Source organism: Kribbella steppae (assembly GCF_004342025.1).
Taxonomy (GTDB): domain Bacteria; phylum Actinomycetota; class Actinomycetes; order Propionibacteriales; family Kribbellaceae; genus Kribbella; species Kribbella steppae.
The window spans coordinates 1-53,380 of sequence record NZ_SLWN01000014.1 but is presented as its reverse complement, the minus strand read 5'-3'; the positions used below and the strand labels follow the sequence as shown (position 1 = coordinate 53,380).

General features: G+C 67.6%; 65 protein-coding genes and 1 riboswitch. Of the genes, 27 read left to right on the top strand and 38 right to left on the bottom strand.

The features are described 5' to 3' along the window. The first annotated feature begins 191 nt into the window (after positions 1–191). Positions 192–431: a hypothetical protein gene (locus EV652_RS33725; protein ID WP_242002162.1), complete on the top strand. Its 240-nt coding sequence runs from the start codon at positions 192–194 to the stop codon at positions 429–431. Between the two features lie 498 nt (positions 432–929). Here EV652_RS33725 and EV652_RS33720 read toward each other — a convergent pair whose 3' ends face one another. The 3 genes from EV652_RS33720 to EV652_RS33710 all read right to left on the bottom strand — a co-directional run bounded on the left by EV652_RS33720 (position 930) and on the right by EV652_RS33710 (position 3,076). Then, positions 930–1,559, bottom strand: coding sequence for a VOC family protein (locus tag EV652_RS33720; protein ID WP_132213351.1), 630 nt, complete (start codon positions 1,557–1,559; stop codon positions 930–932). Between the two features lie 678 nt (positions 1,560–2,237). Further along, positions 2,238–2,525 carry a hypothetical protein gene (locus tag EV652_RS33715; RefSeq protein WP_132213350.1) on the bottom strand — a complete coding sequence of 96 codons (288 nt, stop codon included), beginning with the start codon at positions 2,523–2,525 and terminating at the stop codon, positions 2,238–2,240. 176 nt (positions 2,526–2,701) lie between these two features. Further along, on the bottom strand, positions 2,702–3,076 hold the full coding sequence (locus tag EV652_RS33710; protein ID WP_132213349.1) for an alpha-isopropylmalate synthase regulatory domain-containing protein: 375 nt from the start codon (positions 3,074–3,076) through the stop codon (positions 2,702–2,704). Positions 3,077–3,252: 176 nt separating this feature from the next. Between EV652_RS33710 and EV652_RS33705 the strand changes: the two genes are divergently transcribed. Then, on the top strand, positions 3,253–3,687 hold the full coding sequence (locus tag EV652_RS33705; protein ID WP_132213348.1) for an SUKH-3 domain-containing protein: 435 nt from the start codon (positions 3,253–3,255) through the stop codon (positions 3,685–3,687). Between the two features lie 190 nt (positions 3,688–3,877). Next, entirely contained in the window at positions 3,878–4,276 is a 399-nt protein-coding gene (locus EV652_RS33700) for a hypothetical protein (RefSeq protein WP_132213347.1), read from the top strand. A 396-nt stretch (positions 4,277–4,672) separates the two neighbouring features. Here EV652_RS33700 and EV652_RS33695 read toward each other — a convergent pair whose 3' ends face one another. The 5 genes from EV652_RS33695 to EV652_RS44265 all read right to left on the bottom strand — a co-directional run bounded on the left by EV652_RS33695 (position 4,673) and on the right by EV652_RS44265 (position 7,865). Next, positions 4,673–5,248, bottom strand: a complete 576-nt coding sequence (locus EV652_RS33695; RefSeq protein WP_199238553.1) for an SRPBCC domain-containing protein — start codon at positions 5,246–5,248, stop codon at positions 4,673–4,675. Further along, positions 5,245–5,571: an ArsR/SmtB family transcription factor gene (locus EV652_RS33690; protein ID WP_132213346.1), complete on the bottom strand. Its 327-nt coding sequence runs from the start codon at positions 5,569–5,571 to the stop codon at positions 5,245–5,247. Before EV652_RS33690 ends, EV652_RS33695 begins: the two co-directional genes overlap by 4 nt. Before the next feature lie 188 nt (positions 5,572–5,759). Beyond that, entirely contained in the window at positions 5,760–6,284 is a 525-nt protein-coding gene (locus EV652_RS33685) for a hypothetical protein (protein WP_132213345.1), read from the bottom strand. 530 nt (positions 6,285–6,814) lie between these two features. Further along, positions 6,815–7,615 carry a class I SAM-dependent methyltransferase gene (locus EV652_RS33675; protein ID WP_132213344.1) on the bottom strand — a complete coding sequence of 267 codons (801 nt, stop codon included), beginning with the start codon at positions 7,613–7,615 and terminating at the stop codon, positions 6,815–6,817. 73 nt (positions 7,616–7,688) lie between these two features. Continuing rightward, the gene (locus tag EV652_RS44265; RefSeq protein WP_158441372.1) at positions 7,689–7,865 is read right to left on the bottom strand and encodes a hypothetical protein; all 177 of its coding nucleotides are present in this window, start codon (positions 7,863–7,865) and stop codon (positions 7,689–7,691) included. A 475-nt stretch (positions 7,866–8,340) separates the two neighbouring features. On the opposite strand from EV652_RS44265, the gene EV652_RS33670 reads away from it, so the two are divergent. Next, positions 8,341–8,634, top strand: coding sequence for an ArsR/SmtB family transcription factor (locus tag EV652_RS33670; protein ID WP_132213343.1), 294 nt, complete (start codon positions 8,341–8,343; stop codon positions 8,632–8,634). After that, entirely contained in the window at positions 8,631–9,017 is a 387-nt protein-coding gene (locus tag EV652_RS33665; RefSeq protein WP_132213342.1) for a VOC family protein, read from the top strand. The genes EV652_RS33670 and EV652_RS33665 overlap by 4 nt, the downstream gene beginning before the upstream one ends. Before the next feature lie 26 nt (positions 9,018–9,043). Here EV652_RS33665 and EV652_RS33660 read toward each other — a convergent pair whose 3' ends face one another. Next, a complete protein-coding gene (locus tag EV652_RS33660; protein WP_132213341.1) occupies positions 9,044–9,529 on the bottom strand; it encodes an NUDIX domain-containing protein in 486 nt (161 codons plus the stop codon). 174 nt (positions 9,530–9,703) lie between these two features. Further along, a riboswitch (SAM riboswitch) is annotated at positions 9,704–9,816 on the top strand. 9 nt (positions 9,817–9,825) lie between these two features. Between EV652_RS33660 and EV652_RS33655 the strand changes: the two genes are divergently transcribed. Next, entirely contained in the window at positions 9,826–10,377 is a 552-nt protein-coding gene (locus EV652_RS33655) for a GNAT family N-acetyltransferase (protein ID WP_132213340.1), read from the top strand. A 45-nt stretch (positions 10,378–10,422) separates the two neighbouring features. Here EV652_RS33655 and EV652_RS33650 read toward each other — a convergent pair whose 3' ends face one another. From EV652_RS33650 to EV652_RS33635, 4 genes are read right to left on the bottom strand one after another with little or no spacing between them, the layout of a single operon-like run. After that, on the bottom strand, positions 10,423–10,827 hold the full coding sequence (locus EV652_RS33650; protein WP_132213339.1) for a tautomerase: 405 nt from the start codon (positions 10,825–10,827) through the stop codon (positions 10,423–10,425). Positions 10,828–10,840: 13 nt separating this feature from the next. After that, the gene (locus EV652_RS33645) at positions 10,841–12,172 is read right to left on the bottom strand and encodes an amidase (protein WP_132213338.1); all 1,332 of its coding nucleotides are present in this window, start codon (positions 12,170–12,172) and stop codon (positions 10,841–10,843) included. Continuing rightward, positions 12,169–13,344: a hypothetical protein gene (locus EV652_RS33640; protein ID WP_132213337.1), complete on the bottom strand. Its 1,176-nt coding sequence runs from the start codon at positions 13,342–13,344 to the stop codon at positions 12,169–12,171. Before EV652_RS33640 ends, EV652_RS33645 begins: the two co-directional genes overlap by 4 nt. A 4-nt stretch (positions 13,345–13,348) precedes the next feature. Next, a complete protein-coding gene (locus EV652_RS33635) occupies positions 13,349–14,248 on the bottom strand; it encodes a nitrilase family protein (protein ID WP_132213336.1) in 900 nt (299 codons plus the stop codon). 122 nt (positions 14,249–14,370) lie between these two features. Here EV652_RS33635 and EV652_RS33630 point away from each other — a divergent pair, with 122 nt between their 5' ends. The 3 genes from EV652_RS33630 (at position 14,371) to EV652_RS33620 (ending at position 16,189) form a co-directional block, all read left to right on the top strand. Then, on the top strand, positions 14,371–14,817 hold the full coding sequence (locus tag EV652_RS33630; RefSeq protein ID WP_132213335.1) for a winged helix-turn-helix transcriptional regulator: 447 nt from the start codon (positions 14,371–14,373) through the stop codon (positions 14,815–14,817). Positions 14,818–14,883: 66 nt separating this feature from the next. Further along, positions 14,884–15,435: a dihydrofolate reductase family protein gene (locus EV652_RS33625; protein ID WP_132213334.1), complete on the top strand. Its 552-nt coding sequence runs from the start codon at positions 14,884–14,886 to the stop codon at positions 15,433–15,435. Between the two features lie 46 nt (positions 15,436–15,481). Beyond that, positions 15,482–16,189: a class I SAM-dependent methyltransferase gene (locus tag EV652_RS33620; protein ID WP_132213333.1), complete on the top strand. Its 708-nt coding sequence runs from the start codon at positions 15,482–15,484 to the stop codon at positions 16,187–16,189. A 10-nt stretch (positions 16,190–16,199) separates the two neighbouring features. On the opposite strand, the gene EV652_RS33615 is transcribed toward EV652_RS33620, so the two are convergent. From EV652_RS33615 to EV652_RS33600, 4 genes are all read right to left on the bottom strand, one after another. Then, positions 16,200–16,709, bottom strand: coding sequence for a hypothetical protein (locus EV652_RS33615; protein ID WP_132213332.1), 510 nt, complete (start codon positions 16,707–16,709; stop codon positions 16,200–16,202). A gap of 39 nt (positions 16,710–16,748) precedes the next feature. Then, positions 16,749–17,168: a GNAT family N-acetyltransferase gene (locus EV652_RS33610; RefSeq protein WP_132213331.1), complete on the bottom strand. Its 420-nt coding sequence runs from the start codon at positions 17,166–17,168 to the stop codon at positions 16,749–16,751. Beyond that, a complete protein-coding gene (locus tag EV652_RS33605; RefSeq protein WP_132213330.1) occupies positions 17,165–17,695 on the bottom strand; it encodes a GNAT family N-acetyltransferase in 531 nt (176 codons plus the stop codon). The genes EV652_RS33610 and EV652_RS33605 overlap by 4 nt, the downstream gene beginning before the upstream one ends. Before the next feature lie 153 nt (positions 17,696–17,848). Next, complete coding sequence (locus tag EV652_RS33600) at positions 17,849–18,715, bottom strand: HIRAN domain-containing protein (protein WP_132213329.1); 867 nt, start codon at positions 18,713–18,715, stop codon at positions 17,849–17,851. A gap of 231 nt (positions 18,716–18,946) precedes the next feature. Here EV652_RS33600 and ilvA point away from each other — a divergent pair, with 231 nt between their 5' ends. After that, entirely contained in the window at positions 18,947–20,239 is a 1,293-nt protein-coding gene (gene ilvA / locus EV652_RS33595) for a threonine ammonia-lyase IlvA (RefSeq protein WP_132213328.1), read from the top strand. A 120-nt stretch (positions 20,240–20,359) separates the two neighbouring features. Here ilvA and EV652_RS33590 read toward each other — a convergent pair whose 3' ends face one another. The 10 genes from EV652_RS33590 to EV652_RS33545 are packed head-to-tail and all read right to left on the bottom strand — an operon-like array spanning position 20,360 to position 29,021. After that, positions 20,360–20,923, bottom strand: coding sequence for a hypothetical protein (locus EV652_RS33590; RefSeq protein ID WP_132213327.1), 564 nt, complete (start codon positions 20,921–20,923; stop codon positions 20,360–20,362). 53 nt (positions 20,924–20,976) lie between these two features. Further along, positions 20,977–21,207 (bottom strand): alpha-L-rhamnosidase C-terminal domain-containing protein, encoded by a 231-nt coding sequence (locus tag EV652_RS33585; protein ID WP_132213326.1) that lies wholly within the window; start codon positions 21,205–21,207, stop codon positions 20,977–20,979. 53 nt (positions 21,208–21,260) lie between these two features. Further along, positions 21,261–21,503 carry a LuxR C-terminal-related transcriptional regulator gene (locus EV652_RS33580; protein WP_132213325.1) on the bottom strand — a complete coding sequence of 81 codons (243 nt, stop codon included), beginning with the start codon at positions 21,501–21,503 and terminating at the stop codon, positions 21,261–21,263. A 4-nt stretch (positions 21,504–21,507) separates the two neighbouring features. After that, entirely contained in the window at positions 21,508–22,941 is a 1,434-nt protein-coding gene (locus EV652_RS33575) for a rhamnulokinase (protein WP_132213324.1), read from the bottom strand. Continuing rightward, on the bottom strand, positions 22,938–24,398 hold the full coding sequence (locus EV652_RS33570) for an L-fucose/L-arabinose isomerase family protein (RefSeq protein WP_132213323.1): 1,461 nt from the start codon (positions 24,396–24,398) through the stop codon (positions 22,938–22,940). The genes EV652_RS33575 and EV652_RS33570 overlap by 4 nt, the downstream gene beginning before the upstream one ends. 12 nt (positions 24,399–24,410) lie before the next feature. Further along, on the bottom strand, positions 24,411–26,444 hold the full coding sequence (locus tag EV652_RS33565; RefSeq protein WP_132213322.1) for a bifunctional aldolase/short-chain dehydrogenase: 2,034 nt from the start codon (positions 26,442–26,444) through the stop codon (positions 24,411–24,413). 4 nt (positions 26,445–26,448) lie between these two features. Next, the gene (gene rhaI, locus EV652_RS33560; protein ID WP_132213321.1) at positions 26,449–27,612 is read right to left on the bottom strand and encodes an L-rhamnose isomerase; all 1,164 of its coding nucleotides are present in this window, start codon (positions 27,610–27,612) and stop codon (positions 26,449–26,451) included. Positions 27,613–27,617: 5 nt separating this feature from the next. Beyond that, positions 27,618–27,944, bottom strand: a complete 327-nt coding sequence (locus tag EV652_RS33555; RefSeq protein ID WP_132213320.1) for an L-rhamnose mutarotase — start codon at positions 27,942–27,944, stop codon at positions 27,618–27,620. 10 nt (positions 27,945–27,954) lie between these two features. Next, complete coding sequence (locus EV652_RS33550) at positions 27,955–28,194, bottom strand: type 1 periplasmic-binding domain-containing protein (protein ID WP_369410059.1); 240 nt, start codon at positions 28,192–28,194, stop codon at positions 27,955–27,957. Then, entirely contained in the window at positions 28,164–29,021 is an 858-nt protein-coding gene (locus tag EV652_RS33545; protein WP_242002160.1) for an ATP-binding cassette domain-containing protein, read from the bottom strand. Before EV652_RS33545 ends, EV652_RS33550 begins: the two co-directional genes overlap by 31 nt. Before the next feature lie 215 nt (positions 29,022–29,236). Here EV652_RS33545 and EV652_RS33540 point away from each other — a divergent pair, with 215 nt between their 5' ends. Continuing rightward, a complete protein-coding gene (locus tag EV652_RS33540) occupies positions 29,237–30,355 on the top strand; it encodes a LacI family DNA-binding transcriptional regulator (protein WP_132213319.1) in 1,119 nt (372 codons plus the stop codon). Here the strand turns inward: EV652_RS33540 and EV652_RS33535 are convergent. Then, on the bottom strand, positions 30,335–31,060 hold the full coding sequence (locus tag EV652_RS33535) for a TetR/AcrR family transcriptional regulator (RefSeq protein ID WP_132213318.1): 726 nt from the start codon (positions 31,058–31,060) through the stop codon (positions 30,335–30,337). The genes EV652_RS33540 and EV652_RS33535 overlap by 21 nt on opposite strands. Before the next feature lie 70 nt (positions 31,061–31,130). Here EV652_RS33535 and EV652_RS33530 point away from each other — a divergent pair, with 70 nt between their 5' ends. From EV652_RS33530 to EV652_RS33520, 3 genes are all read left to right on the top strand, one after another. Then, complete coding sequence (locus EV652_RS33530; RefSeq protein ID WP_132213317.1) at positions 31,131–31,934, top strand: alpha/beta fold hydrolase; 804 nt, start codon at positions 31,131–31,133, stop codon at positions 31,932–31,934. A gap of 5 nt (positions 31,935–31,939) precedes the next feature. Next, a complete protein-coding gene (locus EV652_RS33525) occupies positions 31,940–32,503 on the top strand; it encodes a dihydrofolate reductase family protein (protein ID WP_132213316.1) in 564 nt (187 codons plus the stop codon). Positions 32,504–32,684: 181 nt separating this feature from the next. Next, complete coding sequence (locus EV652_RS33520; protein ID WP_132213315.1) at positions 32,685–33,236, top strand: DUF4240 domain-containing protein; 552 nt, start codon at positions 32,685–32,687, stop codon at positions 33,234–33,236. Here the strand turns inward: EV652_RS33520 and EV652_RS33515 are convergent. From EV652_RS33515 to EV652_RS33505, 3 genes are read right to left on the bottom strand one after another with little or no spacing between them, the layout of a single operon-like run. After that, a complete protein-coding gene (locus EV652_RS33515) occupies positions 33,233–33,901 on the bottom strand; it encodes a hypothetical protein (protein ID WP_132213314.1) in 669 nt (222 codons plus the stop codon). The genes EV652_RS33520 and EV652_RS33515 overlap by 4 nt on opposite strands. A 36-nt stretch (positions 33,902–33,937) precedes the next feature. Continuing rightward, positions 33,938–35,170 (bottom strand): RNA polymerase sigma factor, encoded by a 1,233-nt coding sequence (locus EV652_RS33510; protein ID WP_132213313.1) that lies wholly within the window; start codon positions 35,168–35,170, stop codon positions 33,938–33,940. Then, positions 35,167–35,538, bottom strand: coding sequence for a YciI family protein (locus EV652_RS33505; RefSeq protein WP_242002159.1), 372 nt, complete (start codon positions 35,536–35,538; stop codon positions 35,167–35,169). Before EV652_RS33505 ends, EV652_RS33510 begins: the two co-directional genes overlap by 4 nt. Before the next feature lie 156 nt (positions 35,539–35,694). On the opposite strand from EV652_RS33505, the gene EV652_RS33500 reads away from it, so the two are divergent. The 3 genes from EV652_RS33500 to EV652_RS33495 all read left to right on the top strand — a co-directional run bounded on the left by EV652_RS33500 (position 35,695) and on the right by EV652_RS33495 (position 37,734). Beyond that, positions 35,695–37,098: an MFS transporter gene (locus tag EV652_RS33500; RefSeq protein WP_132213311.1), complete on the top strand. Its 1,404-nt coding sequence runs from the start codon at positions 35,695–35,697 to the stop codon at positions 37,096–37,098. Between the two features lie 97 nt (positions 37,099–37,195). After that, entirely contained in the window at positions 37,196–37,351 is a 156-nt protein-coding gene (locus EV652_RS44845) for a DUF6131 family protein (protein ID WP_199238552.1), read from the top strand. Between the two features lie 71 nt (positions 37,352–37,422). Next, positions 37,423–37,734 carry a YciI family protein gene (locus tag EV652_RS33495; RefSeq protein ID WP_132213310.1) on the top strand — a complete coding sequence of 104 codons (312 nt, stop codon included), beginning with the start codon at positions 37,423–37,425 and terminating at the stop codon, positions 37,732–37,734. A gap of 69 nt (positions 37,735–37,803) precedes the next feature. Here EV652_RS33495 and EV652_RS33490 read toward each other — a convergent pair whose 3' ends face one another. Then, positions 37,804–38,322, bottom strand: coding sequence for an ester cyclase (locus EV652_RS33490; protein WP_132213309.1), 519 nt, complete (start codon positions 38,320–38,322; stop codon positions 37,804–37,806). Between the two features lie 55 nt (positions 38,323–38,377). Between EV652_RS33490 and EV652_RS33485 the strand changes: the two genes are divergently transcribed. Beyond that, positions 38,378–39,013 carry a TetR/AcrR family transcriptional regulator gene (locus EV652_RS33485; RefSeq protein ID WP_132213308.1) on the top strand — a complete coding sequence of 212 codons (636 nt, stop codon included), beginning with the start codon at positions 38,378–38,380 and terminating at the stop codon, positions 39,011–39,013. Between the two features lie 194 nt (positions 39,014–39,207). Next, entirely contained in the window at positions 39,208–40,170 is a 963-nt protein-coding gene (locus tag EV652_RS33480; RefSeq protein ID WP_242002158.1) for a VldE C-terminal domain-containing protein, read from the top strand. 55 nt (positions 40,171–40,225) lie between these two features. On the opposite strand, the gene EV652_RS33475 is transcribed toward EV652_RS33480, so the two are convergent. Further along, positions 40,226–41,506 (bottom strand): FAD-binding oxidoreductase, encoded by a 1,281-nt coding sequence (locus tag EV652_RS33475; protein ID WP_132213307.1) that lies wholly within the window; start codon positions 41,504–41,506, stop codon positions 40,226–40,228. 86 nt (positions 41,507–41,592) lie between these two features. On the opposite strand from EV652_RS33475, the gene EV652_RS33470 reads away from it, so the two are divergent. Further along, positions 41,593–42,402, top strand: coding sequence for a phosphotransferase family protein (locus tag EV652_RS33470; RefSeq protein ID WP_132213306.1), 810 nt, complete (start codon positions 41,593–41,595; stop codon positions 42,400–42,402). Here the strand turns inward: EV652_RS33470 and sigJ are convergent. Next, on the bottom strand, positions 42,350–43,228 hold the full coding sequence (gene sigJ / locus EV652_RS33465) for an RNA polymerase sigma factor SigJ (protein ID WP_132213305.1): 879 nt from the start codon (positions 43,226–43,228) through the stop codon (positions 42,350–42,352). The two genes, EV652_RS33470 and sigJ, sit on opposite strands and share 53 nt — an antisense overlap. 92 nt (positions 43,229–43,320) lie before the next feature. Here sigJ and EV652_RS33460 point away from each other — a divergent pair, with 92 nt between their 5' ends. From EV652_RS33460 to rox, 6 genes are all read left to right on the top strand, one after another. Beyond that, positions 43,321–44,115: a glycoside hydrolase family 16 protein gene (locus EV652_RS33460; RefSeq protein ID WP_132213304.1), complete on the top strand. Its 795-nt coding sequence runs from the start codon at positions 43,321–43,323 to the stop codon at positions 44,113–44,115. Between the two features lie 148 nt (positions 44,116–44,263). After that, positions 44,264–44,785, top strand: coding sequence for a hypothetical protein (locus EV652_RS46270; protein ID WP_369410058.1), 522 nt, complete (start codon positions 44,264–44,266; stop codon positions 44,783–44,785). Next, positions 44,667–45,311, top strand: coding sequence for a hypothetical protein (locus tag EV652_RS46265; protein ID WP_369410057.1), 645 nt, complete (start codon positions 44,667–44,669; stop codon positions 45,309–45,311). Before EV652_RS46270 ends, EV652_RS46265 begins: the two co-directional genes overlap by 119 nt. Then, positions 45,311–46,264 carry a sigma-70 family RNA polymerase sigma factor gene (locus EV652_RS33450; RefSeq protein WP_132213303.1) on the top strand — a complete coding sequence of 318 codons (954 nt, stop codon included), beginning with the start codon at positions 45,311–45,313 and terminating at the stop codon, positions 46,262–46,264. The genes EV652_RS46265 and EV652_RS33450 overlap by 1 nt, the downstream gene beginning before the upstream one ends. A gap of 74 nt (positions 46,265–46,338) precedes the next feature. Next, on the top strand, positions 46,339–46,746 hold the full coding sequence (locus tag EV652_RS33445; protein ID WP_132213302.1) for a YybH family protein: 408 nt from the start codon (positions 46,339–46,341) through the stop codon (positions 46,744–46,746). 170 nt (positions 46,747–46,916) lie between these two features. Beyond that, positions 46,917–48,341, top strand: coding sequence for a rifampin monooxygenase (rox, locus tag EV652_RS33440; RefSeq protein ID WP_132213301.1), 1,425 nt, complete (start codon positions 46,917–46,919; stop codon positions 48,339–48,341). A 3-nt stretch (positions 48,342–48,344) separates the two neighbouring features. On the opposite strand, the gene EV652_RS33435 is transcribed toward rox, so the two are convergent. From EV652_RS33435 to EV652_RS45520, 3 genes are all read right to left on the bottom strand, one after another. Beyond that, positions 48,345–49,106, bottom strand: coding sequence for an alpha/beta fold hydrolase (locus EV652_RS33435; RefSeq protein ID WP_132213300.1), 762 nt, complete (start codon positions 49,104–49,106; stop codon positions 48,345–48,347). 17 nt (positions 49,107–49,123) lie between these two features. Then, positions 49,124–49,885, bottom strand: a complete 762-nt coding sequence (locus tag EV652_RS33430; RefSeq protein WP_242002157.1) for a DUF3626 domain-containing protein — start codon at positions 49,883–49,885, stop codon at positions 49,124–49,126. 264 nt (positions 49,886–50,149) lie between these two features. Then, on the bottom strand, positions 50,150–50,887 hold the full coding sequence (locus EV652_RS45520) for a VOC family protein (protein WP_132213298.1): 738 nt from the start codon (positions 50,885–50,887) through the stop codon (positions 50,150–50,152). A gap of 210 nt (positions 50,888–51,097) precedes the next feature. On the opposite strand from EV652_RS45520, the gene EV652_RS33420 reads away from it, so the two are divergent. Continuing rightward, positions 51,098–51,919 (top strand): SCO6745 family protein, encoded by an 822-nt coding sequence (locus EV652_RS33420; RefSeq protein ID WP_132213297.1) that lies wholly within the window; start codon positions 51,098–51,100, stop codon positions 51,917–51,919. Positions 51,920–51,971: 52 nt separating this feature from the next. On the opposite strand, the gene EV652_RS33415 is transcribed toward EV652_RS33420, so the two are convergent. After that, complete coding sequence (locus EV652_RS33415) at positions 51,972–53,285, bottom strand: FAD-dependent monooxygenase (protein ID WP_255512662.1); 1,314 nt, start codon at positions 53,283–53,285, stop codon at positions 51,972–51,974. Positions 53,286–53,380 lie beyond the last annotated feature (95 nt).

Genomic DNA, 53,380 nt, shown 5'->3' with positions numbered 1-53,380 from the left:
GGATCACTCTCATTCCGTCTATCGCCTGACGCCGTCCCACTGGCTGGGCATCAACGGCAGCATGGAAAGCTGCAGGGATCTTTGGCTCTTGAAGGGTGTCCATGTCCAACGTGCCGGTTGCTCGCCCGAAGATCGTTTGTCTGTGCGGTTCCCTGCGCTTCAGCAGGGAGTTTGCGACCGAGCGCACGCGCTTGACGCTCGATCTGGCGATCGTCCTGGCTCCGGAGGCCACCGAGGCGCCTGTGCTGGACCCTTTGCTCGTGCGGGCCTTGGGCGAGCTGCACCTCCGCAGGATCGACCTCGCAGATGAGGTACGAATCGTGAACCCCGGTGGCTACATCGGGGAGGCCACCCGCCGCGAGATCGAGTACGCCGACGCATTGGGCAAGCCCGTCACGTACTTCCACGAACTGGCGATGGGGGACAGCTAGTTGTTTCTTTGACCCGACCGGCAGTACATCACCTAGTCGCGGATCTCCTGGCGGATCACACCCTCCCGCCGATCCCACTTGCCGAATTTGGCTCTTATGGAATCAAGGGCGCGCCTTCGGCGCGCCTCGCCCACCCCGCGCGGAGACGGCCAAGATTCCCCGGCCGAACCTCGCCCACCCCGCGCGGAGACGGCCAAGATTCCCCGTTCCCCAGAAGCGCCGGCATCGTCCGATGGCGTGGCGCCTGACCGTGGTAGCCCCGTCCGCCTGCCGCCCGATCGTACGGCCAGCACGGCACGCATCAAGAGCGCCGATGGCGTCCCTACGGGATCGGCAAACCGACTCTTGACCCGCGCCGCGCTGACCTTGGTTGGCACCCATTAGGGGGACGGGGCAACTATGGAGGTCGAACTGTCAGGCGTGTCGTTAGTTCCTGAACGGTTGGGTTCTTGAGGTCATCGTTGACCGCAACCGGTCATGCCTCGGCCGCGTCGGGCCTCAGCCGACGAACGCGATCGCGTTGCCGTCCGGGTCACGCACGATGAAGTCGGTGCCGCCCCACGCTTGTTTGGTCAGCTTCTGCACGATCTCGGCGTCAGCGGCCCGATATTCCGCGTAAAGTTCGCGTACGTTCGGCGTATCGATGAACGCCATGATGAGCCCTTCTCGTTCCGCGGCATCGGCCGCGAACACCGGCTCGTCTACGAGCTTCAGGTGCAAGCTCGCGCCGTCGCGCGCCACCGATCCGTAGAACGGCGGGTTGCCGTGCAAGAAGTCGATCCGGAAGCCGAGCTGGTCCCGATAGAACGTGGCCGAGGCATCGACGTCTGCGACGTACAGCACCGGCTTGGCGCTCGCGACTGCCGTGTCCTGAGTCTCCGGCTGCTCACTGGTGGGCGGAGCCGCTTCCGTGCTCGCCTTGAGCTCGGCCCAGCTGGCGCAGCCCGCTTCGAGAGCGATGATCTCTTGGGCTTCGGTGAGGGGAAACTTCAGCGCGAGTGCTTCGCGGTCGGACAACGTGCGATAGCGCGCGAGCTGTCGGATGCGACCGCCAATCGAGAAGTTTCCTTCGCGGTGCCAGCGAACGAGCAGTTTCGCCTGCTTCTTGTAGGTTTCGAGCTTGGGCATGGCGCTCCCTCTTCGGTCTTGAAGTAGGTGGGCCTTGCCCTTTCGGCTGCTGTGCCGCTGCGCCCTACGACCGGGTTTGAACCCGCGCCTGCGACGTTGAGATTACCACAGCGAATTGGGCGCCCGGCGGCGCAACTGACACGCTCGGCCGTGACCCCAGTCTGACAACCCCAACGGTTCCTAACGAGCGGCATCTCTAGGCAACTGGTGTATCCGCCACCGACTCTCGACAAAGCTCCCGAAGGTCATGTGCAGGCTCCTACGGATCAGAAGGTTGGGGGTTCGAATCCCTCCAGCGCGCCACCCAAGCCCAGGTCCTAGACCTGGGTTTCTTGGTGTATTCAGCCCCCGCAGCTAACCAGCGTGCTATCGCCCGCACTCGACCACGGTCGCGCACCCCGATCCACCAGCGACCCGCAGACGGCGGACAGGGCACCCGTGGCAGCAACCTGAATCCCGACACCTGCGAGTGAGTTCCTCGACTTTCTCGTGGCATGGCGCCAGCGCGTCCTCGCCGATCGCCGACGGAGGTCAGCCTCAGTGCCACTCTGCGATCGCCAACAGATGCACGACACCTCTGCGCCAACCGATGCCAACACGCTAGAAGCCTGCCGACCACCTGACGGCGGTCAACGCACAGCCGATGTGCGACAGGTTCGCCACGGCAAGCCGCCCCCGTCACGGACGGGCGAAGGACCAGACAGGCCGCACCGTGGTCTCGCTTGCCGTCAGATGCAGCTCGGCCAGCAGCAGACCTAGAACGTCGTCCACGTAGGACAGCCCTTCAGCTTCCGTACGCCAGACTTCTGCGACGGCGAACCCATCGCCTTCGGGGTAGACCACGTGCGACATGAGTCCAGGCGGCGGCCCACCTGCCTCCGACATGGCCTGGCCCGCCCGGGCGTCGAGTTCGTCGAACTGATCGCGGGTAGCGGAGGTCACCGACAGTTGCAGCAGAACGGCCATGGAACGCATTCTCGGCGATGACCGGGCCAACCGGGTAGGGGCGCGCAGAACGTCCGGATCTGCCGCATTCCGGTCCCGACCGAGCCACAGTCCTGGGACTCACCCACGCAGCAGACGACAGAACCCGCGGCGCAGCGGCGCTCGCGCTCATCGGACCACGGTCATCTCAACTGGACTCAGCCTCGTGCCGGCCGCTTCGAGTTGTACTGGTTGAGGGCCGCGACGAGGGCAAGCCCGGCGGCCTCCACGACATCCGTGGACGACGCCCGGACCGCAACCCTGCGGCCCGGCAGCTCCACCTCGAGCTCGACCTCTCCGACAGCCTCGCTGCCCGGGCCGACTGAGTACGCCCGGAACGCGACTACCCGCGCCTCCACGCCCGTCGCCTGCGAGATCGACTTGCACACCGCGTCGACGAGCCCGGTGCCAGAACCCTCAGCGTGCAGCTGTTCCCCAGCCCGGGAGAGCTTCACGTCGGCGCGCGGCCCGTCCTGCGTGCCCCCGGAGTACGTGATGGCGTCGAGCTGCCAGCCGGTGGACGACTCCGTCATACGATCCCCCCTTGATGTCCAGCAAAGCCAGGGTCGGTACGGTCCTCGAAAGCATATTGCGCCCGGCGCCCTAAGCCGGAGCCTAACCGGTCCGACCCGCGAACGGGCCCACAAACAGATCTCCGCCGCCGATCTCCGGCCGACCGTGCCGACCGCGCAGTTGAAAGGCTGGAACCGTGGATGCTGGCCTGCTGCTTTCGTCCGCGGGCTGGTTCCCAGGACGCGTCATCGATGTGAGCCGGACAGAGCATGCCTACGAGTCCGAAGGCTTCACCATGCACGACGCGGGCCTCGCGGTCCTCCAGGAGTTCTCCGAACTGGTGGTATGTGGTGACGACCGCCGCCAATGCCTGTGGTTCGACGGCGAGCGAGCGCTTCGTGGCAGAGATTCGGCTTGGAGCCACGCATATTCGGAAGATTCGGGGCGGGTTCTGCTGCCCGTGGGCGAGTACTCGCACATGGTGGTACTCGTTGACGAGGCCGGTGGTCTGTGGGGCGGATTCGATGACTCGTACGGCTGGCTGGCCGGCTCAGTAGTGGAACTGGTCCATGGCCTGTTCATCGATCCCGCGCAAAGGTCCTTCGATCGACAACTCCCGGACGAACGCTGACCTCGCCCACCCGCACGGAGAACGGCACCGGCACAACCTGATCGCAGACCCACCCGGCACAGTCCCATCCTGGCGTCTCATCCCCGGTTAGCCCCGTCCCCTTGCCGCTCGATTATCCGGCAGGTCTCAGGGGGACAGGGCAGGTATAGGCGTACTAGCCACGCAGCACCGAGCCATCTAGCATCCGGTCGTGAAAAGCCCACAGATCGTCCTTGGGATCGCGGTACTCGGCTCCATTGCCTCGGCTGTGGGCAGGCTTGTGACGGACGGTCCGCGAGCAGCACTCTCGCCCACGGTCGTGGCGGTCGTCTTTGGAGTCATCCTCTACAACGTTGTGCGGAATCCGCCCACGCCGACACGTTGGACGAGACCGCGCGTCATGGCCACCGCCGCGATCTATGCCACCAGCAGCCTGGCGATGATCGTCATGTTGGTCTGGGTGCTGACGGTGAGACCCGAGTGGCCGATTCGAATTGTTGCCGTCCTGGGCATCTTGCTGGTGCCGACGCTGGGCCTGTGGCTCGTGCGTGTTGCACGCGCTCAGGACAGGGCTGCTCGGTTGAGTGGCCAGGAACCAACCACCGAGTGATGCGCCGGACTTCGTGGTTCAGATCGCTCCGGAGACTGGCACGGAGCGGTACCGCGCTGTTGAAGCGACGTTCGATCCGCCTGAGTGAACTGACACGCCGCGATTGGTGCTCGACTGTCGCAGATCACCTGACGGACGACTGTCGCGCATCACGCGCCGGACGACACATCATCGGCGGTTCTGTCGTATGCCAGTTGAAGCTTGACGGTTCGGTGCCGCCTGATGGCTGACACCCTCGTCCAGGAGATCGAGGGTACGGCGCTCGTCCGCTCATGCCGAGGTCCGTGCGCACCGGACGCCAGTCGAGAACAGGACGATCGACAGCGGCTCGCTGCGTCACATCGTCCACAAAGATGCAGAACGGCCCTTGCGTCGCTCCCGGACGCTGCGGCGGTGCTAGCCGATGGCAGTTGCCAACTCCTGATATGGAGGGACGAGCTCGTCCCACCGCGCCTCGGTGTCGCCGGGCTCGCGCCCGGCGAGGTAGGTGGCCAGATTTTCGGCGTGGATCTGCCACCCGGCCCCGTAGAAGGCAATCTTGTCCAGGGGCATGCCGTGGGTCTCGATGACCAGGATGGTCTGGCCTCCGTCGGCGGTCAGCGTTGCCTCGAGGGTCTGGTCGAAGGGCGGCACGCCACCACCTTGCTGCCAGGACTCGTCGGTTTCCCTGCTCACCACCTGCAGCCGTTGCGGGGGTTCGCACACCTCCACCCGCCCGACCCCGTGCAAGCCAGCGGCTTCGAGGTACACGTTGAACTGCCCGCCGCGGCGGAGGTCACCCTCGACCTCGCCGTACCAGCGGGCTAGACGGCGCGGATCGGTGAGGGCGGACCACAGGTCGTCGATATCGGTGTCGTAGCGGTCCTCGATGCGTACGACGCCCGTGCCATCGGCTGATCCTAGGCTGCCCAGGACGCGGGTACGGCGACCTGCCTTGTCGGTCATCCGGTGCTCCTGCGTGCTCTTGGTCATCTGGTGCTCCTCCGTTCGTGCTTTCCTCGGGCGACCTCGGTGTGCAGGGCGTCCAGCCGCTGCTCCCACAAGACCCGGTATCGCCCCAGCCATTCATCGACCTCGGCGAGAGGTTGCGGGCGGAGGCTGTAGATCCGCCGCTGCGCCTGCTCGCGCACCTCGACCAGACCCGCCTCACGCAGCACCCGCAGGTGGCGGGACACGCCCGGGCGAGCAATCGGTAGGAGAGCCGCCAACTCACCCGCGGTCGCTTCCCCGTTGGCCAACGCCTCTAGCACCGTGCGCCGGCTCTCGTCCGCCAGTGCCCGCAATACTGCTTCCACCCGATCAACGTACCGAAGCGGTTACGTAACCGTCAAGGTACATAAGCAATCGCCTCCGGCGGGGGGCCTCACGACTCCGGGATGACGGGCCGAGTTGGCCGGCTATGTCGGAATGGGGTCGGGGTGCGTCTTCCCGCCTACCGCCCAGCCCGGCCAGGACCCGAGCTTGTCCACGGCACCGGCAGCGTTCACGTGCAGGGACCTGTTCGGAAGTCAGCGAGTGGCATGGTCAGTTCGCTTGCGGCCGGATCTGCTGACTCCGCTTTCAACCCACCCAAGTGGACCTGGCCGTACTTCAATTTCTTCAACCCACCCAGCGAAAACGTTGCGTGGCCCGTTGGCGGAGATCCTGTGCTGCTCCAGGCATGGAGGGAATACTCGGTCTTAACGCGGAGCGGCTTCCGCTCACCCTGGAGTTGCCACTCCCCACCGCCCGACAGCGGAAATTGTACGAATCCGGAGGCCGCTGGGGTGATGATCCAGGTCGCCGCTGGGGTCATGGTCGGCGACTGATCCGGATCTATAGAAGGGGTCTCGCTGTAGATCGTGACACCGTCGACGTGCTCGCAGATCTGCATCACCGCGACCGGTCGCCCGGCTGCATCGACTGTCAGGCCCATAAATCCATCGAGCGGCGGCTCGCAGGCGACCAGGAATCCGCTAGCGCAACACACCAGGGCAGCCACCAACGCGCGACCGGCCCTTGATGCCATGTGGGCAGGCTAGTGGACTGCAGCCACAAGGCGGTGGAGCCGTTAGTGGCTTGGTGTCGGACCGTTACGCCGCCGCCACTTCCTCCCAATTGCCGCAGCAAGGCAGGACTCGTAATGAGCGGCTCGGCCAGCGACTTGCTAACGGGCACGTCGCTCCACGAGCACCGCTACTCCATACCCAGCCACTGCCCCTATCATCGCCGCGATGGGCGACATGAAGATTGCTGGGTCTGTCCATTCTGAGCCACCCGCCACCCTGGCCCACACCACATTCGCGATGATCAGAACGACCGCACCGATCACTGCCCCCCAGTTACGACGACGATTCCGTGTGGACGAGACCATGTCGGAACCGTACGCCGGTGCGCCTGCTAACGGGCTTGCTAACAGCGGCCTCGGATCAGGGCGAGCTCATCACGCGATCGAGGGCCACCGACGTAGGTGCCCACCTTTGGCGAGGCGAACAGCTCGATGACCGCCGCACGGTCCCGGGCCTCGGGCTCACGGAGCACCAGCGGCCTTGCGGTCCCTCAGCCTGTTGGCGGCCCGTGTGGCGGCGCCGGCTTGGTCGCTTTGACCACGTAGTAGGCGGGCAGCCGCGCCCCGGCATCGCCGAGCCCGTCGTAGATATCTGGTGACGACGCCTCGAAGAAGGTGACCAACTGGAGGCCGGCCCCGATGAGCGCCATGATGACGTCGCTCGATGGCCAGACGAATGCCGAGAACGGCGGAGCCTCGGCCTGACCGCGGGCTCCTACTGGTCGTTTCGCGTCGTCGGTGTCCGCACGCGGTACGGCGCGCCCGAAATAGTCGCCGGCGACGGCTAGATGGTTTTCTCCCCGCACGGCCAGAACTTCCCAGATCGGATGGTGATCGCACATCAACAGTGATCCGCCCGGCCGGAGGCGGGAAGCCACGATGCGCGCGAACTCGTTCAGGTCCGGGGCCCAGCAGATCGCGCCCCAGCTCAAGTAGATGAGGTCGATATCCACCAGGTCAGCTGGTAGGTCGAACATGTCCGCCTGGCGGAAGTCTGCAGCAATTCCTGCCTCGGTGGCCTTCCGCTTGGCCATGTCGATGGCGACGTCTGAGACGTCAATTCCGATCGCCTCTGCTCCGAGACTGGCCCAGGACAGAACCTGATCGCCACAGGACGACGCAAGTTGCAGGACGCGCTTGTTCCGCACGTCACCAGCGAGGTCTCGTTCGAAGTCCTCCAGCGCGACGCCACCGTTCTTGAAGAACTCCGCCGGCTCCCCGTGGCGCTTTGGAGCGATGAGGTTCCAGCTGACACGGTTCGCCTCGGTGATGCGACGAATTGGAGACGTCATGCTCTCAACCTAGCCACCTCAAACCCAACCGCCACAACAGCTTATTGCCCTCTGGACTGCCGTTCCCCATTCGCTAGTCGTCGTTCTCGTTCTCCCCGATTGTGTCGAAGAGCTCGCAGATCTCCAGCACAGATGCCAGCCCGGGGAAGTTGCCGGTGGCGACAGAGGTGCGCAGAACTTCAAGGGGGACGTCGATGCTGACCCGGATACCGGAGGACAGCACGTCGGGCGGTTCCTCAGCGGTGGGCACGCACACGGACACCCTGATGTTCCCGTGTCGTGTCCGGAACGATCGGCTCTCCCTCACACGCTCGGTGAACGGTCTCAGTAGGCCGGTGCCGTCCTGGTCCTCCGCGCCGATCTTGCGCAGAGCACCGGTGAGGCGGTCGAGGTTTTCGGAGTGGGATGCCGGTTGGCCTCACCAGCCGCAATGGCGGGACGTCGCTTGTGGTACCACTCGGCGGCATAGTGCGTAACGAAACCGACGAAGTGGAACTCGACCCCTTCCTCCACCAGAGCGGCGTAAATCACCGCAGGACCGAAGGAGTCATCGACTGCTGCCGCGTCCGCCGTGGCCTCCATCCCTGCACGCTACCGGCCAGCCGACACCAGGCCAACGCTGAGCAACTGTCCAGCGCGCTGCTGACCCCGTCCGGCAGCCCCTCGCGCGCCGCACCCTTGAACCGCACTTGATAGGCAAGTGGTTACTTGCCTATTGTGGGGTTGTGGCGGAGGATGTGTTCAAGGCACTGGCAGATCCCACTCGGCGGCGGATCCTTGATGAGCTGGTGGAGCGGGATGGGCAGACGCTGTTCGAGATCTGCACGCGGCTGATGACCAAGCACGGACTGGGACTGTCGCGTCAGGGGATCAGTCAGCACCTGGCCGTACTGGAATCCGCCGGGCTGGTCCGTTCGCGGCGCGAGGGCCGCTACAAGTTCCACGAGCTGAACACCGAACCCCTTGAGCGCATCGTCACCCGATGGCTCAAACCCGATACACCGGAGGCACCCCAATGAGGATCCACCTGACCAGCGTCTTCGTCGACGACCAGGAGAAGGCCCTGCGCTTCTACACCGACGTGCTCGGCTTCCTGAAGAAGAACGACGTCCCGGTGGGCACGGACCGTTGGCTGACTGTGGTCTCACCGGAAGACCCCGACGGGACCGAGTTGCTGCTCGAGCCCGACGGCCATCCCGCCGTGAAGCCGTACAAGGAGGCGCTGGTCAACGACGGCATCCCGGCCACCGCTTTCGCCGTGGACGACGTACCCGCGGAGTTCAAGCGGCTGCGCGACCTCGGAGTACGCTTCACCCAGGAGCCGCTGGAGATGGGCCCGGTCACCACAGCAGTCCTGGACGACACCTGCGGCAACCTGATCCAAATCGCGCACAGCAGCTAGGACTCTGTTTGTGGCCGGCGGCAACTTCAGGTACGGCGAGGTGGAAAGCCATTCTCCAAGTACGCCGTTGCCGCCGACCTCCGGGCCTCGAGCCCAGCCGTGACACGTGCGAACTGGTCGGCGTCGAGCAGCCGCTCAGCCTCGTCGGGGGTGACGAACCTGAAGGAACTCACCTCGGTCGGCTCGATCACGATCCGATCGATATCGGCCGGCGCCAGCACACCACCGTCGAAGAGAAGCGCCACGATCTCGGTGAAATCGCCTGATCGCGACAGCCAATCCACAGCAAGCAGGACGCCGGGCTCGACGATGAGGCCTATCTCCTCGCGGACCTCGCGCTGGGCGGCGAGCCGTGGCGACTCGTCGCGTTCGACCACGCCGCCGGGAATGTCCCAGGTCGGCTTGTAGGGCGGCTCAAGCACCAGCAACCGGCCCGATTCATCCGTGAACAAGCAGTCGGCCGCAACCCGTTTGGTGGGCTGCTTCGCGGTGAAATGAACATCGTCAGGCACCCCGCCAGCCAACCACAGAGCGCCAGGCTAACGCCGATCGTTCGGACAGCTCGCTGGTCGTTCTGCCGGTTGAAATGCATCTTCGCCGCAGCCGGCTGACGAAGACGACGACCTGTCCTGGATTCCGGGATTCTGACCGGCCCTGTGCCGCGGCCTGCTACGGTTTTCGGCGTAGGTCATGAGTGTCAGCGTGCAGCCCCGGCTTGCTGGCCGGCAACCCTCCTTGTGGGTGGGGTGCCCCGGGTGAGGACCAGGCTCGGTGCATGGGCGCCGGGCAAGCCACGAAGGAGGCTCGCATGCCACTGGAATTCCGCTCGGCCAACGCAGACGACTCTGAGCAGGTTGCGGCCCTGCACGCCGACAGTTGGCGTCGGCACTACCGGGGCGCGTACGCGGACTCGTTCCTGGACGGGGACATCGACACCGACCGTCGCGAGGTCTGGGCGCAGCGGCTCGCCAACCCGGCCGGCACCGCCACGATCCTGGCCGAGTACGACGGCCAGCTGGTCGGATTCGTCCACGTCATGTTCGACCACGACTCACGGTGGGGCAGCCTTGTCGACAATCTGCATGTTCACCACAGCCAACGCCGTACCGGGATAGGCACGCAACTGATGGCCCGCATTGCGCAGACGGTCGCGGACCAGGCGACCGGCAACGCGATGTACCTGTGGGTGTTGGAGCAGAACACCAACGCGCAGCACTTCTACCTCGCCACCGGGGCCAGCTGTGTGGAGACGTCGACGGTGCCGCCACCCGGCGGAGATCCGACCCGCCTCAACGGTTCACCCAAGTGCCTCCGCATGGCCTGGCCTGACGTCTCACGCTTCAACGACGCGTCGCGGTGATTGCTAGCGGCAACCACCGCGACGCAGGCAGCCGACCAGGCTGCCTTACGGTGCAGTTTGCCGCTCGTCGCCCTGCCAGTTGGTGTTGAAGCCACCTAGATGCGGGTGGTACATGTCGTCCCCGTCATGCTGGGTGAACTCGACCTTCACCCACAGCGCCTCGAGCTGGAACGTCTCTACGCAGGCGTCGATCAGGGACTGCGCCAGCTTGGCTCTGACGTCGGTCGGGCGACCCTTTCGGATGTCGCACATGATCAGGGCCGAGGGCGTGGGCGGCCCGGACTCATGACACCGCCACACTCCACCGCCGCCGAGGTCGTGGATCGAGACCGTGAGCAGATCCCTGTGGACCTGCATGATCTCCCCGTACACGAGACCGATGCGATGTGCGAAGGTCCGCTTGGTGTCCTCATCGGCAGTCACCGGCAGATCGACCTGGATCGAGGGCATGGGACTCCATTCTTCAGCCGACCTTTCCGGCCGGTTGCTGGGTGATCTCGAGTGCTCGGGCCGCCCCGAAGAGCAGCTGCTCGTTGCCGGGCGCCGAGATGAGTTGTACGGCGACCGGCAGTCCGTCGACCCGGCCCGCCGGCACGCTGATGGCCGGCGAACCAGTCATGTTCCAGAGACAGGTCAGCGACAGCAGCGCCTCGCGGACCTCGAGCTCGGCGCCGGCGACGGAGACACTGCGACCGCCGAGAACCGGAGCCACGATCGGCACAGTCGGCAGGGCCAGTACGTCGTACGTCGCCAGCAACTCGTCGACCATGACCGCGAGCTCGTGGCGGGCCTCGTCGGCCTGCGCATACAGCCGGTCGGTGACTTCGCCGCCCTTGTGGAGTCGGGCCCGGACCTCTGGATCGATGAGGTCGTGATCCGCTGCGAGGTGGTGCTCGTGCACACTGAAGGCTTCCCTGCTCTGCAAGGTGGAGAAGACCTCGAACAGCGTCCGCTGCCGCTCCCACTTGGGAAACCCGCGAACGACGTCGACATCGAGCCCGGCGCCGGCCACCAGCCGTCGGGTCAGCTCCTCGACCCGCGGATCCGTCACCGCGACGGCCTCCGGCGGTATCCATCCGACCGCAAGCCGGTCACAACTGACGGACGCCGGCCGGTCGCTGATTGCCGAGTAGCCGATCAGTGCGTCCTCTGACGTCGCCGCGAAGAGGCCGACGTGATCGAGGGTTGGAGCCAGCGGGTAGACGCCGGCGCTCGGCACGACGTCGTACGCGGGCTTGAGGCCGACTACGCCGCACAGCGCAGCGGGCACCCGGACCGAACCCGCCGTGTCGGTCCCCAGGGCGAGAGGCACCAATCCGGCCGCGACCGCGACTGCACTGCCCCCGCTGCTGCCGCCGGACATCCGGCTCGGGTCGACCGGATTACGTGAGGCGCCGTGGACAGAGCGATCGCCGGTCGCGCCGTACGCGAACTCGTGCAGCGTGGTCTTGCCGATGATTACGGCCCCGGCATCGCGCAACCGCCGTACCACCTCGGCGTCTGCACTCGCGGTGCCACCGAAGGCGGTGGCAGATCCACAACTGGTGGGCAGACCGGCCATGTCGATGAGGTCCTTCACAGCCACGGGTATGCCGTGCAGAGGCCCCAGATCGACGCCCGCGGCGAGTTGTTCGTCGGCGATTCGAGCCGCCGTCCGGGCTCCTTCGTCGTCGACGAGTGCGAACGCGTTCACGGTGGGATTCAGCTCATGCGTACGGCGCAACGCCGCCTCGGCCACCTCGGTCGCCGAGATCTCGCGACTGCGCAGCGCCCGGGCCAGCTCGACTGCGGTCATGACGCGAACCCCGGAACGAGACGGAGCATCGACACGATCAGCGCCGTACAGATGCCCATCGATGCGACGTTGCCGATGAAGGGATGGAAGGTCTTCGGCAGCCGAGCGGAGATCGCCGCGGCGATCGGCGGAGCGATCAGCGCACCGGCCAACGCACCCACCACGATGGATGCGACTGTTCCATCGAAGGCGAGCACCGTGGCGGGCGCCACGGAGACGACCGGCACGAAGGTGGGATAGAAGCCGTGCGATCGCCACTTCTTTCGCCAGATGATCACCCCGGCGACCGCAGTCAGGACCTGGCTGGCGAGCACCGCGGTGAAGAGGCCGGATCCGTACGACGTGCTGGCCGGGCTGATCAGGTGTGCCACGACGGCTCCGAGAATCAATGCGGCGCTCGCCCACTCGTTGCCGAAGAACTGCGCCTCGGAGAAGTCGGCCAACGCACGGCGAGGCACCCACAACCGCGACTGTTCAAGCCGTCCCGGCTCATCCGAAGTCCGCCACGCGCCGGGCGCCGGCATCCAGCTGAGACGTCGGCAGAGCCAGAAGGCCACGATCGCGCCCAGCCACATGCCGGTGGTGGCACCAACGACCGGCGGCAGGTCGAGGGGTGCGCAGAGATACTCGACGGCGAGGATCGAGGCCGGCGGCGTCAGCAGCGCTCCGAGGACGGCTGCCGTCAGGCCGACTCTCCACCCCGGTCCGTAGAGGACGACGATCGCGGGTGCCACCGAGACCAGCGGCACGAACAAGGGCTGCCAGCTCCCGGGTGCCAGCGTCCAGCCCCAGGCGAGGTTGCCCAGCAGAAGGCTGACCAGTGCGCTGCCCGCGGCCCACTGCCACAGTCCCGTGCCACAGGCCTGGACGAAGCCCTGCCACCGCCACGACATTCGGTGTGCGACATGGCCCAGCAGGCCGCCGGCGAGTAGCAGTGCGCCGGCGGGAGCAACCGCGTAGAACTGTGGCTCGCTGATGGATCCGACCACCCACGAGGCGAACTGACTCAGGTCGGTGTAGTCCCCGTCCCACGGCTGCCAGGTCGCATCGCGGGCGACCCGCGAGAAGGCCCAGCCGGCGAGCGCCAGGAGCGAGACGCCAACCAGGCCGACGCCCACCTGGGCGACCCGCCGCGAGCCCGGGACAGCAGTCGTACTGCGGACTGTCGTCATGGCGTCACCTCGGTAGCGGAGCGCGGCCGGCGTACCCGAGCATCTGGTCGTACAGGTCGGTACGACGGTCGCGATGCAGATCGTTGAGCTGGTTCCAGATCGGCGCCGTGCGCGCGGCGGTCAGATCGACGTCCGCGTAGATGATGGTGTCCTCGTCCGGGCCGGCGATCCGGTCGATCGGCCACCCGTTCGTCCCGGCGATCAACGAGTTGCCCATGAATCCCGCGCCACGCTCCTGGCCGATCCGGTCCGCGGTGGCGATGAAGACGTTGTTGGCATGGGCCGCGGTGATGGTCAGGTACGCCGCCATGCAGACACCGCTTGCGTCGTACAGGGGTGGGGGCGTCCAGACCCAACCGGTGGGGATGCAGATGATGTCCGCGCCGAGCTGGGCCACGATCCGCGCGGTCTCCGGGAACCAGATGTCCCAGCACACCAGCAGGCCGATCCGGCCGATCTTGGTGTCGAACACCGAGAATCCTTCGTCACCCGGGGTGAACCACAACTTCTCGGTGTTCCACAGGTGGGTCTTGCGGTATCGGCCGATGAAACCGTCCGGTCCGACCAGTACTGCGGTGTCGTACAGCGTCACGCCGTCCCGCTCGGCCACACAGCCGACGATGTACACGTCGCGCGCGGCTGCGATCCGGGCGAACGACTCGACGGTGGGTCCGTCCGGTACCGGCTCGGCGTGAGCGTAGGCCTCCTCGCGGCTCTCGAACACGTAACCGGTGGTCGCGAGCTCGGGCAGCACGATCAGCCCCGCTCCCGCGTCTGCTGCGGCGTTCAGCCGCTGCTCCACCGCCAAGGCGTTGGACTTGAGGTTCTCGACCCCGACCTGCGGTTCGAACTGCACGACTGCCACCCGCACCGGGCTCACCCTCGGATCCGTCTGTGCCGTCATGATCTGGCCTCCTCAGTCTGCAAACTGGTTTTAACTTGAAACCGCTTGAGCGGGAGCGTAGAGGACCTGGTTTATACTTGCAACCACTTAGCTCCAACCAACAGGCGGCGAAGGGGACGTGCATGCCGAAGCGACTGACCCACGAGGGAGCGGAGTGCCCGGTCGCCAGGGCGGTCGACGTCATCGGGGACCGCTGGTCGCTGCTGATCGTTCGGGACGCGTTCGACGGCATCAGCCGGTTCAGTGAGTTCCAGCGCAACCTCGGCCTGGCGAAGAACATCCTCTCGTCGCGACTGCGTGAGCTCGTCGCACACGAGATCCTCGAGGTGCTCCCGGCGGCGGACGGCAGCGCGTACCACGAGTACGCCTTGACCCAGAAGGGTCGCGACCTCTTCGCCATCCTGGTCAGCCTGCGGCAGTGGGGCGAAGGCCACCTCTTCGACGAGGCCGAGCCGCACTCGGTCCTGCTCGACGTGAAGACCAAGCGCCCGCTCCGGAAACTGGAGGTCGCCGACGCCGCCGGCCGCATCCTCGAGCCCTCCGAAGCCTTCGTCCGCAAGGTCGACTGACCAAGGCTGAAAGCACCGTGAAACCGTCGTCTGGGAGCGTCGAGTCCTCATGAGGAGGAGAAGAAGATGCGATCACTGATTGTGTTCAGCGATGTGACGCTCGACGGGTTCATGGCCGGACCGGACAACGACCTCGAGTTCACGGTCGACGACCCCCAGATGACCGGCGAACTGACGGACGAACTGGTGGCGGTCGCGGACCTGCAGATCTGGGGCAGCAAGTCGTTCGCACCGTCGGGTGCCTACTGGACGGCCGCGGACGGCGACCTGGCCACGTGGATGAACGAGACGCCGAAGGTGGTGTTGTCGTCGGACCGCAGCCTCGATGTCAGCTCCTGGGCGAACTCGACGCTGGCCGCCGGCGACGGGGTGGAGCAGGTACGTCAACTGAAGGAAACCTCCGGTGGAAGCCTGGTGGTGTTCGGCGGCGTGCAGACCGTTCGATCACTCGTCGCCGCGGATCTCGTCGACGAGTACTGGCTCAAGTTCAACCCGACGGTCGTCGGCCGCGGCGGATCGATGTTCACCGAGGTGGCCGAACGCCGATCGCTGACCTTACGCAGCGCGCGGTCCTATCCGTCCGGGGCCGTTGCTCTGGTCTACTCGGCGCGGGGTTAACTGTCGGCAGAGTGATCTCGCCGAGGTACGTCGGTAGTTTCGAGGTATGACGGCTATCGCAAGGTACGACGGTGTCGCGGACTACTACGCCTCCGGTTGGGGGGAGGATCTCACCGATCCAGTGACAGTGGCGCTCTTCGACGTACTGGGGGACGTGGCCGGGCAACGGGTGCTGGACGTTGCCTGCGGCCACGGACGGATCAGCCGCGGCCTCGCACACAAGGGCGCCACCGTGGTCGGTGTGGACCTCTCGGCCGCAATGCTCGCCAAAGCAGAAGAAAGGGAAAGCAACGAACCGCTCGGCATCCGCTATCTGCAATCGGACGCGGCAGACCCGGAACTCCTGCAAGGCGACGAGTACGACGCCGCCGTCTGCAGCATGGGGTTGTCCGACATCGACAACCTGGACGGCACCCTGGCGAATATTCGTCGCCTACTCCGCCCTGGCGGCATCTTCGCCTTCGCGATGCTGCATCCCTGTTTCCCAGGCATAGAAGGCGTTTCCGCCGCCTGGCCCTCCGACGGCACCTACTACGACGAGCGCTACTGGCAGGCCGACGCTTCCCTGTCCACGCTCCGCCAACAGGTCGGTGCCAACCACCGCACCCTCTCGACCTACCTCAACACCCTCCACCACCACGGCCTGACCCTCACCCAAACCGCCGAACCCCAACCCAGAATCACCCCCGACTCCCCGCGAGCGCCGATGGCGCAGTACCCAGTCTTCTTCGTCGCAAGCTTCGCGAACAGCTGACAGGTTCGACCTAGTTCGGCCGGCCGCGCCGGCGAGGGCGTGGGGTGTAGAGGTACGGCTCCGCGACGATTCGGTCGTCGTCGAGAGCCTGGATTGCAGCTGCCCAGGCTTCCGCTTGACCTGTATTGCTGGGGTACTGCACCTCGACGCGGTTGAGGTCGCAGAACCAGCCGCCGCCAGCGTGGGTGAGGCCGGGCGCCCACTGGTGCATGGTCGAGAACAGGTGGCTGGCAAGTCGCTCGAGTTCGGCCCGGGAGTACGTCACCGAGCGGAACTCCACGGTGAACCCCTCGGCCTTCGCCAGCACCGACGTCCTAAGTTGCTCCACGTCGGCAGACGTACCGTCGACAGGCCCGACGAGGCGGACGACCACCGTTCGGGTGTCCGCATCCCAGCTCAGACCGCCGTCCGGAACCGGCCCGCGTTCCAGCAGAACCCCGATCGAGTCGATCTGTTCCTGCAGGTCCGCCGTACCAGTGATGTCGAGCGGCACCGGCCCCTTGTTCAGATCTCGCGCCATTGCCACCCCCAGTCACAGACCTCTGCAGCGTATGTCGGACTAGACGTCTCGGCCGAGCAGGAACCAGTAGTTGACCGTTGGGCCCTGGGCGGCGAGGCCGCCGCCCATGGAGTCGTAGAGGGAGCGGGCTGCGGTGTTGTCGGCGCCGGTGGTGAGGAACATCTTGGTGGCGCCGGCTTTCGTGCCTTCGGTCATGAAGGTACGGAGGAGGGCGCGGCCGATACCGGTACGTCGGTGTGCTTCGGCGACCTTGAGTTGGTGGATGTAGCGCATCGACGAGCCATCGGGGCGGACCAGGTCATAACCCCAGCACCATCCGGTGATGTCGGAGCCGTTGACGGCTACGAAGACGAGGGTGTTCGGTGCGTCGGCGAATGCCCGGCTGGATTGGGCACCCATGAACTGGCTGACGGCTCGCTCCAGAAGGGCAGAGTCCGGTACGACGATGTCGACGGTCATCGAGTGACCCGGTAGACGACGTGGTGGCGGAGAGGGCCGTCGGGGGCGGCGGAGGAGTCTTCGAAGTTGTCGGCCGGGTTGTGGGTCATACCTAGGCGACGCATGACGGCCTGGGAGCGTTGGTTGGTGGCGGTGGTGATCGCCAGGATCTCCCGGAGGTCCAACACGGTGAAGCCGAAGATCAACGTGGCGCGAGCAGCCTCAGTGGCGTAGCCGTGACCCCACGACGCACGGGTGAGTCGCCAGCCGATCTCGACGCCGGTGACCGGCAGGCCGGGCTCGACGTCGTCCAGGCCCGCGAAGCCGATGAACTCGCCGGTCGCCTGGACCTCGATCGCCCACCACCCGTATCCACGCTCGTCGAACTCGGCCTGGAACGCCGCGACTGAGGCATCGCTCTGCTCGCGCGTGAGAACGTCTCCCAGGTACTCCCGGACCTCCGGGTCGGCGTTCATCGCGGCCCACGGTTCGAGATCGGACTCCCGCCAGCGGCGGAGCAACAGGCGCTCAGTGCGCAGTTCACCCATGCCCGCAACCCAACTCGAAGCACACCAACCCCGCAAACCCATTATCGACAGTCAGGGCCGACGTGCGGCGGCAGGTGCTCGGGCATGGCCAGCGGTTAGGTTCAAGTAGCTCCGCAGTACCCGCCAAGGGCGTGGTGAGTACTGCGCAGCCGCCTAGTTGGCTTCCTTCGTAGCCCAGTAGTGCCATTGTGGGGACGCGACTGGGGAACGGGTCAGGCCGTCCGGCCAGGTGGCCGGCAGGTCGTGACTCCGAGCCGCGTAGAGGATCACCTCCGATGCGGTGCGGTCGCCGCGGACGGCGACACGGGCCGCGGTCTCGGCACGCATGTCGGACAGGTAGTGGATGGCCGGCAGGAACTCGGCGCTCAGGCGCGGACTCAGCCGCCCGACCGGTTCGTCGTCGAGTCTGACCTCGACCACGATCTGGTGCCTGTCCTGGATGCCGTCCTCCTCCTCGACCGCATGCATGGTGGCGTACACCCAGCACTCGCCTTCCGCCCGGAAGAACGGAGCCAGTACGTCGGGATGCACCTCACTCCCCGGTACGACGATGCCGCTGCCAGGCGGCAACAGGTGATAGCTGCCCGGCGGGGGCAGGTTGACCGGGACCAGCATGTGCGGCTGCCCGAGGGCCACCGCGACACTCGCGTGGAATTCCGTCCCCTGGTCGCCCTTGCCTTCCCAGGCGGCCGGTTCCCACTCACTGACCCACAGGTGGCACGGCACCTGCGGTTGCAGGCCTTGTGCCACCAGTTCTGACAACACCGGGTGGTACCGGTGCGCATCGTCCCTCGGCAGGTAGCCGACAACCTTCCCCTGCACCCGTACGGCGATGGATCGGGGATCGAAACGGTTGTGCGGTTCCGGGACCAGGTCCGCGCTGGTGTCCAGGTCTGCTCCTCGCGCTGGGATGGGGTCCGGGAACAGGCTTCGGATCGCCTGCTCGTGCGGGGTCTCCCGCACGACTTCCTGACCACACCACAGGGCGTCTCCCCACAGACTGAACGGAATCAGTTCCATTCGTGCCCTCCAGTCCACTATGACCGGCTTTACTCGGCTCATCCCGTCCAGGACCCTGGCCGTTACACCGAGTGAGCGTATGAAAACTAGACTGCCCAGTGAAGGGCTGTTTCACGCCTAACACAAGGGTCTGTTGCGCAAAGGTATCCGCCCGTCCGTACTGTGGACGCGGATTGTCTTGTGCAGCGAGCGAATAGGCGAAGATCGTGCAAATGCACGGGAAGGAAGCTCATGCAGGGCAGTAGTTCAGTCGCTCGATCGACGACCGGAACAGACCACAAGGACGTTGACGCGGCAGCCGTCGACGACGCGGTCAAGCGGCTCGACGGTGTCGCTGTGCGTACACCGTTGCAACGCAATCTCCGGCTGTCCGAGCGCACCGGCGCCCAGGTCTGGCTCAAGCGGGAAGACCTGCAGATCGGCCGGTCCTACAAGCTCCGCGGCGCCTACAACCTGATCGCCCAGCTCGACGACGCGCAGAAGTCGGCCGGGGTGGTCTGCGCCAGCGCCGGCAACCACGGCCAGGGCCTCGCCTACTCGTGTCACATCCTCGGTGTCCAGGGCAAGGTCTTCGTTCCCCGGACGACGCCCCGCCAGAAGCGCGACCGGATCGCGGCCCTCGGCGGCAAGCAGATCCAGGTGATCGTCACCGGTGACACGTACGACGACGCGGCCGCGGCGGCACTCGCCGAGGTCGACGGCACCAGGGCCACGATGGTGCCCGCGTTCGACGACCCGCGAACCGTTGCAGGACAAGGGACCGTGGCGGTCGAGCTCGTCGAGCAGCTCGGTCAGGCGCCCGACGTACTGGTGCTGCCGGTCGGCGGCGGCGGCCTGATCGCGGGCGTCGCGAGCTGGCTGGCCGAGCGGCACCCCGACGTACGGATCATCGGTGTGGAGCCGGCCGGGGCGGCGAGCATGGCGGCAGCGCTGGAGGCCGGCGAGCCGGTGACGTTGCCGCATCTCGACAGCTTCGTGGACGGCGCCGCCGTACGACGGGTCGGCGATGTGACGCTGCCGTTGGTGGCAAAGGCAGGCGTCGAGATGATGGCGGTTCCAGAAGGTCTGGTGTGCAGCGAAATGCTGGAGCTGTACCAGACCGACGGCCTGATCGCGGAGCCCGCGGGCGCGCTGTCGACAGGCGCCTTGGGCAACGGTCTGGACGTGCGACCGGGTGAGACCGTGGTCTGCCTGCTGTCCGGCGGGAACAACGACGTCAGCCGGTACGGCGAGATCCTCGAACGCTCGCTGGTGTACGAGGGCCTGAAGCACTACTTCCTGGTGACGTTCCCGCAGGAGCCCGGAGCGCTGCGGACGTTCCTGGACGAGACACTCGGGCCGGACGACGACATCACGCTGTTCGAGTACGTGAAGCGGAACAACCGCGAGACCGGGGTCGCGCTGGTCGGGATCGAGATCAGCCGGGCGGGCGACCTCGATGGACTTCTGTCGCGGATGGAAGCGGCACCGCTCGACATCGAGCGCATCAACCCGAACTCACCGGAGTTCCGCTACCTGATCTGAACGCTCTGATGTGAACGCCCTGATGTGAACGCACTGCTCCCGCCGGAGGAGCCCCGTACACCTGCTTCCGGTCAGGTGCCGTGATCAGCCCTGTGCTCCGGCGGGACCGTGCGTCTGGAGTCAGTGGCTCGAGTGCTTCGGGTGTTCGTCCGGGTGCTCCGACTTGGACGCATCAGGCCACGGCTGGCGGCGCGGGTCGTCCGGGTGCTGCCCGTCGGCCCAGTGCTCGTCCGTCGGCTGCCCGTCCCGACCCGGACCGGCCCCGTCGCGGTCCTGGTCCTCCGACCTGTCGCGCTCCTTGCCCCAGCTGGCGGCGTGCGGTGTCGACTCGTCCGGATGCAGGTTCTGCGCCCGGGTGCGGTGCTCGTCGGCCTCGGTGCGGGCGTCCGCGGCGGCCTCGCGCCGCTCGTTCGCACCGGCGGCGAGCCGGCGCGCCTCGGCCGCCTTCTCGTCGGCGACGGCCTGCGCCTTGCGTGACCTTGCCTCGACCTCATCGGCCGCGGCCTGCTGCTTCTCCGCGCGTACTGCCGACGTCCTGGCCTGCTGCTCCTGCTCGTAGGCTTCCTGTCGATTCCGATCGGCCCGGCGCTTGGACGACTTACGTGTCGCCGCGGCGATCAGTGCCACCAGGATGACCAAGGCCGCCAGGGCCACGACGATCCACAGGACGGTCATTCCGTCCATCGTTCCTCCTCGGGTCGATGTTCGGACTGACCGGTACCCGCTCGCTCCGCGGCCTAACGTGCCTCGAAGTGACAGGTGCCTGAGGCAATTTCCTGGACGTCGATGCTGCCGTCGCGGGCCGGGATCCGCACCGTCGCGGTCGTGTTCGCCGGCACGGTCACGTCCAGCGTGTTCGTCTTCAGGTCGTGCACCTGCGGACGGGCCGGAGCCGCGTCAGCAGGCAGCACAGGGGTCAGGAGCAGTACGGCGCTGAGCAAGCAGCCCAGCCTGGTGCGGAGGGACATGGGCGGATTCCTCCCAGAGAAGGGGCGGTCTCTGCAGGGGAGAACGAGGTGGTTCAGACCAGGCCGCGGCGAGCAGCCCAGACGATCGCTTCGATAGCCGTACCGAAGCCGAGCCGGTCGCACACCATCCGGGTACGGCGGCGGACGGTCCGCTCGGACAGGTCGAGCCGGCGGGCCACGGAGTCCACCGGCAACCCGGTGGCGAGGAGCCGGAGCAGTTGCAGGTCGTCGTGGCTGATCTCACGCGGCGGCACCCGCCGCGCAAGCGGTCGAAGTTCCTGGGGGAGGACGGTCATACGATCACCTTGTTCCGAACACCCGGGACTCGGCGGCGTCCCAGTCGGCCGGTTTTCCCTGCGGCTCGTAGCGCCGCAGTTGATGGGTGGCACGAACCAGTGCGCGCATCGCGCCCAGGTCCGGCAGTGGTTCGCCCAGGGCACGTGCCTGGACGAGGACGTTGCCCAGCGCGGATGCCTCGACCGGCCCAGCCAGTACAGGCAGCCCACACGCGTCGGCGGTCAACTGACAGAGCAGTTCGTTCTGCGAACCCCCGCCGATGACGTGCAGTACGTCGACCGGCCGGTCCGCGATCGTCTGCGCCTGCCGCAACGTACGGCGGTAGGCCAGCGCGAGACTCTCCAGCACACAACGGATTGTGGCCGCCTGCGACTGCGGCGGCTCCTGTCCGCTCGCCCGGCAGTGCTCCTCGATCCGGCGCGGCATGTTGCCGGGAGCAAGGAACTCGGGAGCATCCGGATCGATCAGTACGGCGAACGGCGGGGCGTCGGCGGCGTCGCGGAGCAAGGTGGGCAGATCGTCGGCGCCCCAGATCCGCTGGCACTCCTGCAGGATCCAGAGGCCCATCACGTTCCGGAGGAACCGGATCCGCCCGTCGACCCCACCTTCGTTGGTGAAGTTCGCCTCCCGCGCTTCGGCGGACAGCACCGGCGCATCCAGCTCCAACCCGACCAGCGACCAGGTCCCGGACGAGATATACGCGAACCGCTCATCAGCAGCCGGTACGGCGACCACGGACGACGCAGTGTCATGCGACCCGACCGCAATCACCGGCGTGGTTGCCGCAAGCCCGGTCTCCTCCGCCACGGCAGGCAGCAAGGTCCCAAGCACGTCACCCGGCTCCCGCAACGGCGGCAGCAACTCCATCGGCAAGCCGATACGCCGCGCCAGCTCCGAGCTCCATTCCCGCGCCCGTACGTCGTACAACTGCGTGGTGGAGGCGTTCGTCCGCTCTGCCCCGATCTCACCGGTCAGCCAGTAACCGAGCAGATCCGGGATCATCAACAGCGTCTCTGCCTGCTTGCGCAGTCCCTCGGCGGCCAGCTGGTAGATGGTGTTGAAGGGGAGTTGCTGGAGACCGGTGATGGCGTAGAGCTCTTCTGCGGAAACGGTCTCCAGGACCTTCTCCATCACGGCGTCGGTGCGGGAGTCCCGGTAGTGGATTGGGTTGCCCAGCAGGTGGCCGGCGCTGTCCAGCAGGCCGTAGTCGACCGCCCAGGAGTCGATGCCGACGGAGTCAACAGAGCCCGCCTGGGTCAGGCCTTCGAGCATTGAGTGGTAGAGGTGGAGGATGTCCCAGTGGAGGGTGTCCCGGAGTTGCACCGGGCCATTCCAGAAGCGGTGGATCTCGGTCAGGTTCAGCACACCGTCGCCGACCTCGCCCAGCATCACCCGCCCGCTGGACGCGCCCAGATCCACCGCCGCGACACGCTTCATGGCGATACGACGGTCAGATCGAGATGCAGCAGGTCCGCGACCGCCTCCAGGTCCTTGGCCCGGTGACCGGTACCGAGCGCCCAGTGATGTGCCACGCCCGACCCGGACCAGGCGTCGGTCCACTCACCCGGGTCGCACCCGAAGTCGACCCGCGACGTGGTGTTCCCGATCTGCAACAGCGGCCCGGGTACGACGGTGCCCTCGGACGCAATCAGGTTGAACGAACCGTCCCGGCGCTGGCCGAGACCGCACGCTGTCACCGGCCCGTGCTTCACGTCGAACTCGACGGACACACCCCAGCCACGCTTGCCGTGGTACACCCCGAGCCCGCGCAGCAACGGCTTGTCCGAGCTGATCGCCAGGTGCGCCGGCCCGTCGTGACCCATCTCGACCACGTTGTCGTGGAAGTTCAGCGCCTGCAGCTCGGTGAACGAACCACCGGCACCGAGCTTGTCCATCACCAGCATCGCCAGCGAGGTGCGCAGCTCGTACTCACCGGCGGCCGGGACTCCCCTTGCCGTGAGCAACGAAGCGCCGAGGATCATCCCCGCCGCGACCCGCTCGTGCGTCTCGCCGTCCAAGCCACGGTGGTAGTACGCGAGGGTGTCCAGCGAGAAGTCCTCGACCAGGCGGTCGAGGGCGACCGAGACGGTGGCACCCCAGCGGAAGTCGTCCTCGACGACCGAGTCGTCCAGCGTGAAGATCTCCCGCGCGACCTTCATCCGTTCCTCGGTCTCGGCCGCGGAAACCTTCTCCACCCGGACCCGCAGATCGTCGATCTCCAGGATCTCCACGTGGCCGCCGAGCTGCGCCGACACCAGCGTCGGGTCGGTGATCACGTCCATCATGCCCGGGTACAGATGCCCGAGCAGACCGTGCCGCCCATGACGGAAGGCGGCCCGTACGCCGGCCGCCCGGATCCACCGGTCGATCCGGGCCCAGGCGCGCTCGTCCTCGAGGTGCCCCGAGACCGACCGGAAGTCGATGCCGCAGCGCTCGAACGCGTTCGCCATCTCGGGCAGCGGGCAGGCGCCGCAGTACGCGAGCCAGGCACCGGTGTCGAACGTCGCATGGTCCATCGACTCGGTCGGCTGCAGGTTGAGCAGCAGCACCGGCGCACCGCTGCGCTGCGCGACCGGGACGAGCATCGACGCGGTCATGTAGGTGGTCAGGAAGCCGACGATCAGGTCGCAGTCAGCGACTCGCAGCTTCTCGGCGGCCGCGGCGCCCTCCTGGGCGTCCGAGATGAACCCGACGTCGATCACCTCGCAGTCCAGCGCCGAGAAACGCTCGGACACCCGGCGCGCGGACGCCTGCAACTGCGGCAGCAGATCGGGGAACTGCGGCCAGTAGGCCCCCAGACCGCCCGCGACCAGACCGATCCGGGTCTTGCGCGGCTCGACCCAGGGCAGCAGTCCGTTCCCGTCGACGGAACGGCTCGGGTCAGTGCTCCACATCGTCATCTCCTCCTAACGCAGGAACGCGGCGGCTACGCCGGCATCGACGGGAACGTGCAGACCGGTCGTGTGAGTCAGCTCCCCACCGGCCAGAGCGAAGACGGCCGCCGCAACGTGCTCCGGCAGTACCTCTCGCTTCAGCAGCGTGCGCTGCGCGTAGTACGCGCCCAGCTCCGACTCCGGCACGCCGTACACCGCGGCGCGCTTCGCACCCCAGCCCTTGGCGAAGATCCCGGACCCGCGGACGACGCCGTCCGGGTTCACCCCGTTGACGCGGATGCCGTGTTCGCCGAGCTCGGCGGCGAGCAGCCGGACCTGGTGCGCCTGGTCGGCCTTGGCCGCGCCGTACGCGACGTTGTTGGGGCCGGCGAAGACGGAGTTCTTGCTGGAGATGTAGATGATGTCGCCACCGATGGCCTGGTCGATCAGCACCTTCGCAGCCGCCCGCGAGACCAGGAACGAGCCCTTCGCCATCACGTTGTGCTGCAGGTCCCAGTCCTTGTCCGTTGTCTCCAGCAACGACTTGGAGATGGACAAGCCGGCATTGTTGACAATCAGATCGACGCCGCCGAAGGCCAGTACCGCCGCCCGCAACGCCTCCTCGACCGCTTCGGCCGACGACACGTCAGCGCCGACGGCCACCGCAACATCCGACGACCCGATCTCCTTGGCCACCGCCTCGGCCGCAGCCAGATCCAGGTCGGCCACCACGACACAAGCGCCCTCGGCGGCGAGCCGCTGCGCGATCGCCTTGCCGATCCCCGAACCACCGCCGGTCACGAAAGCGACCCGGGTCGCCAGCGGCTTCGGCTTGGGCATCCGCTGCAGCTTCGCCTCCTCCAGCGCCCAGTACTCGATCCGGAACTTCTCGCTCTCGTCGATCGGCGCGTACGTCGACACGGCCTCGGCCCCACGCATCACGTTGATCGCGTTCACGTAGAACTCGCCGGCCACCCGCGCGGTCTGCTTGTCCTTGCCGAAGCTGAACATGCCGACACCGGGAACGAGCACGATCGCCGGGTCCGCACCCCGCATCGGCGGGCTGTCCGGCTGCGCGTGCCGGTCGTAGTACGCCGCATAGTCCTCGCGGTACTGCAGATGCAGCTCCCGCAGCCGGATCATGGTCTCCTCCAGCGGCGCGGTCGCCGGAAGATCCAGCACGAGCGGCCGAACCTTGGTCCGAAGGAAGTGGTCCGGGCACGACGTGCCCAGCGCGGCAAGCTCAGCAAGCCGCTCCCGCGCGGTGAACTCCAGTACGACGTCCGAGTCGTTGAAGTGACCCACCTGCGGCTTGTCCGTGGACGCGAGACCCCGGATCAGGGGAGCCAGGGCCGCCGCACGCAGTCGCCGTTCCTCGGCCGGCAGCGCCTCGAAGCCGGCCACCACGGCACCGAAGGGCTCAGGCTTGCCACGCTCGGCCAGGAAGCGTTCCGCCGTACGGATGATCTCCAGGGAGTTCGCCTCGCACTCGGCCGAGGTGTCGCCCCACGCGGTGATGCCGTGCCCGCCGAGGATGCAGCCGATCGACTGCGGGTTCTCGCGCTTCACCTGGGCGATGTCGAGACCGAGCTGGAAGCCGGGACGCCGCCACGGCACCCAGACCACCCGCTCGCCGAAGCACTCGGCGGTGAGCTTCTCGCCGTCGGCCGCGGTCGCCAGCGCGATCCCGGAGTCCGGGTGCAGGTGGTCGACATGCGGGGCGTCGACGAGACCGTGCATGGCGGTGTCGATCGACGGTGCCGCGCCGCCCTTGCCGTGCAGGCAGTAGTCGAACGCGGCGACCATCTCGTCCTCACGGTCGACGCCGGGGTACACGTCGACCAGCGAGTTCAGCCGGTCGAGCCGCAGTACGGCCAGACCTGCCTCGGTGAGGGTGCCGAGGTCGCCGCCGGATCCCTTCACCCAGACCAGGTCGACCGGCTGCTGGGTGACCGGGTCGGTCGTCGTCCCCTTCGCCGACGTGTTCCCGCCGGCGTAGTTGGTGTTGCGCGGATCGGCACCCAGTCTGTTGCTACGCGCAACGAGTTCGGCCGGTGTGTCGGTCATCTGTTCAGGCTCCCCATCCGGCCTGCTGGCCGTCGGCTCGGTCCTTGACGATCTGCTCGAAGTACCCGCTGCGCTGGTAGGCGGCGACCGGGTTCGGGTCCAGCCCGTGGGACTCGCGCAGCTCGGCGAGCAGCGGGCGGACGTCGGTGTTGTAGGCATCCATCAGCGCGGCGTTGGCTTCCAGTACGTCGCCCTCCTGCTGAGCCTTCCGGAGCGCGTCCCGGTCGACCAGCAGCGCCTTCGCGGTGGCCTCCTGGACGTTCATCACCGACCGGATGATGGCCGGGATCTTCACCTCGATGTTGTGGCACTGGTCGAGCATGAAGGCGATCCCGCGGTCCGGGTCGAGCGCGTCGCCGCGGACGATCTCGTTCATGATCCGGAACAGCTGGAACGGGTCCGCCGCGCCGACCATCAGGTCGTCGTCGGCGTAGAACCGACTGTTGAAGTCGAACGCGCCCAGCTTCTTCGCCCGCAGCAGGAAGGCGACGATGAACTCGATGTTGGTCCCCGGCGCGTGGTGCCCGGTGTCGATGCAGACCGTTGCCTTCGGCCCCAGCTCCAGGCAGTGCGCGTACGACGTTCCCCAGTCCGGCACGTCGGTGGTGTAGAACGCCGGCTCGAAGAGCTTGTACTCCAGCAGCATCCGCTGGTCGTCACCGAGCCGGTCGTACACCTCCTTCAGGGCGGCCGCGAGCCGGTCCTGCCGCTCCTGGATGTCGTCCTGGCCCGGGTAGTTCGTACCGTCGGAGAACCACAGCTTCAGGTCCTGTGACCCGGTCGCGTCCATGATGTCGACACACTCGAGCAGGTGGTCCGTGGCCTTCCGCCGTACCGCCGGATCGGGGTTGGTGACACTGCCCAGCTTGTAGTCGTCGTCCTGGAACACGTTGCTGTTGATCGCGCCGAGCCGGACGCCCTGTTCCTTCGCGTACGCCGACAGCCGCGCGTAGTCGTCCACCTTGTCCCAGGGGATGTGCAGCGCGACGCTCGGGGCGACGCCGGTGTACTTGTGCACCACGGCGGCGTCGGCGATCTTCTCCTCCGGCGAGCGCGGCACCCCCGGCTGGCTGAACACCTTGAACCTCGTCCCCGAGTTCCCGAACGCCCAGGAGGGCAGCTCGATCTCCTGGCGGCTCAGGGCGGTCTTCACAGCGTCGGTCGTCATGGTTCTCAGTCCTCTTGTAGATGGAAGATCTCGGGCAGCAGCAGGAAGGACTCGTCCGGCGGCCTCCCGTCGATCCCGGTGAAGAACTCGGTCATCTCGGCCTGCCAGCGGGCGTTCACAGCAGTCGCCGCCATCGCCTTCTGCGCTGCCTCCAGGTCCTCGGCCTCGACGTACCCGATCAGCAGGCCGTCGTCGCGGAGGAAGAGCGAGTAGTTGTGCCACCCGGTGTCGCGCAGCGCGGCCTGCATCTCCGGCCAGACGTCACGATGGCGTTCGACGTACTCCTCCAAGCGGTCGGGTTTGACCTGGAGACAGAAGCAGTAGCGATTCACGGAGCAGCCCTCAGAAGTTGAATTCGTCGATGTTGGTCGCGGTGAACTCGGTCGGCGGGCCGAGGACGATCTCGCCGTCGGCGCCGACGGTGTACTCACCGAGCTTCCCGGCCTTGAACTTCTCGCCCTCCGCACCGGTGATCTGGCCCGAGCTCAGCGCCGCACCGGCGAACGCGGCCAGGTAACCGATGTCGGCCGGGTTCCACAGCGCGAACTTCTTCACCGTGCCGTCCTTGACGTACTGGCGCATCTGGTTCGGCAGGCCGAGACCGGTGATGGCGACCTTGCCCTTGTAGTTGGACGCGCGCCGGGCGTGACGTCCTGTTTGGGGAAGAGCGCACCCAGGTCGCGGCCGACCATCTTGCGGACCATCTCGTCGACGGTGATGTCGGTCAGCAGCTCGGTGGACACGTGCCTGCCGTCGCGCATGATCGTCACCCGCTCGCACAGCGCGGTGACCTCCTCGAACCGGTGCGAGATGAACATCAGCGCGGCGCCGTCGTCACGCAGTGACCGGGCGACCGCGAACAGTCGCTCGACTTCGACGCCGGTCAGCGCGGCGGTCGGCTCGTCCATCACCACCACGCGCGCGTCCGCGGACAGCGCCTTGGCGATCTCGACCAGCTGCTGATCCGCGATCGACAGGCCACGGGCCGGCCGGTTCGGGTCGATCGACACGCCGAGCCGGGCGAACAGCTGGGCGGCCTGCCGGACCATGGCGGCCCGGTCGATGGTTTTGAAACGACCCAGAGGCTGGCGGCCCATCGCGATGTTCTCGGCCACGGTCAGGTCCGGGAAGAGGGTCGGCTCCTGGTAGATGACGGCGATCCCGGCCGCTTTCGCGTCGGCCGGCGTGTGCAGCTCGGTCGGTACGCCGTTCAGCTCGATCGTGCCGGTGTCCGGGCGGTGCACACCGGCCAGCATCTTCACGATGGTGGACTTCCCGGCCCCGTTCTCGCCGACCAGGGCGTGCGCCTCACCGCCGTACAGGTCGAAGGAGACCTCCCGGACGGCGGCGACCGCGCCGAACGATTTCGACACCCCGCGGACCGCCAGCATGGGCGTGCCGTCGGACATGGTCACCTCCAACTCGGGGCGGCTGAGTTGCTGAAAGGTTTCAAGAAGATTGCACGAAGGTAAGCGCGGCCGGTTGAGGGCGTCAAGAGGTGGTTCGTGTTTCGAGTCCGATCCCGGACGGATGCTGCGGGAAACGGGCGGAAAACAGGTACGCTCTGGCCGCTAAGACGTTTCAAACCCGGCCCGCCGAGGGCCTTGACGCCGGGAGGTCGCGCATGGCAGCGGACAGCGCGCCCGAGCATGCCCCCGCGGCGCCGTCCCCTTCGACCGGGAGCCGGAAGTCCGGCGCCACCGGTGGCCGGCGGCGGAAGTCCAAGCAGCATGCGGCTGGGGTGAAGGCAGTGGCCGCGGCGGCCGGAGTGTCGTTGGGGACCGTGTCGAACGTGCTGAACCGGCCGGAGGTCGTCAGCCCGGTGACGCGGGCGAAGGTCGAGGCGGCGATGGCGTCACTCGGCTTCGTCCGGAACGAGTCGGCCCGCCAGCTCCGGGCCGGCAGCAGCCGGATCCTCGCGTATCTGATGCTCGACGCCGGCAACCCGTTCTTCACCGACGTCGCGAAGGGGGTCGAGGACGCGGCCCGTGCGGCCGGTCTCTCGGTCTTCCTCTGCAACAGCAACGAGGACGCCGACCGTGAAGCCGACTACCTCGACCTGCTCGAGCAGCAGCGGGTGCAGGGCATCCTGATCACCCCGATCGACCAGAACTCGTCCCGCCTGCGCAAACTCCCCGCCCGGGGTACGCCGGTCGTCGTGGTGGACCGGGCCATCGACGACGGCGAGCACTGCTCGGTCGCGGTGAACGACATCCTCGGCGGCGAGCTCGCCATCGCGCACCTGCTCGAACTCGGCCACGACCGGATCGCGTACGTCGGCGGCCCGAACACGATCGGCCAGGTCATCGACCGTCGCGACGGCGCCCGCCGGGCGTTGCGGAAGGCCGGGAAACCCCCGGAAAACTTGATCGAACTGACCACCGGCGCACTCACCGTCGCCGAAGGTAGGGGCGCAGGGCAACGACTTGCCGGGCTACCGGCCGCGCGCCGTCCGACCGCCGCGTTCTGCGCCAACGACCTGCTGGCGCTGGGACTTCTGCAGCAGTGCGTGAGCCTCGGCCTGCGCGTCCCCGAGGACCTCGCCATCGTCGGGTACGACGACATCGAGTTCGCCGCGGCGGCCGCCGTACCACTGACTTCTGTCCGGCAGCCGCGTCAGCTGCTCGGCAGGACCGCTGCCGAGCTGCTCCTGGACGAGTCGTCGAACCCGGACCACGAACACCAGCGCGTCACGTTCACGCCGGAACTGGTGGTCCGGACGTCAACTCGCGGCACCCTCTAGACCGTAGGCGGCGAGGAAGACCTCGGTCGCCTGGTCGGCGAGTTTGTCGAGCTCACCGGGGACCGGGCCCGCTGCAGTGCCGGCGAACATGGCCCGGTTCATCGGCTTGTACATGACCAGGCCGGCGAACTGGTACGCCGCGAGCGTGGGATCGGAGAGCTCACGGAGCAGACCGCGCTCGCTCATCCTGGTCAGCGCCTCACCGAGTGCCACCAGCGACCGCTCGAAACCGCTGGTGAACCAGGACCCGCAGACCTCGGGGAAGCGATCGGCCTCGGCGATGACGAGCCGGCGCAACTGCAGCACGCTGCCGGTGGTGAGGCTGTCGAGGAAGCGCCGCGCCAACGCCCGGAGGGCTTCGCGCGCATCGGTGGCCTCATCGAGGGTCTCGGCGTACGCCTGGACCAATCCGTCGAGCAACTGATCGCTGGTGCCGAGGACGATCTCGGCGAACAGGCGCTCCTTGTTCTCGAACTGCTTGTAGACGGTCTGCTTCGAGACCCCCGCCTTGGCGGCGACCTCGTCCATGCTCGCGCCCATGTACCCGTGCTGCAGGAAGACCTCGGTGGCGGCAGCCAGGATCGCCCGGCGTTTGCGCGGCGTACGACCCTCGCCCTCGATGGTGACGGCCTGCTCCGGCTGCCAGACAGCAGCCCGTTGGCGTTGATCCACGAAGTCCTCCTTCTGCGCTTCCTCGAAAATCATACTAGACAGTCCAGTTCTCTTCTGAGTACTGTACGGTCTAGTTCCGAACGACACCACAGGGAGGGCTCCGATGAGCACAGTGAAATCCGCAGACGGTACGACGATCGCCTTCGACGTCATCGGGGAGGGCCGGCCGCTGATCATGATCGACGGCGCCACCGCCCACCGGGCCGTGAACCCGTCGAACGCCGAGGTCGCGAAGCTGCTGAGTGACGAGTTCCGGACCTACTTCTACGACCGGCGCGGCCGGGGCGAGAGCACCGATACCAAGCCGTACACGATCCAGCGGGAGATCGAGGATCTCGCCGCACTGATCGAGGACGCCGGGGAGCCGGCCATCGTGTTCGGCTGGTCCTCCGGTGCGCTGCTGGCGCTGGACGCCGCGGCCGCCGGCCTGCCGATCACGGCGCTGGCGCTGTTCGAGCCGCCGGTGGTGGTCGACGACGGACGCCCGCCGCTGCCGAGCGACTACGTCGAGCGGCTCGAGGCCAGTGTCGCGGCCGGGCGTCCCGGCGACGCAGCGGAGCTGTTCATGACCGCGGCGGCCGACATACCGGCCGAGTTCGTCGCCGGGATCCGGCAGAGCCCGTACTGGGCCCCGGTCGAGGAGATCGCCGGGACCATCGCGTACGACGGCCGGATCATGGGGACCACAATGTCGGGTAACCCACTGCCGACCGAGCGCTGGGCCGCGGTCGACGTCCCGGTTATGGTCATGCACGGCGACCGCACGACACCGTGGCTGATCACCGGCACCACAGCGGTGGCCGAGCTGCTTCCGACCGCTCGCCTGCTCCCGGTCGAGGGTGAGAACCACAACGTCGAGCCGCCCGTCCTCGCACCGGTTCTGCGCTCGTTCGCCCAGGAGCTCTGATCGCCATGGGAACGATCGTGGTGACCACGTTCAGCTCGCTGGACGGCGTCGTACAGGCGCCTGGCGGGGAGGACTTCAAGTACGCCAACTGGAGCTTCGAGTTCGACCGCGGTGAGGACGGGGAGAAGTTCAAGGAGGACGAGGCGTTCGGTGCCGATGCGTTGCTGATCGGCCGCAAGACCTACGAGGGTTTCGCCTCGGCCTGGCCGGAGTACGAAGGTGAGCTGGCCGACAAATACAACAGCATGCCGAAGTACGTCGTCTCGAGCACGCTCACCGACCCGAAGTGGAACAACACCCGCGTGCTGTCCGGCGACGTCCGCGAGGAGGTCGCCAAGCTGAAGACCGAGGTGGCCGGCGAGATCCAGGTTCCGGGCAGCATCCAGCTCGCCCAGGAGCTGATCGCCGCCGACCTGGTCGATGAGATCCACCTGATGACCTTCCCGGTCATCCTCGGCACCGGACGGAAGCTGTTCGGCGAGACCCCGGACAAGACGACCTGGCGGCTGACCCAGTCGCTGACCGTCGGTGAAGGCATCTCCGTCATGGTCCTGCAGCGCAAGCGCTGACCTGACGATTTACGGCCGACTTGACCTAGAGAGCGCTCTAGCAGGTTGAGCGGACACGGGGGACAGAGCGAGGAGTTGCTCGGCCGCCCTCCACGGCGCCACCCTCGAACTAACCCCCGAGCAGCGCACACAGTTGGACGAGGTCTGGTAAATCACCTGGGATCGGCGAGACGCTGTGGGGGTGGACAGGGATGGGTTCTGGGGATTGGTCGAGGATGCGCGCGGTGGCGTGGATGACACCGTCGCGGATCCGGACGGGGTAGCGGACGCGCTGACCAAGCTGCTGGGTGGGCTGGAGGCCGAGGAGATCGCCGGGTTCGGGGCCGAATTCGCGCGGTTGCAGGTCGAGTCCTACCGGTGGGACCTGTGGGCGGCGGCGTACCTGATCAACTCGGGGGCCTCGGAGGACGGGTTCGACTCGTTCCGGGGCTGGCTGATCGCGCAGGGCCGGGAGACCTGGGAGGCGGCGCTGGCCGTCCCGGACTCGCTGGCCGACGTGGTCGACGAGGATCGGCCGGAAGACTTCGAGGGGTTCGACGGCGAGGCGCTGCTGCATGTCGGCAGTCACGCGTACAAGAACGTCACCGGCGACGAGGCGGCGTACTGGAAGGCGGTCGACGCCCAGGCGCCGGACCTGCCGGACCTGCCGGCCGGAAAGGAGATCGACTTCGACGACGAGGACGACCTGCACACCCACTTACCCCGGCTGGCCGCGCTCTATCTGGACAGCTAGCCCGGTTCACCGCTGAGGCGTTCGATGGCGGCGCGGAGGCGGAGGCGCCAGCCGGGCTGCCCTGCCTCCTCATCGGCCGCCGCCAGGCTGACCAGGTGCTGGGCCATCTCGAAGCCCTCTGCCGTCCGCGGCTCGAGGTCGGTCGGTACGGCGGCCTGCGGCTCGTCGTGGTCGAGCTCGATCCGCCGACTGGTCCAGCCGAACCCGTCCGGCACGAGCAGCTCTGGCACCAGCGACTCGTGACTGAGCGACGTCAGCTCCGCGTCACCGTTGCCGATGCTGAAGATCGTCGTACCACGTCGCCGTACGTCGCTGATGCGCTCCAGCAGCGTGTCAGCCGGGTCCTCCTCGGCTACGACCAGCAGCGACTGGCCCCGGCCCGTGTCCCGCAACCTGTCCAGTCCGATCGACAGGTGCGGCGGTGCGCCCGGTGGCGGCGACCAGCGGACGAGTGCCGGGCGGATGTCGTCGATGCCGGCCCGGTGCAGCTCGTCGTCGAGGTGCGCGGTCAGGTGCCACGGCTCGTCGTCGGCCGGACCGAACAGCATCAGGCCGCCGGTCCGGGTGGTGAACCTGCGGAGCGAGTGGGCGAACTCGGTCGTGCGGCTGCCGAGCTCCGTACCGGTCAGCATCTCGCGGAGGAGGGAGGCCCTGGTGAGATCCACCCCTCAAACTTGACACACGCCGGGGTGCATCGCGACTCAGACCAGCCGGTCTGCCTTCGACTGCAGGTAGTTGCGCTCAGGCACACTCGTCGTACGCCGAGCCGCCAGCAGGTAGCTCTCGCGGGCACCGGCGGTATCACCCGACATCTCCAGCAGGTGAGCCCGCACGGCCTCCAGCCGGTGGTGGCCGGCCATGCGTTCGTCGGACTCGAGCGGCTGGAGTACGGCGAGCCCCTCCTTCGGACCGGCCGCCATGGCCACAGCAACGGCGTGGTTGAGTTTCACCATCGGGTTGTCGACCATCTGCTCGAGCACCTCGTACAGCGCGACGATCTGCCGCCAGTCGGTGTCCTCGGCCCGCCCAGCGGTGGCATGTACGGCGGCAATCGCGGCCTGCACCTGGTAGGGCCCGAGCTGTGTGCGAGCCAGTGCGTCGGTCACCAGCGCCTCACCCTCGACGATGGTGTCCTTGTTCCACTTCGACCGGTCCTGCTCGGCCAGCGGGACCAGTGCGCCATCAGGCCCGGTCCGCGCGAGCCGCCGCGCATCCGTCAGCAGCATCAGCGCCAGCAGCCCCGCCACCTCACCGTCGTCTGGCAGCAGCCGGCGCACACCACGCACCAGCCGGATCGCCTCGGTGGTGAGCTCCGCACTGTGCAGCGACGTACCGGAGGAGGCCGTGTAGCCCTCGTTGAAGATCAGGTAGAGGACATGCAGTACGGCGCCCATGCGCTCGTCCCGCTCGGCTTCCGGCGGGAGCTCGAACGTGCTGCCCGCCTGCTTGATACTGCGCTTCGCCCGGCTGATCCGCTGTGCCATCGTTGCCTCCGGCACCAGGAACGCGGCCGCGATCTGCGCGGTGGTGAGACCGCCGACCGCACGCAGCGTCAGCGCGATCTGCGAGGCCGGTGACAACGCCGGATGGCAGCACAGGAACAGCAAGGTCAGCGTGTCGTCCCGGCCGCCCGGATCGTCGAGGTCGGGGCCAGCGGCAACGAACTCCTCCGGTGCGGCGAGCTGGGCCGCGTTCTCCTCCCGTCGGCGCCGGGCCGACTCGCTGCGCAGCAGGTCGGTCAGCCGGCGCGACCCGACCCGGATCAGCCATCCGCGCGGATTGTCCGGCACCCCCTCATCCGGCCACTGCTGGGCGGCCGCGAGCAGCGCCTCCTGGACCGCTTCCTCGGCCAGGTCGAAGTGCCCGTAGTGCCGGACCAGCGCACTCAGCACCTGCGGCGCCTGCTCGCGCAGCAGCAGCTCGAAGTCCGTCACATCTCCAGCCCGGACGTGTCCATCACCGGCCGCACCTCCACGGCGACGTACTTCGCGTCCGGCATCCGGGCCGCATAGCCGATCGCCTGGTCGATGTCATCGCACTCGACCAGGTAGAACCCGGCCAAGTGCTCCTTGGCCTCAGCGTACGGTCCGTCGGTGGTCGTCGTGGTGTCGTCGCGTACCGAGACGGTCCGGCTGGTGATGGGGTCGGCCAGGCCGGCGGCACTGACCAGGAGGCCCTGTTCGACCAGTTCGCGGGTCAGGTCCTCGTGGGCCCGGGACAGGCCGTCGCGTTGCTCGGCGGACAGGCTCGCCCAGCTCTCGGGGTTGCTGTAGATCAGCAGCACGTACTTCACAGGCACCATCCTGTCGCTCGCGGAGGCCGCTGTGACCCCCTCTCACCCGGTACGTCGGACCCGGTGGACAACTTTCGACAGAAATGTCGAGGTGGTCCGGGCGGCCCCGACGTCTCCACCGAGTGACGCCCAGCCGGGGTGTCGCGCCGTACTGGAGATCTCACCATGGTTACCGAATCGAAGCGCTGGTGGGCACTGGCGTTGCTGTGCCTGACCGGGTTCATGATCATTCTGGACGCGTCGATCGTGCTGGTCGCGGTCCCGTCGATCGAACGTGAACTGACGTTCTCGAGCGGTGGCGTGCAGTGGGTGCCGAGCGGGTACGCGCTGATGTTCGGCGGCCTGCTCCTGCTGGGTGGGCGCATCTCCGACCTGCTCGGCCGGCGGCGGGTGTTCATCACCGGGCTGCTGCTGTTTGCCGCGTCGTCATTGCTCTGCGGGTTCGCCTGGAGTGGTGACGCGCTGGTGCTCGCGCGTGGCCTGCAGGGCGCGTCGGCCGCCGTACTGCTGCCTAGCGCGTTGTCGATCGTGATGACGACGTTCCCGGATGGCGCGGATCGCAACAAGGCGCTCGGGATCTGGGGAGCGACCAGCGGAGTCGGCGGTACGGCGGGATCCCTCATCGGCGGACCTGTCACCGACGGACTGGGCTGGCAGTGGATCTTCTTCATCAACGTGCCGGTCTGCGTGCTGGTCGCCGTACTGGCGCCTGCACTGCTGTTGGACAGCCGTGTACCTGGCCGACGTGGGTTCGACGTCGCCGGCGCGGTCACTGTGACCAGTGCGCTCATCGTGCTCGTGTACGCCGTCATCGAGGCTCCGGACTCGTCAGTCGGTCGGACGATCGCGCTGTTCGTGGCGTCGGGCTTGCTGTTCGGTCTGTTCGTGCTGGTGGAGCAGAGGTCGGCCGCACCGCTCGTGCCGCTGCGGATCTTCCGGTCGCGTGCTCTGGTCGGTGGCAACCTCATCACGGTCAGCTGGGGTCTTTCCGCGTTCGGACTGAACTACATCTACACGCAGTACGCCCAGCTGGCGCTAGGCATCTCCGCAGTCCGTTACGGCCTGATGTCCGCCGTACTGGCGGCCGCCGCGGTCGTAGCGTCGATCATCGGCCAGCACCTGGTCACGAAGGTCGGCACGCGTCGGGTCGCCTTCGTATCGCTACTGGTGTCTGGCGTCGGCGCGACCCTGATGACCCAGCTGACAGTGCACTCCGGGTACTTCGAGTTGGCCTTCTGGGGTCTGACGATCTTCGGAGCCGGACTGGGCGCCGGCACCGTGGCCGGCTCGATTGCCTCGCTCAGTGATGTGGCCGGCGAGGACTCCGGCATTGCGTCCGGGCTGCAGAGTGCCAGCTTCCAGATCGGTGGCGCAGTGGGCATCGCAGCTCTCTCCGCTGTCGCAGCCGCCAATACGACGGGCTCCACCCCGACCGCACTGACGCACGGCTACCGGATCGCGTTCTGGGCGGTGTGGGTGTGCATCGCCGTCGGTATCGCGGGCTGCGGTCTCCTGCTCAGGCCGAAGCGCCCGGTGGTACCACGGTTGCAGGCAGTCGTCACGTCGTGAGGGTCAAACAGTTGTTGGAGGTTTGCGGCCGCCGGAGTGGGCACCGGATTCGTGTGGCCGCCACCTTCCGCCCGGTGGCCCTCTAGAAGGAGGCTTCATGCTCATCCTCGGACTGATCCTGTTGGTCCTTGGCCTCGTGCTGGACATCTCGATCCTGTGGACGATCGGCATCATCGTGCTGATCGTCGGGGCCGTGTTGTTGCTGCTCGGGTCTACCGGCCGCGCCGTCGGCGGACGACGGCACTGGTACTGATCCGTTGGAACGTCAGAACCCCGCGGGCGATCCCGCGGGGTTCTGTCCGTCCCGATGGCTACGGTGAGCCCATGAAGTACGTCGTGATGATCTACGGGGCGGATGCCGCCCGCCACGTACCCGCAGTCAAGGCCGAGCTGGTCGCCACCGGCGAGCTCGTCAGCGCCGAGGAGCTCCAGCTCCCGAGCGAAGGCCGGATTGTCCGGATCCGCGACGACGCACAATCCGTCACCGCTGGCCCGTTCGTGCCGACCGATCACCAGGTGTCCGGGATGGTCCTGATCGACGTGGCCGACGACGCCCGCGCCGAAGCCGTCGCCGCTCGCATCTCCGCCATCGTCGGCGACCGGGTGGAACTGCGCGGAACGTTAATCAGCGCCTGAGGGGAACTCCGGCCGACGCTTCTCGGCGAACGCCGCGATGCCTTCGGCCAACTCGAGCCGTGCACAAAGTCACGCGGCGCGCTTGGCGCGGGACTTGGCGCGGGCCATCCGGAACAGGTACACCGGGGTCGGCGGAACCCAGCCGAGTTGCTTGGCCTGGCCGAGGTCGTCGCGGTTGGCCCAGTGCTCGATCACCTTGCCGTCCTCGACCCGCAGCCAGTGCGACTGCGTGATCGCGAAGGTCTTCCCGGTCGGCGGGAACACCGTGTCCACGCCCGCGGTGGTGTAGACGGCGAACGGCGCGACATGCCGGCCGCTCATGGTCGAGTGGATCGCCACCAGGTTGCCGTTGGCAACGACGTGGTGGATCTCGTAGGCCAGGTCCGCGAACGCGGTCCGCAACCAGAGCGCCGTCGCATAGTAGCCCGCGGGTCCGCCGACGCGGCACTCCGGCGGCTCGACGTCACCCTCCCGGTTGACCGCGTCCGGATGGACCACCGCCTCGAAGTCGGACCGCTCGCCGTCGGCCATGATCCGGATGCAGCGAACGGCCAGTTCGCTCGCCGACACGCTTGCCGTGGTACTCATGTCTCCCCCAATTATTCGATACAGTGAACCTGTATCTAAAACCATGGGACCGGTGATGACAGAAGTCAAGAGGCAGTACGACGCCTCCGGCCGCCGCGACAAGGCCCGGCAACGGCGACGCGACGTCGTGGTCGCCGCCAAGGACCTGTTCGAGGCCAACGGGTTCCAGGCGACCACCATCACCGCGGTCGCGAAGCGCGCCGGCGTCTCGGCCGAGGGCATCTACAAGGGCTTCGGCACCAAGGCCGCGCTGGCCAAGGCGGTCTTCGACTTCGTCATCGCCGGTGACGACGAGCCGGTGCCGATGGCCGAGCGGCCCGAGTCGCACGCCATTCAGGCGGAACCCGACGTACGACGGAAGCTCGCGCTGTACGTCGACGGCCTGGCGCTACGGCAGGAGCGGTCGGCCCGGGTGCAGATCCTGATCCGGGACGGCCGCCACCACGACGAGACGCTGCGCGAGACGTGGCAGACCCTCATGGACGAGCGGCTGGTCGGGATGACGATGTTCGGTCGCCACCTGGTCGACAGCGGCCAACTGCGCGACGGCATCACGGTCGAGGAGGTCGCCGACGTCCTGTGGACCTACATCGCGGTCGAGCTGTACGAGCTGCTGGTCCTGCATCGCGGCTGGTCACTCGAGCGTTACGCCGCCTGGATCGCGCGGGCGATCACCGACGCTCTGTGCTGAAACGACACCACGAAAGTGGACCAAGCGTTTGATATCAGGACGATTACATCCGAATACCGTGCAGATCACGGTCGGGGCCCGCTCGGAGTGTTCGTAATGCGTTAAAACTGCGGGCCGATTGCGAACCTTCCCGGGTTGTGTGCTTGACTCCTCCGGTCGATAACGGTTTGGTCTCGGCAGATTGGGTTAAGCAGGTGACTGCAGGACGGCATAGACAGGCGCGGCACCGTCAACCGCGCCCGAAAATCATCCAGCCCGGTATCGCGAAGGTGGCGATTCCCGGCGCGGCGGTGGCCTTGGTAGCCACCGGCTCGGCAGCCGCACTCCCCGACCACGAGGTCAAACTCAACACCCCGATCGCCAGCTCGTCCCTGCAGCTGGCGCGCGAGTCGGCCATCAGCCGCGACGCTCTCCGTCCGCCGCTGAACGTCAACACCCCGACGCCGAAGCCCAAGGCAGCCGCTCCCACGGCGAAGCACTTGAAGAAGCAGGCGCCGATCCCGAAGCCCACCGCGACGAAGACCCGCGCCGCTGCAGCGGCCGCCGCGACCCCGCCGAAGGTCATCGGCTCGAAGTACACCACTACCGACGTGAATGTCTGGTCGGTTCCGGTCGTCGGCACCCTGCTGGACGTCATCCCGAAGGGCAGCAAGGTCTCCGTCACCGGCAAGGTCGACGGCATCTGGGCCGAGATCGTCCGCGACGAGAAGTCCCGTTGGGTCAAGGCGCAGTACCTGTCCGCCACCAAGCCGGTCGCGAGCACCGCGGGCACCATTTCGCAGGCCGCGTGCAAGTCCGGTTCGGCTGTCGAGGACGGCCTGACCCAGGACGCGATCCGGGTCCACCGGGCCGTCTGCGCGAAGTTCCCGAACATCACGTCGTACGGCGGACTCCGCGCCGGTGACAGCGGTTCCGAGCACTCCACCGGCCGCGCGCTCGACATCATGGTCAGCGGCTCGGAGGGCAAGGAGGTCGCCGAGTGGCTGAAGGCGAACCACACGAAGCTGGGTGTCAGCGAACTGATCTACCAGCAGCAGATCTGGACGGTCCAGCGCAGCAGTGAGGGTTGGCGTGGGATGGAGGATCGCGGCGGTGCGACCGCGAACCACATGGACCACGTTCACGTCTCCGTGTACGGCAGCTCCGGCACGGTCTGACAAACGCCCTGAGCGACCCGGTCCCCACCCTCCCGGGGACCGGGTCGCTTTTGTCTCACGGCCGGATGTTGGCGTTCAGATGGAAGAAGTTCGTCGGGTCGTAGGCCCGCTTCACCTCGCGCAGCCGGCGCAGGTCCTCGGGGCCGTACGCCGTGTCCGCCCGGTCCGGATCGCCGAGGAAGTTCACGAAGGTGCGCCCGGAGTTCGGCAGCAGGCCGTGCATCTCGCGGTCGACGATCAGCGAGTACGACGCATCGCGGTGTCCGACCGGTCCCGCGCCATGGCCCGGGTGCGCCATCGCGCCACCCCAGTGCCGGATCTCCACGGTCGGCGCATCCTCGTCGGCGAACCCGGTCAGCACGTCGATCACGTCGTCCGTGAGTACGTCGAGGAAGTCCAGGTGCCGGGCCGGCGTTCCGCCCATCGCGGCCTCGCCGTACTCGGTCGTCCGGAGTTCGCCGGCCAGTTGCGGCCCGGCGACCTCGAACAGCGGCTTCAGCAGGTGTTCGGCCACTTCGGCCTCACCGGCGTACATGACCTTGATCGCGACGGCGCGTTGCTCGGTGCCGGGGACGCGGGTCAGGACGACGGCGGTGCTCAGCTCGTTCGGGATCGTGGTCGTCCAGTCGCGGTAACGGCGCAGGATGTCGGCCGCGCGATCGTTGCCGTAGTACACGATGCCGGCGTGCACCTGGCGGACCGGGTACAGCCGGAACTCCAGGGACGTGACAATGCCGAAGTTGCCGGTGCCGCCGCGGATCGCCCAGAACAGGTCCGGGTGATGCTCTGCGCTGGCGGTGACGAACCGGCCGTCGGCGGTGACGACCTCGGCGCGGATCACGCTGTCGGCCGCGAACCCGTACTTCCGGGCGAGCCAGCCGACGCCGCCGCCGAGGGTGTAACCGGTGACGCCGACGTCGCGGTGCGAGCCCGACAACGGCGCGAGGCCGAACTGCCCGGCGGCGTCGATCACCGCAGCCCAGCGCACACCCGGCGCGACCTTGGCGATCCGGCGCTCGGGGTCGATCAGGACCGAGGTCATCGGGGTCGTCTTCAGCAGGATGCCGCCGTCGGCCGGGACCCGGGTACCGTGACCGGTCGCCTGGACCGCGATCGGCAGCCCGTACTCACGCGCCGACCGCACCGCAGCCTGGACGTCGGTCCGGCTGTACGCCTCGACGACCACGAGCGGCCGCGAGTCGACCGTCGGGATCACGGACTTCCGCTGTACGTCGTACTCCGCGTCGCCCGGGAGCCTGATCGCACCGTTGAACCCGGCGCCCAACAGGCCTGCCACCACGTCGCTCGCAACCGGTGCCACCGTCTGCGTCGTCATCCCAATCCACTCCTTCGGCTCTCGCGCTTCTACCGATACGTCGAAGGGGCTCGGCGGTAATCGACACGTCCGCCAAACTTCTCTGGATGGCACCTACACATGCGGTCGAAGTCACCGGCTCGGTCCTCACGAAGCGGTACGTCTCCTGGCCCCGCGACGAGCCCGGCCGCGAGTGGGCAGCCCTGGAGTTGGTCTCCCGGCACGCACCCGATCTCGTCCCCGCTCCCCTCGACCGGACGAGTGCTACAGGCTCCGGCGGCCGCTCTACCCCGTCCATCTCGATGACAGTCGTTCCGGGTGTCCCGCTCGGCCCGTCCCTCACCCGGCCGCAGCTCGATGCCCTGGCCAACGCCCTCCGAGCGCTCTGGTCGATACCGCCCGATGACCTGCCACCGATCGACCTTGCGTCCCTCGTCGACCGGGTCCACACCGGACTCACCGTTCTGCGAGACTCCCCGGGCGTGATCGGCTCGGCTGCCCGGGCCTGGCTCGACACCACGGCTGACGAGCTGAGCGACGTACCCGATCCGGTCGTCGCGCATGGGGATCCGAACCTGGAGAACTACCTCTGGGACGGCAGGCGGGTCCGCATCGTCGACTTCGAGGACGCGGGGCGCGGCGACCTGGCCGTCGAGCTCGCCAATCTGGTCGAGCACCTCTCCGGGCGCGGCACGGACTGGACGGGCTTCGCCGAGCGGTTTGCCGTCGACCTGGATCGATTCCACGCAGCGCGCTGCTTGTGGGCCGCGTTCTGGCTCACGTTGGTCGGGCCGGGTGGACCGAGTGCCGCGCGGAACCCTCCCGGTACGGCGGAAGCGCAGGCCAGGAGGGTGTTGGCGCTCGTCAGGCCGGGATCGGGAGCTGCTCGAGGCGATCGAGGTCGGCCAGAATGTTGATCTCGGTGATCTTGCCGTCGACGACCTTGAGGTCCATGACGCCCATCAGTCGGCCGTTGACGACGGTGGCGGTGCCTGGCAGGCCGTTGACCAGGGCGAGCTCGGTGTACGGCGCCATCCGGCTGAACAGCAGCGCCTGCTCGACCACCGCCCGCGCACCCCGGACCAGCTTGGACACGGCCGGACCCGCGAACGCCGCGGTCGCCGGACCGGCGTCGGCACGCAGTACGACGTCCGGATCGAGCAGCGCGAGCAGCGCCTCGAAGTCCCCGCCCCGCGAGGCAGCCAGGAAGGCGTTGACGATCTCCCGCTGACGCCCCGGATCGCCGTCACCCACCGGCTTGCCCTGCACCCGCCGCCGCGCCCGGCTGGCCAGCTGCCGCGTCGCCGCCGGCGTCTTGTCCACAATCGTCGCGATCTCGTCGAAGCTGACCCCGAACATGTCGTGCAGCACGAACGCCAGCCGCTCCGCGGGCGCCAGCGTCTCCAGTACGACGAGCAGCGCGAGACCGATCGCATCCGCCTGGACCGCCTGCTCCTCCGGCCCCGGCCCGCTGTCCTCCCGCGTCACGATCGGGTCCGGCACGAAGTCCTCACGACGCGACTTGCGACTACGCAGGGTGTCCAGGCAGACCCGCGACACGACCGTCGTCAGCCAGCCGGCCAGGTTGCCGACGTCGCTCACGTCCGACCGGCTCAACCGCAGCCATGCCTCCTGCACCGCGTCCTCGGCCTCCGCCAGCGAACCGAGCATCCGGTACGCCACCGCCCGCAAGTGCCCCCGGTGCTGCTCGAACTGCCGCGCAAGCTGGTCGTGCTCGTCCACTGGTCCCAGTCTCCCGTCGTACTCCGTCAAATCCCCTGACGGATCGCGGCACCATGATGTGACAGGGCCAGACCAGGGACCATGATGGGGTCATGCCAGAGACCCGTGGTGACCTTGTGTTCGAGGACCACTTCGACGGATCCGCGCTGGACTCGTCCGTGTGGTCGCCGTACTACCTGCCGCAGTGGAGCTCGCGGACGGCGTCAGCAGCGACGTACGAGCTGGGTGGCTCCTGCCTGACGCTGAGCATCCCGCCTGACCAAGGCCTGTGGTGCGACGGCGACCACAAGCCGGACCTGCGGGTGTCCGGGATCCAGTCCGGCAGCTACTCCGGCCCGGTCGGGAGCACGGTCGGTCAGCAGCCGTACCGGGAGGGTCTGGTCGTCAGCGAGGAGCAGGAGCCGTTCTGGGGCTGGACGCCGAACGGCGGGTACGTCGAGCTGCACGCCCGCGCCGAGATCAGTCCGCGGTCGATGGTGTCGCTGTGGATGGTCGGGCTGGAGGAACAGCCCGAGCAGTGCGGGGAGATCTGCGTGATGGAGGTCTTCGGCGACGCGATCGTCCCCGGCGAGTCGACCGCGGTCGGTATGGGACTGAAGACGATCCGCGACCCAGCCGTACCGCAGGACTTCGAGGCGATCCGCCTCCCGATCGACCTGGCCGACTTCCACACGTACGCCGTCCAGTGGGTCTCCGGCGAGGCGACGTTCTTCGTCGACGGCACCCCGATCCGCAGTTGCTCGGGTGCTCCGTCGTACCCGCTGCAACTGATGCTCGCCGTGTTTGATTTCCCGGACAGCAGCGTCGGCGACGACGCACACCTGGTCCCGACCTTCACCGTCGACCACATCCGCGGCTGGAACGTTGCGGAGGAGCTGGTCGCCTGACTAAGGTCACTGCCATGTTCCTGTCCGCGGGTAGCTGGTGGGCCGTCGAGTAGACGGTCCTGCTTCCGCGTAACCACCCGGCCGTCTCCCTGCGAGGCGGCCGTTGTCATGTCTCCTCGTGGGTGGCCCCGCACCCCGAGGATTGCCGATGGCAACAACACTCCGGACCTGGTCCGGGCTCATCTCCGCGCTCCTGGCCGGCTCCGACCTGACGGCCGCGGACACCGCGTGGGCGATGGACCAACTGGTGCTGGGCGACGCGTCACCAGCGCAGATCTCCGGGTTCCTGATCGCCCTGCGGGCCAAGGGCGAGACAGCCGACGAGATCGCCGGCCTCGCTTCGGTACTGCGTTCGCATGCAACGCCGGTGCGGATCCGCGGACCGTTCGTGGACATCGTCGGGACGGGCGGCGACCGGACCGGCGCGGTGAACATCTCGACGATGGCGGCCGTGGTGGCGGCATCCACTGGCGTGACTGTGGTCAAGCACGGAGGCCGTGCGGCGTCGTCGTCCGCTGGTGGTTCTGCCGACCTGGTCGAGCACCTGGGGCGTGCCACTCGACCTGTCGGCCGACGAGGCCGTGCAAGTCGCTGCCGAGGTCGGACTCACCTACCTGTTCGCTCCACGCTTCAACCCGGCGCTGCGCCACGTGGCAGTGGTACGACGTGAGTTGGCGGTGCCGACCGCGTTCAACGTGCTCGGGCCGTTGCTGAACCCGGCAGACCCTCAGCACCAACTGGTGGGGGTCGCCAACCCGCGGATGCTGCCGGTGATCGCCGGAGCGCTCGCTGTGCAGGGCCGGTCCGCTTTGGTTGCGCGTGGCGACGACGGGCTCGACAAGCTGACCACGACCGGGCTGTCGCGCATGTGGGTCGTGTACGACGGCTCTGCGTCAGAGGTGGTGTTCGACCCGCGGTCGCTCGGGTTGGCGCCGGTCTCGTTGGCTGAGCTGCGTGGCGGTGATGCCGCGTTCAATGCGCGGGTGTTGCGCGGTCTGGTCGACGGTAAGCGAGGGCCGGTGCGGGACGTCGTACTGCTGAATGCTGCGGCTGCACTGGTCACGCTGGAGCTTGGGAAAGGGCGGCTGCTCGAGCAGTTTGCAGAGTGTCTGGAGCGGTGTCGGGAGGCTGTGGACAACGGAAACGCCACGGCAACTCTGGAACGCTGGACCAGTCACTCGCTAGCGTGCAGGTAATGCGTAAGCTGCTCGATTCCGCACGAGACGGTGATGAGAACGCCTTCGGAGAGCTGGTGAGGCCGTGGCGTGGGGAGCTGCATGCGCATTGCTACCGGATGCTCGGGTCCGACGCGGACGCGGATGACGCCGTACAGGAGACGCTCGTCCGGGCCTGGCGCGGTCTCCACCGGTACGAGGACCGAGGTTCGATCCGGCCGTGGCTCTACAAGATCGCCACGAACCGGTGCCTCACTCTGATCGAGAGGCGTGCGAAGCGCGAGCTGCCCACTGACCTGGACGCTTCCTACGAGGCTGAGTGGCTGGAGCCTTATCCGTCGAGCCGGCTGGAGTGGACTGCTGAGCTGAGCCCGGAGACACGGGTGGTGGCGCTGGAGTCGGTGGAACTGGCGTTTGTGGCGTCGCTGCAGCACCTGTCCGCGCTACAGCGTGCAGTCCTGCTGCTGCGCGACGTACTGGCATTTGCCGCTCGTGAGGTGGCCGAACTGCTGGAGACGTCGGATGCCGCGGTGAACAGTGCGCTGCAGCGGGCTCGTTCCGTGCTGAGCTCCATCCAGCCGACTCAGCAGAAGACGCTGCGGGAGCTGGGGGAGTCTGCGCAGCGTGACTTGGTACGGCGGTACATGGCTGCGTGGGAGGCCGGCAACGTCGACGCGATCGTGGCGATGCTGGCGGATGACGCGAAGTACTCGATGCCGCCGTTGCTGCAGTGGTTCTCGGGGCGGGCCGGGATTCGGCGGTTCCTGCTGGACGGTCCGCTGCGGGAGAGATGGCGGTTCCTGCCGGCGCGGGCGAACGGGCAGTTGGCGTTCGGGACGTACCTCTGGGACGTCGACCGGTACGTCCCGGGCGGGCTGGACGTGATCGGCGTCCGCGGGTCGGAGATCGTCGAGGTCGTCTCGTTCCTGGACGCCGATTTCGACTCGTTCGGGCTGCCTGCGGAAGTTTTCTGATCCCTTGCGATGAGTTTCCGCCCCTGGCCGGGGTTCTAGCTGTGACGATCACTTCTTCGAGCTAGGACGGAAACATGACGAACGAGCAGGAAGTCCGCACGCTGATCGAGAACTGGGTCACCGCGGTGCACGCCGGCGACCTGGACACGGTTCTGGCCGACCACGCCCCGGACATCGTGATGTTCGACGTACCCCCGCCGTACGACGGAGTGCGCGGGCTGGACGCCTACCGCGACACCTGGCCCGGCTTCTTCGAATGGCAACGGTCGGGTGCGTCCTTCGCACTGGAGTCCCTCGAGGTCACCGCGGGCGAGGACGTCGCCTTCGCCTACGCCCTACTGCTGTGCGGCACACCCGACGAGCACAAGGCCAACCCGGCGCTCCGCCTCCGCCTGACCATCGGACTCCACAAAGCAGCCGGCCGCTGGCAGGTCACCCACGAACACCACTCCTTCCCCCTGGACACCCCAGAACCGGCGTAGCACAAGGGGGAACCGGGCGACAGGTTGCCGAGGACAAAGGAAAGGGCAAGGAGAGCGCATCTCCTTGCCACATCCAACATATATCGCACTGGGGGACTTGCCGCAAGGCCCGGGGGGTCCTGCAGAATCGTCGGCCGAAGCCAGAATCTGCTGGAAAACGTGGGGGTTTGATGACTGACGTGATCATTGCGGGCGGCGGACCGACCGGTGTGATGCTGGCCAGTGAGCTGCGGCTGCACGGCGTGGACGTGCTCGTGCTGGAGAAGTTGGCGGAGCCGACCAAGGAGGTTCGCGCGCTCGGCCTGCACGCGCGCAGCGTCGAGGTGATGGACCAGCGCGGCCTGCTGGAGCGGTTCCTCGAGCTCGGCACACAGCACCCGGTCGGTAATCACTTCGCCGGTATCGCCAAGCCGCAGACGGTCCGGCTGGACACCGCATATCCGTTCACCCTCGGTATCCAGCAGCCCATCGTCGAGCGGCTGCTGACCGAGCACGCCACCGAGCTCGGCGTCGAGATCCGGCGCGGCGCCGAACTGGGCGGGGTGAGCCAGGACGACGACGGGGTGACCGCCGAACTGGCCGACGGCACGCAGCTGCGCTCGCGCTACCTCGTCGGGTGCGACGGTGGCCGCAGCGCGGTGCGCAAGCTGCTCGGCATCGGCTTCCCCGGCGAACCGCCCAAGACCCAGTGGCTGCTGGGCGAGATGGAGCTGACCGCTCCGCTGGAGGAGGTGGTCGCCGTCGTGACCGAAATCCGCAAGACCGATCTGAGGTTCGGCGTCGGGCCGTCCGGCGACGGCGTGTACCGCGTCGTCGTACCCGCTGCGAGTGTGGCCGAGGACCGCACGGTCCCACCGACCATGGACGAGCTGAAGCAGCAGCTGCAGGTGTTCGCCGGTACCGACTTCGGCGTGCACTCACCGCGCTGGCTGTCCCGCTTCGGCGACGCCACCCGGCTGGCGGACCGCTATCGGGACGGCCGGGTGCTGCTGGCCGGCGACGCGGCGCATGTCCACCCGCCACTCGGCGGGCAGGGCCTCAACCTCGGCATCCAGGACGCGTTCAACCTCGGCTGGAAGCTGGCCGCCGAAGTCGGTGGCTGGGCGCCGGAGGGGCTGCTGGACAGCTACCACACCGAACGGCATCCGGTGGCCGCCGCCGTACTGGACAACACGCGCGCTCAGAGCGAGCTGATGTCGATCGAGCCGGGGCCTCAGGCGGTACGTCGGCTGGTGTCGGAGCTGATGGACCTCGAGGAGGTGCACACGTACCTGATCGAGAAGATCACCGGGATCGGGATCCGCTACGACTTCGGCGAGGGCCATGCCCTGCTCGGCCGGCGGATGCGGGACGTGGGGCTGAAAAGCGGACGTCTCTACGAGCGGATGCAGACCGGCCGCGGACTGCTGCTCGACCGGACCGGCCGGCTCTCGGTGGCGGGCTGGGAAGATCGAGTCGAGTACGTCGCGGATGTCAGCGAGGAGCTCGACCTGCCCGCGGCCTTGCTGCGCCCGGACGGCTACGTGGCCTGGGTCGGTGAGGACCAGCAGGACCTGAACAGCCACCTGTCCGAGTGGTTCGGCGCCGCCGGCTGAGCGCTAGCTCCCCAGGCGGAGGATGGTCTCGGCCACCTGGTCCGGGTTGCGAAGGCTTGGCAGATGGTCGGCCCCGGGTAGCCAGATGAACTCGCAGCCGGGGATGCGGGCTGCGGCGGCACCGGCGACGGCGGCGAGGATCGGGCGGTCCTTGTCGCCGACCATCACTACGGACGGCGCTTGGATTTCGTGGAGGCGGTCGTAGACCGGTGGGTCCTTCCGCAAGTAGTCCGATTGGTCGAACCACGCCGGCACTGCCGCTTCCAGCTGGGCGACCGCTGCCTCGTCGGCTCCGGCTGCTGCCCACAAGCTCAGTCCGAGCTGCACCATTCCGGGAACATCACGGGCCTCGCGCAGGGCCTTGGACTGCGCATCAAGCTCAGGCTCGTCCGGCCACGGGAACCCACTCACTCCCGGACACAGCAGTACGAGCGCCCGCACCCGAGCCGGATCGTTCAGCGCAAGACTGAGCGCCGTATCCCCGCCCATGCTGCACCCGACCAGTACCACCTGCTCGAGCCCCAGCTGATCGAGCACAGTCACCAGATCCTCGACCAACGAGAACTCACTCGTCGGCAACGCGGACCGCCCATACCCGCGGACGTCGTACCGAACCACCCGATGCCGCTCCACCAAGCGAGGCATCACCGGATCCCACACCCGCGAATCCCCCACCCCCGGATGCAACAACACCACCGGCACCCCCGGCCCAGCCACATGCTCAGCCCAAACCTCGCCCCCACCCACCGGAATCTGCAGCTCCATATCCCCACCCTGACACCTCAAGGAGCCACTGCACCGAACCGCGCCACGTAGTGCCACACCCGCTTCAGATCCTGCTCATCGTGGCGACCAACAGCCGCACCGATCACCCGGGGCGTCAACACCCCGTCGACCGCGATCCGCGTGCCAAGGTCGACGTACTGCGGACCGCGGTACGTCGGATGCCGCCGCAACTCATCGACGGTCAGCCGAAACCCGGGATGCCACTCCACCGGACAGGAGAGCCGCCGTGCCGCCGACTCGACCGCGGAGCCGCGATAGCTGGGATCCAGCACCAGAGCCTCGACATCCCGATCCAACCGCACCGGTCCGTGCACCTGCGCCTCGACGTAGTCATCGAGTACGTCGACCTCGTCCGCCTCGGCCACCGCGACGAGACCCATCCGCCCCGCGACACCGAAGAGAGCCGGCTCGAAGCAACTGTCGGGATAGCAGAACGTCGACCGGGACAGCACGTCGGCAGCCAGCCGGAGATGCGCCGACCCGAACCGCGCCGCACCACCGACCGCCTTCCGCCGGAAGTTCAGTGCGCCGTACACGGGTCGCACGCGCGCGGGAGCGTCGTCGTACGCCCCACCGAACATCCTGCTCTCCCACCGCCACCGCTCGCCGCCGGGATGCGCACTCAGCCCACCGTTTCCGGTTCCGGTGACGAACTGCGACACATATGCCCCGTCGGCCAGCAGCGCGTCCACCATGAGCCGTTGCCCAACCCACCGATCAGGGTGAAAGTTCAGCGTCACCCGCCACGCAGGATCCACCGCCCCACCCGACGCGAGCCCTGCCACATGCTCCAACGCCCGCGCAACCGAGTCCTCCACGTCGTCAGCCGTCGCCGGAACCCGAGTCCCCGACGTCGACCAAGTCCGGCTCGTCCGGCAGCTCGCGCCCATCGCCGGGTCCTGAGTGACCAGTCAGTTCAGCTGGCAGGTCCCTGACATCCACGCGCGCCCCCTAGGCCTCGTTCCCATCATCCCCAAGCAAAAGGCCACCTGAACGTGCGGGCCAGGCGGGGAGGCTGCGTGTCAGGCCGGGCCGAGGACGCAGAACTCGTTGCCTTCCGGGTCGGCCAGAACCGTCCACGGTACGTCGCCCTGGCCTACGTCTGCGAGCGTCGCGCCGAGCGCCTCAAGCCGGGCCACCTCCGCCGCTTTTCCGTCAACGGGGTAAGGCAGCAGGTCGAGATGGACGCGGTTCCACCTGTCCTTCAGATGGGACGTGCGGAGGAATTCCAGGTACGGCCCGACTCCCTTGGCCGACCGCAGCCTCGCATGATCGTCGGTCACCTCGTGCACGGTCCAGTCCATCGCCTCGCCCCAGAACCGGGCCATGGCCCGCGGATCCGCACAGTTGACCACCACCGCGGCGATCGGCCCGGTGTCCCGGTAGATCTCCTGAGGCTCCAGGACGCAGAACACGTTGCCCTCCGGGTCGGCCAGCGCTGTCCGCGGGAAGCCGCCCAGGCCCACGTCGGCGGGCGTCGCACCGAGCTCCTCCAAGCGCGCGACCAACTCCGCGTGATGGGCCGGGGAGGTGGTGGCGAGTTCGATGTGTGCGCGGTACTTCACTGTTTCGGGGTCCGGGACGGCGATGACATCGACGCTGACGGCGGCGGGGAGCGGCCAGGCGGAACCCACGGGCCTGACACTGGTCGCACCGGGTTCCGAGCTGGAAACACCCCAGTCGAGCGCGTCCGCCCAGAACCGGCCGAGCGCTGAGTCATCCCGAGCTTTGAAATTCACCTGAACGAGTCGCAGCGCCATGCCGCCTAAACCTATGCCCAACTCACGAAAAGAAGCTTGAGAAATTCTCGGAAGCATGTCGAACGGGGTCGAGGCCGTTCGTAGCCAGGGTGAGAGACCAGCAACGGGCCGGTCGGTTCACCACTGGAGGTCACGATGTCCGCCACCTACACCACCACCGCCCCCGCCGGCTCCGACCCGAAACCTTCAACCTCTACCAAGGACACTCGCATGGAACCCATCGCGCGCCGCCTGTGTCAGCAACTGCTGGAACCAATCCACCTCGTCGCCTACATGTCCGACGAGCCGACCGAGGAACTCCAGGCCCTCGGATACGAGGGCTACTGGCCTGGCTACTTCGCCGCGCGGTCCGCACCGCTGGGCCGGGTCCCGGCCGAGGTGGTGGATGCGCTCTTCTACAACTTCGCTCCCGGCGAGGTCGCCGCCTGCATCCCGAGCGTCTGGGACATCGCCACCCCCGAAGCCGTGCTCGCCGCCCGCCAGAAAGGCAGCGTCACAGCGCTGCGGCGCATCCTCGGCGACTTGGCCGACACCCCCGCGCTCGCCCGCGCCGCCGACCTCGCCACCCGGGTGGCGACCAATGCGCCGATGGATGGACGGATCCTGTACGCCGCCCTGCGGTCGCTCCCCGTGCCTGACGAGCCGGTCGCCCGGCTCTGGCATGCGGCGACGCTGCTGCGCGAGCACCGCGGCGACGGCCACCTTGCCGCGCTGGTCTCCGCCGGCATCGACGGGCAGGAGGCTCACGTGCTCCACGCGATCTCCCAGGGCATGAAGCCAGAGGAGTACGGCAGGTTGAACCCCCTCACGCCGACGCAACTGGCCGCGGTCGTGGACGGTCTGCGCGCTCGCGGTCTCGTCGATGCCTCGGCTGGGTTCACCGCCGCCGGGCGCGAGACCAAGGATCGCATCGAGTCGGTCACCGACGCCCTCGCGGCTCCGGCGTACGACGGCCTGGAGCCGGGCGAGGTGGACCAGCTCATCGCCGACCTCGAGCCGCTCGCGGCAACGATCAACTCTGTCGGCTACTAGAGCTGTACCTGGTCATGAGGCGGGCTGGGCTACCGCCACGTGAACGAGGCGATCACCGCGGGCCGGCTGCGCTTCGGGGCGGGACGGGACGACGCTGTGACGGCCGCTGGGCGGTGCCGAACCAGGTGGTGAGGGCGGTGCGCATCGATTCGCGCTCGTGCGGGCCTGGGTCCGGGGAGTCGGTGGCCCAGGCGATGTAGCAGTCCGGGCGCAGCAGCAGACCGGTGGCCGCGGTGTTGCTGGTGTGCGCGGTGACGATATCGATGCGGTCGCGCCATCCGTCGGCTTCCGTTGCAAGGCAAGCGTTTTCGGTGCAGTCCACCAGCAGTGGCCGAGCGGTGGTGGTCAGGTCGGCGAGCCGGACCGGGCCGTTGCCGGTGTCGAGGAGCAAGTCGGGAGCCCAGCGGCCGATGAGCGTGTGAGTGCTCTCGGTTCCCATGTCGTAGCAGATGTCCGCGCCTGCCATCATGTTCGCGATGTGCGCCGCGGTGTGCTGGTCACGTAGTAGCTCGGTGAACAGTTCGCGCAATGCCGTGACCTCGGCGCCGGGGGCCAGCAGAGCGAGCTGGGCCTGGCTGTGCATGGCGACTCGCTCACCGACCGGCCGCCGCTCGGCGCCGTAGGTGTCCAGCAGCCCGGGAGGCGCCCAGCCGTGGATCACAGCCGCCAGTTTCCAGCCGAGGTTGATCGCGTCTTGCAGGCCGAGGTTGAGTCCCGGCCCCCCGATCACGAAGTGCACGTGGGCAGCGTCGCCGACGAGCAGCACCCGGCCGTCGTGATACCGGTCGGCCAGGCGGGTATTGACGCCGATCGACCGGTCCAGCCGATGCGGCCCTCGACCTTCGGGTGGTCGCAGCGGCAGGTCCGCGCCCATGACCCGGTAGATGCTGTCGTGAACCTCCTCGAGGTTCAACGGTGCGTCGGTATCGATCCCGTCTGTGGCCCACTCGACCGTGAACACCAGATCCGGTCGGGACGGAAACCGCGCGTGGGCGAAGACCCCCCGTTCGGTGCGGTGATACATCGGTGAGATGTGGCCGTAGCCAGGCAGGTTCAGCCCACCGGTGGCGGGGTCGACGAACTCATTGGGTACGGCGACTTCTGCGATGCGGGTGACGATGTCATCGCTTGCCGCGCCCGGAAATTCGATGCCGGCGAGTTTGCGCGTCGTACTGTGTGCGCCGTCTGCCCCGACCACGTAGCGGCTGCTGATCTCATAACGCCCGGTCGGGCCGACGACCTCGACGGTGACGGCGTCGGCGTGCTGGGACAGCCCGGTCAGCTCGTGGCCTCTGCGGACCTCGACGCCCAGCTCGGCGGCGCGGTCGGCCAGCACCCGCTCCATCCGGGTCTGCGGTACGGGCAGTAGTCTCCGATCCTCCCTGTCGGGGCGGCCCGTTCCGGGCTGAAAATGGGGGTGGTTGCCCGCTGACGCCGTCTCTCTGTGGTTCGGGCGAGGCC

What these genes read in the sequence shown, in the direction of transcription:
- EV652_RS33720 (WP_132213351.1), bottom strand. Translation starts at nt 1,559, where the DNA reads ATGCCCAAGCTCGAAACCTACAAGAAGCAGGCGAAACTGCTCGTTCGC.
- EV652_RS33715 (WP_132213350.1), bottom strand. Translation starts at nt 2,525, where the DNA reads ATGGCCGTTCTGCTGCAACTGTCGGTGACCTCCGCTACCCGCGATCAG.
- EV652_RS33710 (WP_132213349.1), bottom strand. Translation starts at nt 3,076, where the DNA reads ATGACGGAGTCGTCCACCGGCTGGCAGCTCGACGCCATCACGTACTCC.
- EV652_RS33695 (WP_199238553.1), bottom strand. Translation starts at nt 5,248, where the DNA reads ATGACCAAGAGCACGCAGGAGCACCGGATGACCGACAAGGCAGGTCGC.
- EV652_RS33685 (WP_132213345.1), bottom strand. Translation starts at nt 6,284, where the DNA reads ATGGCATCAAGGGCCGGTCGCGCGTTGGTGGCTGCCCTGGTGTGTTGC.
- EV652_RS33675 (WP_132213344.1), bottom strand. Translation starts at nt 7,615, where the DNA reads ATGACGTCTCCAATTCGTCGCATCACCGAGGCGAACCGTGTCAGCTGG.
- EV652_RS33665 (WP_132213342.1), top strand. Translation starts at nt 8,631, where the DNA reads ATGAGGATCCACCTGACCAGCGTCTTCGTCGACGACCAGGAGAAGGCC.
- EV652_RS33655 (WP_132213340.1), top strand. Translation starts at nt 9,826, where the DNA reads ATGCCACTGGAATTCCGCTCGGCCAACGCAGACGACTCTGAGCAGGTT.
- EV652_RS33650 (WP_132213339.1), bottom strand. Translation starts at nt 10,827, where the DNA reads ATGCCCTCGATCCAGGTCGATCTGCCGGTGACTGCCGATGAGGACACC.
- EV652_RS33645 (WP_132213338.1), bottom strand. Translation starts at nt 12,172, where the DNA reads ATGACCGCAGTCGAGCTGGCCCGGGCGCTGCGCAGTCGCGAGATCTCG.
- EV652_RS33640 (WP_132213337.1), bottom strand. Translation starts at nt 13,344, where the DNA reads ATGACGACAGTCCGCAGTACGACTGCTGTCCCGGGCTCGCGGCGGGTC.
- EV652_RS33635 (WP_132213336.1), bottom strand. Translation starts at nt 14,248, where the DNA reads ATGACGGCACAGACGGATCCGAGGGTGAGCCCGGTGCGGGTGGCAGTC.
- EV652_RS33630 (WP_132213335.1), top strand. Translation starts at nt 14,371, where the DNA reads ATGCCGAAGCGACTGACCCACGAGGGAGCGGAGTGCCCGGTCGCCAGG.
- EV652_RS33625 (WP_132213334.1), top strand. Translation starts at nt 14,884, where the DNA reads ATGCGATCACTGATTGTGTTCAGCGATGTGACGCTCGACGGGTTCATG.
- EV652_RS33620 (WP_132213333.1), top strand. Translation starts at nt 15,482, where the DNA reads ATGACGGCTATCGCAAGGTACGACGGTGTCGCGGACTACTACGCCTCC.
- EV652_RS33615 (WP_132213332.1), bottom strand. Translation starts at nt 16,709, where the DNA reads ATGGCGCGAGATCTGAACAAGGGGCCGGTGCCGCTCGACATCACTGGT.
- EV652_RS33610 (WP_132213331.1), bottom strand. Translation starts at nt 17,168, where the DNA reads ATGACCGTCGACATCGTCGTACCGGACTCTGCCCTTCTGGAGCGAGCC.
- EV652_RS33605 (WP_132213330.1), bottom strand. Translation starts at nt 17,695, where the DNA reads ATGGGTGAACTGCGCACTGAGCGCCTGTTGCTCCGCCGCTGGCGGGAG.
- EV652_RS33600 (WP_132213329.1), bottom strand. Translation starts at nt 18,715, where the DNA reads ATGGAACTGATTCCGTTCAGTCTGTGGGGAGACGCCCTGTGGTGTGGT.
- ilvA (WP_132213328.1), top strand. Translation starts at nt 18,947, where the DNA reads ATGCAGGGCAGTAGTTCAGTCGCTCGATCGACGACCGGAACAGACCAC.
- EV652_RS33590 (WP_132213327.1), bottom strand. Translation starts at nt 20,923, where the DNA reads ATGGACGGAATGACCGTCCTGTGGATCGTCGTGGCCCTGGCGGCCTTG.
- EV652_RS33585 (WP_132213326.1), bottom strand. Translation starts at nt 21,207, where the DNA reads ATGTCCCTCCGCACCAGGCTGGGCTGCTTGCTCAGCGCCGTACTGCTC.
- EV652_RS33580 (WP_132213325.1), bottom strand. Translation starts at nt 21,503, where the DNA reads ATGACCGTCCTCCCCCAGGAACTTCGACCGCTTGCGCGGCGGGTGCCG.
- EV652_RS33575 (WP_132213324.1), bottom strand. Translation starts at nt 22,941, where the DNA reads ATGAAGCGTGTCGCGGCGGTGGATCTGGGCGCGTCCAGCGGGCGGGTG.
- EV652_RS33570 (WP_132213323.1), bottom strand. Translation starts at nt 24,398, where the DNA reads ATGTGGAGCACTGACCCGAGCCGTTCCGTCGACGGGAACGGACTGCTG.
- EV652_RS33565 (WP_132213322.1), bottom strand. Translation starts at nt 26,444, where the DNA reads ATGACCGACACACCGGCCGAACTCGTTGCGCGTAGCAACAGACTGGGT.
- rhaI (WP_132213321.1), bottom strand. Translation starts at nt 27,612, where the DNA reads ATGACGACCGACGCTGTGAAGACCGCCCTGAGCCGCCAGGAGATCGAG.
- EV652_RS33550 (WP_369410059.1), bottom strand. Translation starts at nt 28,194, where the DNA reads ATGCGCCAGTACGTCAAGGACGGCACGGTGAAGAAGTTCGCGCTGTGG.
- EV652_RS33545 (WP_242002160.1), bottom strand. Translation starts at nt 29,021, where the DNA reads ATGTCCGACGGCACGCCCATGCTGGCGGTCCGCGGGGTGTCGAAATCG.
- EV652_RS33540 (WP_132213319.1), top strand. Translation starts at nt 29,237, where the DNA reads ATGGCAGCGGACAGCGCGCCCGAGCATGCCCCCGCGGCGCCGTCCCCT.
- EV652_RS33535 (WP_132213318.1), bottom strand. Translation starts at nt 31,060, where the DNA reads ATGATTTTCGAGGAAGCGCAGAAGGAGGACTTCGTGGATCAACGCCAA.
- EV652_RS33530 (WP_132213317.1), top strand. Translation starts at nt 31,131, where the DNA reads ATGAGCACAGTGAAATCCGCAGACGGTACGACGATCGCCTTCGACGTC.
- EV652_RS33525 (WP_132213316.1), top strand. Translation starts at nt 31,940, where the DNA reads ATGGGAACGATCGTGGTGACCACGTTCAGCTCGCTGGACGGCGTCGTA.
- EV652_RS33505 (WP_242002159.1), bottom strand. Translation starts at nt 35,538, where the DNA reads ATGGTGCCTGTGAAGTACGTGCTGCTGATCTACAGCAACCCCGAGAGC.
- EV652_RS33500 (WP_132213311.1), top strand. Translation starts at nt 35,695, where the DNA reads ATGGTTACCGAATCGAAGCGCTGGTGGGCACTGGCGTTGCTGTGCCTG.
- EV652_RS44845 (WP_199238552.1), top strand. Translation starts at nt 37,196, where the DNA reads ATGCTCATCCTCGGACTGATCCTGTTGGTCCTTGGCCTCGTGCTGGAC.
- EV652_RS33495 (WP_132213310.1), top strand. Translation starts at nt 37,423, where the DNA reads ATGAAGTACGTCGTGATGATCTACGGGGCGGATGCCGCCCGCCACGTA.
- EV652_RS33490 (WP_132213309.1), bottom strand. Translation starts at nt 38,322, where the DNA reads ATGAGTACCACGGCAAGCGTGTCGGCGAGCGAACTGGCCGTTCGCTGC.
- EV652_RS33485 (WP_132213308.1), top strand. Translation starts at nt 38,378, where the DNA reads ATGACAGAAGTCAAGAGGCAGTACGACGCCTCCGGCCGCCGCGACAAG.
- EV652_RS33475 (WP_132213307.1), bottom strand. Translation starts at nt 41,506, where the DNA reads ATGACGACGCAGACGGTGGCACCGGTTGCGAGCGACGTGGTGGCAGGC.
- EV652_RS33470 (WP_132213306.1), top strand. Translation starts at nt 41,593, where the DNA reads ATGGCACCTACACATGCGGTCGAAGTCACCGGCTCGGTCCTCACGAAG.
- EV652_RS33460 (WP_132213304.1), top strand. Translation starts at nt 43,321, where the DNA reads ATGCCAGAGACCCGTGGTGACCTTGTGTTCGAGGACCACTTCGACGGA.
- EV652_RS46270 (WP_369410058.1), top strand. Translation starts at nt 44,264, where the DNA reads ATGGCAACAACACTCCGGACCTGGTCCGGGCTCATCTCCGCGCTCCTG.
- EV652_RS33450 (WP_132213303.1), top strand. Translation starts at nt 45,311, where the DNA reads ATGCGTAAGCTGCTCGATTCCGCACGAGACGGTGATGAGAACGCCTTC.
- EV652_RS33445 (WP_132213302.1), top strand. Translation starts at nt 46,339, where the DNA reads ATGACGAACGAGCAGGAAGTCCGCACGCTGATCGAGAACTGGGTCACC.
- rox (WP_132213301.1), top strand. Translation starts at nt 46,917, where the DNA reads ATGACTGACGTGATCATTGCGGGCGGCGGACCGACCGGTGTGATGCTG.
- EV652_RS33435 (WP_132213300.1), bottom strand. Translation starts at nt 49,106, where the DNA reads ATGGAGCTGCAGATTCCGGTGGGTGGGGGCGAGGTTTGGGCTGAGCAT.
- EV652_RS45520 (WP_132213298.1), bottom strand. Translation starts at nt 50,887, where the DNA reads ATGGCGCTGCGACTCGTTCAGGTGAATTTCAAAGCTCGGGATGACTCA.
- EV652_RS33420 (WP_132213297.1), top strand. Translation starts at nt 51,098, where the DNA reads ATGGAACCCATCGCGCGCCGCCTGTGTCAGCAACTGCTGGAACCAATC.